This is a genomic window from Sphingopyxis sp. (assembly GCF_050725655.1).
GTDB lineage: Bacteria > Pseudomonadota > Alphaproteobacteria > Sphingomonadales > Sphingomonadaceae > Sphingopyxis.
Genome location: NZ_JBOHHT010000089.1, coordinates 115,344 through 172,335, shown reverse-complemented (window position 1 = coordinate 172,335; position 56,992 = coordinate 115,344). Strand labels below are relative to the sequence as shown.

At 61.0% G+C, this 56,992-nt stretch carries 53 protein-coding genes (1 of these 53 running past the window's edge); 16 read left to right on the top strand and 37 right to left on the bottom strand.

The window, feature by feature from the left end; all coding sequences use genetic code 11:
* Positions 1–285: 285 nt before the first annotated feature.
* The 8 genes from ACREBX_RS13500 to ACREBX_RS13465 form a co-directional block, all read right to left on the bottom strand.
* Positions 286–738: a hypothetical protein gene (locus ACREBX_RS13500; protein ID WP_431562257.1), complete on the bottom strand. Its 453-nt coding sequence runs from the start codon at positions 736–738 to the stop codon at positions 286–288.
* A gap of 129 nt (positions 739–867) precedes the next feature.
* Positions 868–1,032 carry a hypothetical protein gene (locus ACREBX_RS13495; protein WP_431562256.1) on the bottom strand — a complete coding sequence of 55 codons (165 nt, stop codon included), beginning with the start codon at positions 1,030–1,032 and terminating at the stop codon, positions 868–870.
* 236 nt (positions 1,033–1,268) lie between these two features.
* Entirely contained in the window at positions 1,269–2,585 is a 1,317-nt protein-coding gene (gene mauJ, locus ACREBX_RS13490) for a methylamine utilization protein MauJ (RefSeq protein WP_431562255.1), read from the bottom strand.
* An 86-nt stretch (positions 2,586–2,671) separates the two neighbouring features.
* Positions 2,672–2,989 (bottom strand): DUF736 domain-containing protein, encoded by a 318-nt coding sequence (locus ACREBX_RS13485; protein WP_431562254.1) that lies wholly within the window; start codon positions 2,987–2,989, stop codon positions 2,672–2,674.
* 233 nt (positions 2,990–3,222) lie between these two features.
* A complete protein-coding gene (locus ACREBX_RS13480; RefSeq protein ID WP_431562253.1) occupies positions 3,223–4,215 on the bottom strand; it encodes a S1/P1 nuclease in 993 nt (330 codons plus the stop codon).
* Between the two features lie 148 nt (positions 4,216–4,363).
* The gene (locus ACREBX_RS13475; RefSeq protein ID WP_431562252.1) at positions 4,364–7,573 is read right to left on the bottom strand and encodes an error-prone DNA polymerase; all 3,210 of its coding nucleotides are present in this window, start codon (positions 7,571–7,573) and stop codon (positions 4,364–4,366) included.
* Positions 7,570–9,375 (bottom strand): DUF6504 family protein, encoded by a 1,806-nt coding sequence (locus ACREBX_RS13470; RefSeq protein ID WP_431562251.1) that lies wholly within the window; start codon positions 9,373–9,375, stop codon positions 7,570–7,572. The genes ACREBX_RS13475 and ACREBX_RS13470 overlap by 4 nt, the downstream gene beginning before the upstream one ends.
* Positions 9,284–10,069: an ImuA family protein gene (locus ACREBX_RS13465; protein ID WP_431562250.1), complete on the bottom strand. Its 786-nt coding sequence runs from the start codon at positions 10,067–10,069 to the stop codon at positions 9,284–9,286. Before ACREBX_RS13465 ends, ACREBX_RS13470 begins: the two co-directional genes overlap by 92 nt.
* A gap of 129 nt (positions 10,070–10,198) precedes the next feature.
* On the opposite strand from ACREBX_RS13465, the gene ACREBX_RS13460 reads away from it, so the two are divergent.
* Entirely contained in the window at positions 10,199–10,819 is a 621-nt protein-coding gene (locus ACREBX_RS13460; RefSeq protein ID WP_431562249.1) for a retropepsin-like aspartic protease family protein, read from the top strand.
* Between the two features lie 64 nt (positions 10,820–10,883).
* Positions 10,884–11,441, top strand: coding sequence for a cytochrome b (locus tag ACREBX_RS13455; protein ID WP_431562248.1), 558 nt, complete (start codon positions 10,884–10,886; stop codon positions 11,439–11,441).
* Between the two features lie 12 nt (positions 11,442–11,453).
* On the opposite strand, the gene ACREBX_RS13450 is transcribed toward ACREBX_RS13455, so the two are convergent.
* Both ACREBX_RS13450 and ACREBX_RS13445 read right to left on the bottom strand, forming a co-directional pair.
* Positions 11,454–11,885 (bottom strand): DUF1810 domain-containing protein, encoded by a 432-nt coding sequence (locus ACREBX_RS13450; protein WP_431562247.1) that lies wholly within the window; start codon positions 11,883–11,885, stop codon positions 11,454–11,456.
* The gene (locus tag ACREBX_RS13445) at positions 11,882–12,499 is read right to left on the bottom strand and encodes an SOS response-associated peptidase (protein WP_431562246.1); all 618 of its coding nucleotides are present in this window, start codon (positions 12,497–12,499) and stop codon (positions 11,882–11,884) included. Before ACREBX_RS13445 ends, ACREBX_RS13450 begins: the two co-directional genes overlap by 4 nt.
* Positions 12,500–12,554: 55 nt before the next feature.
* Here ACREBX_RS13445 and ACREBX_RS13440 point away from each other — a divergent pair, with 55 nt between their 5' ends.
* Together ACREBX_RS13440 and ACREBX_RS13435 are read left to right on the top strand one after the other, a co-directional pair.
* Positions 12,555–13,067, top strand: a complete 513-nt coding sequence (locus ACREBX_RS13440) for an SOS response-associated peptidase family protein (protein WP_431562245.1) — start codon at positions 12,555–12,557, stop codon at positions 13,065–13,067.
* Positions 13,064–13,657: an alpha-ketoglutarate-dependent dioxygenase AlkB gene (locus ACREBX_RS13435; RefSeq protein ID WP_431562244.1), complete on the top strand. Its 594-nt coding sequence runs from the start codon at positions 13,064–13,066 to the stop codon at positions 13,655–13,657. Before ACREBX_RS13440 ends, ACREBX_RS13435 begins: the two co-directional genes overlap by 4 nt.
* 523 nt (positions 13,658–14,180) lie before the next feature.
* Here ACREBX_RS13435 and ACREBX_RS13430 read toward each other — a convergent pair.
* From ACREBX_RS13430 to ACREBX_RS13415, 4 genes are all read right to left on the bottom strand, one after another.
* The gene (locus ACREBX_RS13430) at positions 14,181–15,617 is read right to left on the bottom strand and encodes a flavin monoamine oxidase family protein (protein ID WP_431562243.1); all 1,437 of its coding nucleotides are present in this window, start codon (positions 15,615–15,617) and stop codon (positions 14,181–14,183) included.
* Between the two features lie 151 nt (positions 15,618–15,768).
* Positions 15,769–16,953, bottom strand: a complete 1,185-nt coding sequence (locus tag ACREBX_RS13425) for an acyl-CoA dehydrogenase (protein WP_431562242.1) — start codon at positions 16,951–16,953, stop codon at positions 15,769–15,771.
* 189 nt (positions 16,954–17,142) lie between these two features.
* Positions 17,143–18,084 (bottom strand): phytanoyl-CoA dioxygenase family protein, encoded by a 942-nt coding sequence (locus ACREBX_RS13420; protein WP_431562241.1) that lies wholly within the window; start codon positions 18,082–18,084, stop codon positions 17,143–17,145.
* A gap of 191 nt (positions 18,085–18,275) precedes the next feature.
* On the bottom strand, positions 18,276–18,926 hold the full coding sequence (locus ACREBX_RS13415; RefSeq protein ID WP_431562240.1) for a TetR/AcrR family transcriptional regulator: 651 nt from the start codon (positions 18,924–18,926) through the stop codon (positions 18,276–18,278).
* 174 nt (positions 18,927–19,100) lie between these two features.
* Between ACREBX_RS13415 and ACREBX_RS13410 the strand changes: the two genes are divergently transcribed.
* Genes ACREBX_RS13410 through ACREBX_RS13400 form a run of 3 tightly spaced genes read left to right on the top strand, consistent with a single transcriptional unit; the run spans position 19,101 to position 23,685 of the window.
* Entirely contained in the window at positions 19,101–20,510 is a 1,410-nt protein-coding gene (locus tag ACREBX_RS13410) for an aldehyde dehydrogenase family protein (protein WP_431562239.1), read from the top strand.
* Positions 20,511–20,531: 21 nt separating this feature from the next.
* Positions 20,532–22,229: an AMP-binding protein gene (locus ACREBX_RS13405; RefSeq protein ID WP_431562238.1), complete on the top strand. Its 1,698-nt coding sequence runs from the start codon at positions 20,532–20,534 to the stop codon at positions 22,227–22,229.
* Positions 22,219–23,685: a sulfotransferase gene (locus tag ACREBX_RS13400; protein WP_431562237.1), complete on the top strand. Its 1,467-nt coding sequence runs from the start codon at positions 22,219–22,221 to the stop codon at positions 23,683–23,685. Before ACREBX_RS13405 ends, ACREBX_RS13400 begins: the two co-directional genes overlap by 11 nt.
* 40 nt (positions 23,686–23,725) lie before the next feature.
* Here ACREBX_RS13400 and ACREBX_RS13395 read toward each other — a convergent pair whose 3' ends face one another.
* The 3 genes from ACREBX_RS13395 to ACREBX_RS13385 form a co-directional block, all read right to left on the bottom strand.
* A complete protein-coding gene (locus ACREBX_RS13395; protein ID WP_431562236.1) occupies positions 23,726–24,502 on the bottom strand; it encodes an SDR family oxidoreductase in 777 nt (258 codons plus the stop codon).
* Positions 24,503–24,606: 104 nt separating this feature from the next.
* Positions 24,607–25,023: a RidA family protein gene (locus tag ACREBX_RS13390; protein ID WP_431562235.1), complete on the bottom strand. Its 417-nt coding sequence runs from the start codon at positions 25,021–25,023 to the stop codon at positions 24,607–24,609.
* A 146-nt stretch (positions 25,024–25,169) separates the two neighbouring features.
* Positions 25,170–27,569 (bottom strand): TonB-dependent receptor, encoded by a 2,400-nt coding sequence (locus tag ACREBX_RS13385; RefSeq protein WP_431562234.1) that lies wholly within the window; start codon positions 27,567–27,569, stop codon positions 25,170–25,172.
* A gap of 403 nt (positions 27,570–27,972) precedes the next feature.
* On the opposite strand from ACREBX_RS13385, the gene ACREBX_RS13380 reads away from it, so the two are divergent.
* Complete coding sequence (locus ACREBX_RS13380; RefSeq protein ID WP_431562233.1) at positions 27,973–29,349, top strand: flavin monoamine oxidase family protein; 1,377 nt, start codon at positions 27,973–27,975, stop codon at positions 29,347–29,349.
* Positions 29,350–30,007: 658 nt separating this feature from the next.
* On the opposite strand, the gene ACREBX_RS13375 is transcribed toward ACREBX_RS13380, so the two are convergent.
* The 7 genes from ACREBX_RS13375 to ACREBX_RS13345 are packed head-to-tail and all read right to left on the bottom strand — an operon-like array spanning position 30,008 to position 34,926.
* Positions 30,008–30,769, bottom strand: a complete 762-nt coding sequence (locus tag ACREBX_RS13375) for a TetR/AcrR family transcriptional regulator (RefSeq protein ID WP_431562232.1) — start codon at positions 30,767–30,769, stop codon at positions 30,008–30,010.
* Between the two features lie 32 nt (positions 30,770–30,801).
* Positions 30,802–31,296: a cytochrome C gene (locus tag ACREBX_RS13370; RefSeq protein WP_431562231.1), complete on the bottom strand. Its 495-nt coding sequence runs from the start codon at positions 31,294–31,296 to the stop codon at positions 30,802–30,804.
* On the bottom strand, positions 31,293–31,766 hold the full coding sequence (locus ACREBX_RS13365) for a c-type cytochrome (RefSeq protein ID WP_431562230.1): 474 nt from the start codon (positions 31,764–31,766) through the stop codon (positions 31,293–31,295). Before ACREBX_RS13365 ends, ACREBX_RS13370 begins: the two co-directional genes overlap by 4 nt.
* Before the next feature lie 4 nt (positions 31,767–31,770).
* Positions 31,771–32,316, bottom strand: a complete 546-nt coding sequence (locus tag ACREBX_RS13360) for a methylamine dehydrogenase light chain (RefSeq protein WP_431562229.1) — start codon at positions 32,314–32,316, stop codon at positions 31,771–31,773.
* Positions 32,317–32,336: 20 nt separating this feature from the next.
* Entirely contained in the window at positions 32,337–32,927 is a 591-nt protein-coding gene (gene mauD / locus ACREBX_RS13355; RefSeq protein WP_431562228.1) for a methylamine dehydrogenase accessory protein MauD, read from the bottom strand.
* Positions 32,924–33,436: a MauE/DoxX family redox-associated membrane protein gene (locus ACREBX_RS13350; RefSeq protein WP_431562227.1), complete on the bottom strand. Its 513-nt coding sequence runs from the start codon at positions 33,434–33,436 to the stop codon at positions 32,924–32,926. The genes mauD and ACREBX_RS13350 overlap by 4 nt, the downstream gene beginning before the upstream one ends.
* Entirely contained in the window at positions 33,436–34,926 is a 1,491-nt protein-coding gene (locus ACREBX_RS13345) for an amine dehydrogenase large subunit (protein ID WP_431562226.1), read from the bottom strand. Before ACREBX_RS13345 ends, ACREBX_RS13350 begins: the two co-directional genes overlap by 1 nt.
* Here ACREBX_RS13345 and ACREBX_RS13340 point away from each other — a divergent pair.
* Both ACREBX_RS13340 and ACREBX_RS13335 read left to right on the top strand, forming a co-directional pair.
* Positions 34,837–36,072, top strand: coding sequence for an MFS transporter (locus ACREBX_RS13340; protein ID WP_431562225.1), 1,236 nt, complete (start codon positions 34,837–34,839; stop codon positions 36,070–36,072). The two genes, ACREBX_RS13345 and ACREBX_RS13340, sit on opposite strands and share 90 nt — an antisense overlap.
* Positions 36,073–36,153: 81 nt before the next feature.
* The gene (locus tag ACREBX_RS13335) at positions 36,154–37,890 is read left to right on the top strand and encodes a class I adenylate-forming enzyme family protein (RefSeq protein WP_431562224.1); all 1,737 of its coding nucleotides are present in this window, start codon (positions 36,154–36,156) and stop codon (positions 37,888–37,890) included.
* A gap of 25 nt (positions 37,891–37,915) precedes the next feature.
* On the opposite strand, the gene ACREBX_RS13330 is transcribed toward ACREBX_RS13335, so the two are convergent.
* The 5 genes from ACREBX_RS13330 to ACREBX_RS13310 form a co-directional block, all read right to left on the bottom strand.
* Complete coding sequence (locus tag ACREBX_RS13330) at positions 37,916–38,986, bottom strand: endonuclease/exonuclease/phosphatase family protein (RefSeq protein WP_431562223.1); 1,071 nt, start codon at positions 38,984–38,986, stop codon at positions 37,916–37,918.
* Positions 38,986–39,519, bottom strand: a complete 534-nt coding sequence (locus tag ACREBX_RS13325) for an HdeD family acid-resistance protein (RefSeq protein WP_431562222.1) — start codon at positions 39,517–39,519, stop codon at positions 38,986–38,988. The genes ACREBX_RS13330 and ACREBX_RS13325 overlap by 1 nt, the downstream gene beginning before the upstream one ends.
* A 54-nt stretch (positions 39,520–39,573) precedes the next feature.
* Positions 39,574–40,665 (bottom strand): calcium:proton antiporter, encoded by a 1,092-nt coding sequence (locus ACREBX_RS13320; protein ID WP_431562221.1) that lies wholly within the window; start codon positions 40,663–40,665, stop codon positions 39,574–39,576.
* 37 nt (positions 40,666–40,702) lie between these two features.
* Positions 40,703–42,049 carry an amidohydrolase family protein gene (locus ACREBX_RS13315; protein ID WP_431562220.1) on the bottom strand — a complete coding sequence of 449 codons (1,347 nt, stop codon included), beginning with the start codon at positions 42,047–42,049 and terminating at the stop codon, positions 40,703–40,705.
* A gap of 66 nt (positions 42,050–42,115) precedes the next feature.
* Positions 42,116–42,889, bottom strand: a complete 774-nt coding sequence (locus tag ACREBX_RS13310) for a hypothetical protein (protein WP_431562219.1) — start codon at positions 42,887–42,889, stop codon at positions 42,116–42,118.
* 460 nt (positions 42,890–43,349) lie between these two features.
* On the opposite strand from ACREBX_RS13310, the gene ACREBX_RS13305 reads away from it, so the two are divergent.
* The 3 genes from ACREBX_RS13305 to ACREBX_RS13295 all read left to right on the top strand — a co-directional run bounded on the left by ACREBX_RS13305 (position 43,350) and on the right by ACREBX_RS13295 (position 45,888).
* Entirely contained in the window at positions 43,350–44,174 is an 825-nt protein-coding gene (locus ACREBX_RS13305) for a hypothetical protein (RefSeq protein ID WP_431562218.1), read from the top strand.
* Between the two features lie 76 nt (positions 44,175–44,250).
* Positions 44,251–44,643 carry a cupin domain-containing protein gene (locus ACREBX_RS13300; RefSeq protein WP_431562217.1) on the top strand — a complete coding sequence of 131 codons (393 nt, stop codon included), beginning with the start codon at positions 44,251–44,253 and terminating at the stop codon, positions 44,641–44,643.
* Positions 44,644–44,679: 36 nt separating this feature from the next.
* Positions 44,680–45,888: an acyl-CoA dehydrogenase family protein gene (locus ACREBX_RS13295; RefSeq protein ID WP_431562280.1), complete on the top strand. Its 1,209-nt coding sequence runs from the start codon at positions 44,680–44,682 to the stop codon at positions 45,886–45,888.
* A gap of 144 nt (positions 45,889–46,032) precedes the next feature.
* Here ACREBX_RS13295 and ACREBX_RS13290 read toward each other — a convergent pair whose 3' ends face one another.
* A complete protein-coding gene (locus ACREBX_RS13290) occupies positions 46,033–46,437 on the bottom strand; it encodes a response regulator (protein ID WP_431562216.1) in 405 nt (134 codons plus the stop codon).
* Entirely contained in the window at positions 46,404–46,793 is a 390-nt protein-coding gene (locus ACREBX_RS13285) for a response regulator (RefSeq protein WP_431562215.1), read from the bottom strand. The genes ACREBX_RS13290 and ACREBX_RS13285 overlap by 34 nt, the downstream gene beginning before the upstream one ends.
* Before the next feature lie 278 nt (positions 46,794–47,071).
* Here ACREBX_RS13285 and ACREBX_RS13280 point away from each other — a divergent pair, with 278 nt between their 5' ends.
* The gene (locus ACREBX_RS13280; protein ID WP_431562214.1) at positions 47,072–47,317 is read left to right on the top strand and encodes a hypothetical protein; all 246 of its coding nucleotides are present in this window, start codon (positions 47,072–47,074) and stop codon (positions 47,315–47,317) included.
* 186 nt (positions 47,318–47,503) lie between these two features.
* On the opposite strand, the gene ACREBX_RS13275 is transcribed toward ACREBX_RS13280, so the two are convergent.
* Entirely contained in the window at positions 47,504–48,199 is a 696-nt protein-coding gene (locus ACREBX_RS13275; RefSeq protein ID WP_431562213.1) for a hypothetical protein, read from the bottom strand.
* A gap of 192 nt (positions 48,200–48,391) precedes the next feature.
* Here ACREBX_RS13275 and ACREBX_RS13270 point away from each other — a divergent pair, with 192 nt between their 5' ends.
* Positions 48,392–49,948, top strand: coding sequence for a hypothetical protein (locus tag ACREBX_RS13270; protein ID WP_431562212.1), 1,557 nt, complete (start codon positions 48,392–48,394; stop codon positions 49,946–49,948).
* Positions 49,949–50,011: 63 nt separating this feature from the next.
* Here the strand turns inward: ACREBX_RS13270 and ACREBX_RS13265 are convergent, their stop codons facing one another.
* Both ACREBX_RS13265 and ACREBX_RS13260 read right to left on the bottom strand, forming a co-directional pair.
* Positions 50,012–50,425 (bottom strand): hypothetical protein, encoded by a 414-nt coding sequence (locus ACREBX_RS13265; RefSeq protein ID WP_431562211.1) that lies wholly within the window; start codon positions 50,423–50,425, stop codon positions 50,012–50,014.
* A 39-nt stretch (positions 50,426–50,464) separates the two neighbouring features.
* Positions 50,465–51,709 carry a hypothetical protein gene (locus ACREBX_RS13260; protein WP_431562210.1) on the bottom strand — a complete coding sequence of 415 codons (1,245 nt, stop codon included), beginning with the start codon at positions 51,707–51,709 and terminating at the stop codon, positions 50,465–50,467.
* A 134-nt stretch (positions 51,710–51,843) separates the two neighbouring features.
* Here ACREBX_RS13260 and ACREBX_RS13255 point away from each other — a divergent pair, with 134 nt between their 5' ends.
* On the top strand, positions 51,844–52,494 hold the full coding sequence (locus ACREBX_RS13255; protein WP_431562209.1) for a hypothetical protein: 651 nt from the start codon (positions 51,844–51,846) through the stop codon (positions 52,492–52,494).
* A gap of 24 nt (positions 52,495–52,518) precedes the next feature.
* On the opposite strand, the gene ACREBX_RS13250 is transcribed toward ACREBX_RS13255, so the two are convergent.
* The 3 genes from ACREBX_RS13250 to ACREBX_RS13240 all read right to left on the bottom strand — a co-directional run.
* The gene (locus ACREBX_RS13250; protein WP_431562208.1) at positions 52,519–53,631 is read right to left on the bottom strand and encodes a hypothetical protein; all 1,113 of its coding nucleotides are present in this window, start codon (positions 53,629–53,631) and stop codon (positions 52,519–52,521) included.
* A 66-nt stretch (positions 53,632–53,697) separates the two neighbouring features.
* Positions 53,698–55,632, bottom strand: coding sequence for a UvrD-helicase domain-containing protein (locus ACREBX_RS13245; protein ID WP_431562207.1), 1,935 nt, complete (start codon positions 55,630–55,632; stop codon positions 53,698–53,700).
* Positions 55,625–56,992 carry the 3' portion of an ATP-dependent nuclease gene (locus ACREBX_RS13240; protein WP_431562206.1) on the bottom strand. 930 nt of this gene lie beyond the right edge of the window, so 1,368 of the gene's 2,298 nt are visible here — the last part of the coding sequence; its start codon lies beyond the right edge, outside the window — the gene reads right to left on this strand; the stop codon is at positions 55,625–55,627. Before ACREBX_RS13240 ends, ACREBX_RS13245 begins: the two co-directional genes overlap by 8 nt.

Below are 56,992 nucleotides of genomic sequence, written 5' to 3'. Positions count from 1 at the left end.
CAACTCGGGCCGCACCAGCGCGGCCTCGATGCGGATCGACGGGCGGCAAGGGGACGGCGCTGCAGCCCGTAGGGCCCGCAGCAAAGCGAAGGACGGCAAGGTTCGGCTTTCTTGTTTCGCGAGGAACGGCGGCACGCCGGGGGAAGAAAGCCGAAGGCGCGCCGTTGCGGCAAGCGGTTCCAGCGTCAGCGGCTTGCTGCCAGATCTCGCATGTCACGAGGCCATGCTGGTACGGCGATGGGAAAATGGATCGAACTGGCCGGGCGGAGCTGAGACGATGCTCGTCTATGGCGCCAAAGGGAGAATGGTGTTTACGTCCGGGCGGGTCTCGCGATCAGCGCTGTTCCGCGACCCAACCAGGCTCCGCCATGCCGTCGTGGCGGTCGCGAGGCCGCCCGCGATAGCAAGTCCGCGTATCCACCCGCCATCGTCGATCAGCAAGCCGGCGAGTCCGGCGACCGCCTGATATCCAGCGAAGCCCGCAGGCGTGGCGAATATGACGGCGAGCAACAGCCGCAGCAGTGGCGACCGTATCGATGCGTGAAGAACCCGTCCGGCAAGGTAGGCAGCGAGGCCCGCGATGAAGCCAGCGACAATGGCGGCCGGCAAACCATAGCCTTGGCCGTGCAGAAATAGCGCAGCGCCGACGCCGACATAGATCGGCAAGGCATGAACCGCGAGCCGGAACAATAGTGCAATCATGTAGAGAGCAGCGAAACCGCCGAGGATGATCATCAAGGTCACAAGCGTCCTCCTGTCGGACGCGCTCGCCACCACCACCTCAGCGCAATCTGCTTTCCGTCCATAGCAAAAACGCCCCGAAGGCGGAACCGGAAGTGGAACCACCTTGGGGCGAATATCGAAGGATCAGCGGCTGAACGGGTCATATTCGCAGACGATGCAGCTGGGATCGCCGTCGAATTCATCGAGCGGCATCACCGAATATCCGCGGCTTGTTTCGATCAGGACGATGATGGTCATCATCGTGCGGGCGAGGTTCCAGCCGAGCGATTGAGCAGTGGAAAGCGGCATATCGAGGCTCCTGTCCGGGAGCGGGACCCTTCCCGCTCGACAGTCGCCCCGCCGGACGGGGACGGGCCGCAATCACCGCAGCGAAGCGAAGGCCCAAGCGCAGCGCAGGGACCCCTTGCGGGTTGATTGAAGGAGGCCCGACCTCGGCCTAGGGATTAGCGGCAATCGAGAGCAGGGAGGGTCCGCTTGGTCAGGATCCGGTTCTCGCTACCCTGCGCGATCGCGAACCCACGGCCCTAGTGACCGGCAGCTCGCCGTTTATCGGCTTCGGCTTCCCACGCTTTTATGCGCGCGTTCATTCCGTCGTGATTGGCAAAATAGTTGTTAGGGAGGAACGCTTCGACACGGCCAAGCAAGACGCGGGTTTCGCTCTCGTAGATGTGCAGTTCACCGTTCCCGATATATTCAAGTAAAAACCGCGAAAGCGTAGCGGCATCCGCGGCGGCAAGCGAAGACCCATCGTCATGGCCGTCGATGTCCTTGGCCCAGTCGAAACGAAGTCGCTCGTCAGCAAAGTCCAATGTTAGCGTGAGTTCGATAATCTCATCCTGAGACTTGAAAACGGCTACCAAGGAGGAACCCACTTGCTGGGCATGTACCGGCGTCATCGCATGTAGCGGTGGATAAGGCTCTTTGCGACGCAGCTCGACATCTATGGACGGCATGTCGATTTCGGCGCCATCGGCAGGAGGCGCTCCGGTGCTAATGGATGCGACGGCGGCAGCGCCGAGCCGCTCTTTAAAGCCACGAAGCTCGTATAGATGTTCGCGATAGATCGTTGATCTTGTCTTCACCCCCAAAATTCTCTCAATCGCGAGTTCTGCCAAACCTCGCATAATCGGGAGTTCGCCAGCTATGCGATCGTAATCTGATGCATCGTCGGGATTTATGATGGGATCCGACTGCGCGTGCGCGATGGCCATGCGCCCCGATTTGTAGAGATGGGCGCCAGGATCATCGACACCAGACGCCCGAAGTCTTTCCAGCGCACTGCGGCCACCATGATCCATAATCTCGTCGATGTTTTCATCGACCCAGTTTTGTCGGTCCTTACCCGCGGGAATTGCCGCTTCCAGAACGCGATAGAAAGACAGGAAAGCATATGCTGGGTGATTGAGGCCTCGCCCCTCGCGCATAAGGGCGAGCGCAAGCGCTGATCTTGGATCTTCCGGTTCCGGCAAATAGGTCAGGTTCAGATCGGGGGTTATGCTCAATCCCCAATCGCTTCCGCGGCGCTGGGGCCGGGGGAGTCCGCCCCCGGAAAAGGATTGAACGATCGCGCCAGCGCTTTGTGTCCAAGACATGGCACTGAGGAAACGGAGCAAGCTGGACCGGCTCTCCTGTAGGGTGTCATCGCCGCGACGAATGGCAACCGCAGGACAATGATCCTTCGTGAGCGGGATGATGAAGTAGGTTCGGCCAGCATATTCCTGTCGTTGATATGCGACTGGCCAGCTTATCGACGTCTCGAGATTGGCGATGATCCAATCGCCCGCCTCGGCGATTTCTCCTACCAAGGCTTCAGCGAGCAGCGGAATTTGAAGCGTGAGCATGGTCCAGAATTATCATAGTCGCCGCATTGCCGCTCTTTTTTCGACGGTGCGGCCCCGGTCCCGCCGCGGCGGGACCGGAGCGAGGATCAGTTCGGCGCATTCCAGATCAGCACCTTCTTCGACGGATCGTCGCCAGGCGCGTTAGCAATGTTGCAGAAAATCTGGCCGAGTTCGGGCGCCGAAAGCGAAACCGAGACATATTCCGTCCCAGCCTGCGAGGTCTTCGTCCAGCCGGCGCCGAGTTCGAAGCCGTTTTTGCGACTGATGACGCGATAGTCGGGTTCGCTTTCCTTCATTTTGCGGCCGTTCGGAACGATCGCAATTGGCGCAGTGACCATGAGGGTGGCGAGGGTGCCCTCGAAGCTGCCGTCATCCTTGGCGGTGAGATTTGCGATGCTTGCCATTTTATGTCTCCTTTGCTGCTCGGGGACCGTCCCCGATGGCGCCGGAGGGAGGGGCCGTGAGCCGCCGTCACCGAGCGGAACGCGAGGGCGAACCCCCGCAGGGGGTTGACGGCACAAGGCGAGCCGAGCCCCGCAACCAGGCAGCCAATGAGGGAAGGTTTCCGTGCACCGCAAGGAGCGGGCGCACCGCGGTCTTCGCTGAAAAGGGGCGCGCCGTGGCGCGCGCTCGCCCCTCAGGTCGGCCCGCTATAGGCCGGATCGAGCGCCAGGTTGAGGAGATGGGCCAGGCGAAAGCCCGCCTTCGCGACCTGCTCGGACGCAGCGCCCTGGTAGCTGGCAAGATAGGCTTGGTCGATCCGCTGGACGCGCTTCGGGTTTGTTTTCGTCAGCGAGGCCGACGAATATTGGCATTTCGTTCCGACCGACGTGCAATAGGATGTGCCCGGCGCGAGCGTGATGCTGTAGGATTCATTCGCCCAGTCGGCGGGCACCGTCGCGACCCAGCTTTTCACGGCCGTGAGATTACGGTTGGCCTGGATCGTATCGACGGCCCGATAGGTAATAGTGAAGCGGCTCCATTGTGGCTTGTAGTCGGCGCGCTTGCGCACGCGCTCGAACAGGCCAGCGTCGAGCAGGCACTTATCCCAGACCGCGTGGAGATTATCTGGCTTCGCCTCGCGGGATGTCCCGCAGTTGCCGATGAGCGCGATATCGATGCCGTTGCCGCCCTTGTCGTCAGCGAACGACACATGGAGCGGCTGGTGGATGTCGCCGACCCAGTGGCCGAGCGCCATCAGCGCGAAAGCACGCTCCTCGCGCGGTTTGGAACGATCCTTCAGTGTTGCGAAATCGCGCTCGATCCCGGCAAGGATGCAGCTGGCGCCTGCCGTGCAGGCTGAGCCGATCTGCCGAACGTCGCGCGCAACATTGATGAAATGATCGTCGGGATAACGGCGCGGCACCTCGTCTTCCTCAAGGCAGCCATAGTTGAAGGCGGTATAATGCTGGTCGGGCATTCGGCCGCGCCCGCGCACCGTGATGCCGCCGCTTCGGCTCTGAAGGATTTCACCGATGGCGGCTTGGCTCGTGTCCGTGAGATTTCGATACGCCAGATCGCAGATCGTCAGATGCCCGAACTTGCCCCAAGCCTTTGCCGGTGGCGCCGCTCCGATCCCGAATCCCGTCGCAAGCACTACCGTCATGACCGACATTATAGCTCTACGCATCTGACCGTCTCCCCCGTTCTCCGCCGTAACTCCATCAAGATCTGCCGGGCGCCGACAGGTAAATTCCGCAGCGCGCCATCGTGCCGGACCATCGGCGCTCGGCGCCAGAGCGGCAATCATAATCGCAGCCAGAATGAAGGAGTCGCCGTCAATGGAAGTCATGGCTGCGAATGCGCAGCGGAGCATCGCGGGAATCCGGCCCCCCACCGTTTGATGCCCCGTCGCCGCGCCCCGGCGCGACCGTAAACTCTGTTTGCCCAATTGACCGCAGCATCGCGTCTTGGTCGATGATCCGGTCGCAGATGATGTGGATGACCTCGCCTTCCTTCTGAAGACGTCCACGCATGGCGATCATCGATGCGGCCATTACGGGCCGCCGGTAGATATCGAAACGATCGGGCCAGAGAATGCCGTTGGCGATCCCGGTTTCGTCTTCAATAGTAACAAAGAGCACGCCCTTCGCCGAACCCGGGCGCTGGCGAACGAGGATCACTCCGGCAACCTCAATGTTCCGGCCATCGCGGATATGCGCGAGATCCGCGCAGCGGACGATCCCCATGGCATCCAGATCATCGCGCAGGAAGGCTAATGGATGCGCCCGCAGCGATAGCTGCAGGGTGCGATAATCTTCGACCACTTCGCGGCCTTCGGTCATCGGGCGCAGCGTCGTCTCGGGCTCGAGCCCTTCGGGCGAGAAGGAGGCCTCACGTGCGTCGGCCGCCGCGAAGAGCGGGAGCGGCGCTTCGCCGAGCCCCCGCACCTTCCAGAGCCCTTGCCGCCGATCCTCCGACAGACAGGCGAAGCCATCAGCCTCGGCGATCCGTTCGATTGCGGCGCGCGGTACGCCAGCGCGCCGCCAGACATCCTCAACACAATTATAGGGCACATCGCCGCGCGCCCCGACGATCGCGGCGCCATGCACATTGGCGAGGCTGCGCACCTGTCGGAAGCCGAGCCGCACCGCAAGATGGCGGCCGCCGCTCTCCTCGAGCGTGCAGTCCCAATGGCTGTCGTTGATCGAGACGGGCCGCACCTCGACGCCATGGTTCCGCGCATCGCGCACGATCTGCGCGGGGGCATAGAAGCCCATCGGCTGGGCGTTGAGCAGCGCGGCGCAAAAGACGTCGGGATGATGATGCTTCATCCAGCAGGAGGCGTATGCAATCTTAGCGAAACTCGCGGCGTGGCTTTCGGGAAAGCCATAAGAGCCAAAGCCCTCGATCTGCTTGAAGGTACGTTCAGCGAAGTCCTTCGGATAGCCGCGCTCGACCATGCCGCCGACGAGCTTGTCGTAGAAGTGCGACACGCCGCCGGTGAGCTTGAAGGTCGCCATTGCCCGCCGCAATTGGTCGGCCTCGGTGGGCGTGAAACCCGCGCCGACGATCGCGACCTTCATTGCCTGCTCCTGGAAGAGCGGCACGCCGAGCGTCTTCTCGAGCACGGCGCGGAGCTCAGGCTTGGGATATTCGGGTTTTTCCTTGCCCTCTCGGCGGCGAAGATAGGGATGAACCATGTCACCCTGGATCGGTCCGGGCCGCACGATCGCGACCTCAATCACCAGATCGTAGAAGCATTTGGGCTTGATCCGCGGCAGCATCGACATCTGCGCGCGGCTCTCGATCTGAAAGACGCCCAATGTGTCGGCCTTCTGGATCATGCCATAAACGGCAGGATCATCGTCCTGCAGGTCGGCCATACCGACCGAAATCCCCTTGTGCTCGGTGAGCAGATTGAAAGCGCGGTTCATGCAGCCAAGCATCCCAAGGCCCAGCACGTCGACCTTCATGAACTTGAGGACGTCGATATCGTCCTTGTCCCATTCGATGATCTGCCGATCTTCCATCCGCGCGGGCTCGATCGGCACCAGATCGTCGAGGCGCTCCTGCGTCAGCACAAAACCTCCCGGATGTTGCGATAGGTGCCGCGGCGTCCCGATCAGCTGGCGCGCGAGATCGAGCGTCAGCCGTAGCCGATGATCGTCGGCATTGAGATTGAGGCTCGCGATCTGCTCGTCGGGGATGCCATCGACCGACCAGCCCCAGACGAGGCCGGTGAGCATCTTGGTGAGGTCCCGCGGCAGCCCGAGCGCTTTGCCCACCTCGGCCACCGCACCGCGCGTCCTGTAGCGCGTGACCACGGCGGTCAGCGCCGAGCGGTGTCGTCCGTAGGTCTCATATATCCACTGGATGATTTCTTCGCGTCGCTCATGCTCGAAGTCGACATCAATATCGGGCGGCTCCTTGCGCTCACCCGAGACGAAGCGCTCGAAGAGCAGCTCGTGGCGGATCGGGTCGATCGAGGTGACGCCGAGCAGGAAGCAGACGCAGCTGTTCGCCGCCGACCCGCGTCCCTGACACAAGATACCGCGGCGCCGACTTTCGGCGACGATTGAGTTCACAGTCAGGAAATAGGGCGCATAGCCAAGCTCGCCGATCAGGCGCAGCTCATGATCGATCTGCTTGCGATATGCGTCGGGCACGCCGTCCGGAAACATACGTGCCGCGCCTTCCTCGGTGAGCGCGGCGAGCGCTTCCTGGGCGGTGCGCCCCGCCATCACTTCCTCATAGGGATATTGATAGCGAATCTCGCCAAGGTCGAAGCGGCACGCCGACGCGATATCGGCGGTCGCCTGGATCGCGTCGGGAAAGAGCGCGAAACGGCGTTCCATTTCGGCGGGGGACTTCAGTGCGCGGTCCATGAAGCGCTCGCGCTTGAAACCGAGCGCATCGACCGTCGTCTTTTCGCGGATCGCGGTCAGCACATCCTGCAGCGGCCGCCGCTCGGGCGAATGATAGAGGATGTCGCCAATCGCGACGCAGCGCACGCCCATGTCTCGGGCCAGTGTGTCGAGCGCTCGCAGCCGCGCAAAGTCTCCGGGCCGGCGCCGAAGCGACAGCCCGAGATAGGCGTCGCTTCCGAACATCTCACGCAGTTCGCCGAGATCGAGGCGGGTGCGCTCGTCGGCGGCATCGGGGAGCAGGACTGCGACCAGCCCCTCGCCCCATAGGCCGACATCGGGCCAGTCGAGCCAGCAATTGCCTTTCCCGCCGCGCGCCTTGCCGAGCGACAAGAGCCGGGTCAGCCGCGACCAGGCGGCGCGGTCTTTCGGATAAAGCAGCAGCGCGCGCCCATCGCGAAGGTCGACGCGCGATCCCGGGATCAGGCGGACACCAGTCGCTTCCTGCCCCGAGAGCCCGCGGACCATGCCGGCGACGCTTCCGCGATCGCACAGCCCGAGCGCGGTGTGTCCGAGCAAGGCAGCCGCCGCGAACAATTCTTCGGGGGCCGAAGCCCCCCGCAAAAAGGAAAAATGGCTCGTGACCTGGAGCTCGACGTAGGTCGTGGCAGGGGCCGTCATCCGAACACGCCGTGCATATACCAGCTCAAATCGCCGGTGTTTTCTTCGATCGCATCACCACGGCGGAAGAGCCAGAAGCGTTCGCCGCTCTCGGCCTCGACCCGGAAATAGTCGCGCACCGCCCACATTTCGCGCGTGGTTCGCCACCATTCGCCATGGATGCGTTCGGGCCCGTCGCCCGCGACGACGCGATAGGCGCGCCCGCGCCACGCGAAGCGGCGTGGCGGATGATCGGGGAGCAGCGCGACGACACCCGACAGCGCTTCGGGCCGCGCCAGCACACGGACGGGACGCACCCAGGCGGGCCAACCGGCGGGCTTGGCGAGCGGCCCCGTCCGCCCGATCGCGCGCTCGGGCACATCGCTCTCGCGTCCTTCCAAACGGAACAGCGCGGCCGCGCCGGCGCGGCCCGCGAGCTGGTCGACGAGCGGCGCGATGTCGGGCGCGCCCGGCCCGTCGTTGAGCGCCGAAGCGATGACTTCGGGCGCCAGCGCTTCGACCTGCGGCGCTGCGAGCATCATCGCCTCGATCCCGAGCCCCGGCTCGATCCGGTCGATACGCAGCCTGAAGAGGCGTATGAGATGTTTGACATCGCGGGTCGCGCGCGCGGTTCCGACCGCGATCAGCTGTTCGCGCGCATCGACGCGCTCGCAGCGCAGGACCGCGGCGCGCACGCCCAATCCACGCTTTTCGAGGTCAGCGATGAGGTCGGCGACCAGATCGCCGATCACTTGTTCGATCGCCTCGGCGGTGGCGATCGGCTCAAGCAGTCGCCGCTCGGCTTGCGGCATCTCGAAGGGCACGACAGGCACGATCGGTTCGGGCAAAAAGCCGCGCGCCTGATCGAGACGCTCGACCGCGCCGCGCCCGAGCCGCCGCGCCAGCGGCCCGCGCGGCATTGCGTAGAGGTCGGCGACCCGCTCGATCCCGAAGCGCGCCGCGGCGGTGAGCGCCTCGGGCGAAAGCCGGAGCGCGCGCAGCGGCAGCTCGCCCAGCGCTTCCCCCTCCCTTCCTTCCGGCAGGACCAAAGTCGCCGAGCCGCCATGACGGGCGATCGCGTGCGCGGCGCCGGCCGTGCCCGCGATCGCAACGCGAGCGGTGAAACCGAGACGGCGCAGGAAGGATAGAAGCCGCGCCGCGAAGCGGGTCTCGCCGCCGAAGAGATGGGTGGTGCCCGTGAGGTCGAGCCAGAGTCCGTCGCTGCCCGACACCGCAGCGGTCGGCGTCCAGTGGCGCACCGCGTGCAAGGCAAGGCGGTCCAGCCAGGCTGCATCGGCCTCGGGGGCCGCATCGAGCACATCGAGGTCGGTGACGAGCGCGCGCGCATGCGCCGCGGCCATGCCGGGGGCGAGGCCGAGATCGAGCGCGATCGGGCACGCCGCGGTCACGATATCGCGCTGGCCTGTACGCATGACGAGGATGGTCGGCCGCGCTCCCCAAAGCGCAGGCAACGGCATTGCAGCGCCCGCTGGCGTTCCGCCATCGTCGCTCCGCAAGGTGCGAAAAACCGGCGTGGCCGCCTCGCTTCGCCGCGCGAGCTCGCGCATCGGCGGCCGCCGATGCGCTGGCAGCGCGTCGATCGCGGCTTGGTCGGGGCGCGTGTCTTGCGCCCAGCGCGCGCCGGGTCGCCAGCCGCCACCCCGCGGCACCGAGCAGGCACCGGGGTTGTCGTCGACGGGTTCGGGGAGGCGCGGGCCAAGCCGCGCGGGCTCAGGCGGCGTGCCCGAACGCGAGATCGGCGCCGCCCGCCGCAACCGCTCGATCGCGAGTTGCGGCAGGAAGAGCGAGGCGACCCTGGTCATCGCACGCCTCCAGTTCGAGGGAGAATGGCGGTCCGCCGCGCTGGCGGACAAGCTCGACCGACCAACGCCCGCGCCCCACACCGGGCATCGTCAGGGGCGCCGAAGCGAGGCTGCCGATCCGCCAGCGCGTGCAGGCCAGCGAAAGATCGGTGAGCGGGCATTGGCCGTAGCGCCGATAGCGACGATAGAGCAGCATCGGCGTCTTGCCTTCGGTCGCGGCGAGTTGCAGCCGGCGCGTCGCAGTCTGGTCGGCGGCTTTCACTTCGGCGACGACGCAGGCAAGCGCGCCATCGCGCAGCGCGTCCTCGCACATGGCCAGAAGTTCGCGATCGTTCGTCCCTTGCGCATAGAGGATGCGCTCGGGCCCCAGACCGGCCTGTTCGAGCCCCGGCGCATAAAGGTCGAAACGCGTCAGCGCCCAGAGAGCGGAAACGCCCGGCGCCGCCGCGAAGCGCGCGGCGATACCCGCAGCGAACAAAGTCGCAGCGGCATCGTCGCTCCAGCTCGCCGAGGCCGCCGCGACTTCGTGCAGGCCCGCGCCGTCGAGACCGCCACCCGCGAGCAGATGGTCGAGCGGCCCGACGCCGAACGGCAGCACCGGGCCGCGCGCCGCAGCGACGCGCGCGACGGTCTCGCGAAGCAAGGCAAGCTCTTCGGCACTCGGCCGGGGCGGTGAAAAGGGCGATACGGTCATAGGGTCACGACTCAAATGTTCCCTATATGTTCCACTCTCCAGGAACGCGCGTCAAGACGCGTGCGGCCAGCGGCTGTGGATCATTCAGTGACGCGACACCTTCGCGGCTGTAATCGGGCGGATAAATCGATGCCGATGACAACCGACCTCCCTTGGGACCAACTCGCGCTCTACGCCGTCGGCGCGGCGCTGATCCTCGTCATCCTGTTCAAGATTCCCTTTCTCGGCCGCGTCTTTCGGGCGCTTTTCTCCTTCGCGCTCCTCGCCTTCGGGATATTTCTCGTCCTCCAGCAGGCGCCCTTCGATCCCAACCTGTCGCGAATCACCGCGAGCCTCGGCATCGACCAGCAGGAGATTGTCGGCGATACTGTTCGCATCCCGATGGGGCGCGACGGACATTTCTGGGCGAAGGTCCATCTGAATGGCACCGAGAGGCGCATGCTTGTCGACAGCGGTGCAACCGTCACCGCCCTGTCTGACGCAACCGCCGAAGCGGCCGGCGTGAAGGCCGACGCGACGCTTGTGCCGTTGCTCATGAAGACCGCGAACGGCACCGTCCGCGCCGATGCCGGGACGGTCGACAGGCTCGAGATTGGGGCGATTAAGGCGCGCAAGCTCAAGGTCGTTATTTCGCCGGGGCTCGGCGACACCGACGTTCTCGGCATGAACTTCCTCTCGCAGCTCCAGTCATGGCGCGTGGAGGATCGCACACTGATCCTCACGCCCAAGCCGGCGAGCCCCGCACGCTGACGGAACGCGGGTTGCGGCTCGTGCATTGAAAAGGCCAAACGACAACCACGCTGCCGAGGATATCATGCGCGAACCTCATAGCCGCTATTCGACGGTCTCGATTATCCTTCACTGGACGATCGCGGCGCTCATCATCGCCAACGCGACGTTCGGCGGGTGGATGGAAGATGCCCCCGACAGCGAGAAGCTCGGCTATTATCAGCTGCACAAGTCGGTCGGGATCACTGTGCTGGCGCTCAGCATCGCGCGGTTGGGCTGGCGAATCGGTCACCCCTGGCCCGCCTTCCCGGGCGAGATGCCGGGATGGGAACGCCTGCTCGCGCGTTCGACGCATATCCTTTTTTACGTCCTGATGATCGGCGCCCCACTTCTTGGCTGGGCCGCGGCCTCGGCGGGCGGTGCACCCGAGGTGCCGCTCTATGGCGCCTTGCCTGCGCCGAACCTGCCGCTGCCGCTCAGCGAAGAACTCGCCGAGGAGCTTGGCGATGTTCATAAACTGATGGTGAAAGCGATCTATATCGTGCTCGCGCTCCATGTCCTCGGCGCGCTCAAACATCACTTCCTCGACAAGGACGAGGTACTCCACCGCATGCTGCCGCTGTTTCGCAACCCGCGTGGCTGAAAATCTGACAGCTTAAGCGCTCGTGCCACCCAGGCGCTTCAGCGTTCGCTCGTCGCGCGCGCCGCCGAACCAGCGAGTCAGCGCCGCGGCGAACAAAGGCCGCTCGCTTACGGCCTCGAACAAGGTCAGCGATGAACGAAGCTTGATGGCATCGACCTCGCCGAACACCACTACCGGGTCGCTGCCAATCAAATCCTGCAACGCCTCGACGCATGCAACATAGCGGGTCCCAAGCAGCGGGTGCGCGAGATAGGCGCGCGCTTCCTCCAGACCGGCGATCGCATAACGCTGCGCCATCGCACTGCGCCCAAGCCCTGAAAGCTGAGGGAAAATAAACCACATCCAGTGCGAACGCTTGGCTCCCCGGCGAATCTCATCGAGCGCGCGTGGCCAGACCTGCGCCTGCGCGTCGATGAAGCGGTCGAGGTCGAAGTCTTCGATCATAGGGCCAGGGCCCCCTGGGCAGGCGGCTTGCCAAAGATCTGCGTTGGTTCAAGACTCCCGTCGGGCAGCCATTTGAGAACGTCCCCCGCGGGAACGCGCGGGTCGAGCCAGGCCGCCCATTGATCGCGGGCCAGCGGGATGATCTGGCGATGATGATAGGGCGCGATGTCGGGACCGGCTTCCATGGTAAGAAGCGTGAAGGCTTCGCCGCCTTCATATTCGCGCCAGATGCCCGCCATGCAGAACCAGCGATGATCCTTCATCGTGAAGAGCCACTTATCGAGGCGCTTCTGCGCCTTGTCGGTGGGGTCGGTGAATTCGTAAAAGCCGTCGCACAAGACCAGGCACCGGTGCGACGAGAAATCGCGCGCTTCCGCGCGAAAGTTGTAGACCGGTTTTCCCTTCGGCCCGGGCCAGCTCCATCGGCGGTTGACGAGCTCGCCGAGCGCCGCCCCCTCGCTGCTCCGCACGATCGGTGCCGTATCGGTGATGCGAACATCCTCGCGCGCGGGGACGTTCGGCGCACCCTCGGGCATATCGATCTTGATTTTGAGGTCGTCGAAATCCTCGGCAATCGAGGCGATATCGATTTCCAGCCTGTAATCATTGCACATTCGCCTAGCGCCCCTCGCTCTTGCGACTCATCTTCGTTCCCATTATGTTCCAACCATGTCCATCACGCCAACCCCTTTTGATCCCGATGCCCCCGGCGGCGGCGTGACGGCGCTCGTCCGCCGCGACCCCGACAATATGGGTGAAGTCGAAATGGTCAAAGCCGTATGGGGTTCCGATCCGCGCTTCTCGGATGGCATCAATTACCGTTTCGTGCGCACCGAAGGCCGCGCTTTCCCGAACCGCCGCTGCCTGATCCCGGCGTCGGAATTTCGCATGGGCACGGGCGATCATCGTTACCGGGTGACGCTCGACAGCGGCAATTTCTTCTATCTTGCGGCGGTCTGGGACCCGCCGCTCGCCGACTGGCCGCTCTCCTACCGCATCCTCACCATCCCGGCCGGTGCCGATATCATCCCCTATCAGTCACGCCATGGCGTGATCATCGAACGGCGCAATGTCATGCATTGGCTCGACGGCACGTTGCCCAACGAAGTGCTATTCGAGGAGCCCGCGCGCCACACGCTCTTCGTCGAGCCGCTGCGGGCGCAAGCCTCGCTCGCGCTGTGACGCGCACAGCCGCCCCGCGAACGCCGCAGCCCGTCCCCCAGGCAGACCTCTTCGGTCTGTCCCTTCTTCCCGGCCTCGCCTACGGCGACGATGTCATCACGCACGCCGAAGAAACCGATCTGATCGCCTGCATCGACGCGGCGGACCTCACGCCATTCCAGTTCCAACAATGGGAAGGCAAAAGGCTGACACGCTCGTTCGGCTGGACCTATGATTTTCAGACCGGCCGCTTCGCAACAGGCGATGCGGTCCCCACATGGCTTCTGCCCCTTCGGGCCAAGGCCGCAGCCTTTGCCGGTCTCGACGCCTGCGCCCTCGAACAGATCCTGCTGATAGAATATGGACCCGGCGCCGGCATCGGCTGGCATAAGGACCGGCCGGTGTTCGAGCACGTGATCGGCATCTCGCTCGGGGCGCCTGCGGTTATGCGGTTCCGCCGCCGCGAAGGCGCAGGCTTTCAGCGTGCGACGGCGAACCTCGCGCCGCGGTCGATCTATCATATGCGCGGAGAAGTCCGCGACGATTGGGAGCATAGCATCGCAGCGATGGATGCACCGCGCTGGTCAATCACATTTCGAAGTTTGCGCTAGCCGACCAGGCTGACCCAGTTTCTAAAAGATCCCGCCGAAGAAAATGACGCGCTCTTGGCGAGCCTGCAGCGGAGCGGCGTGCGATGCGCACCCGTGCCTAGCCGCCGCCCCGCAAGGATAGCGAGCCGAGTGCGCCGCGCGGCCTAACACCAGCGCGACCCCTGGCTGAGCCTGCGAAGCCAGAGTGCGCTCACTAAATGCCGCGCTCAATTTGTAATTGTGGCCGATAGCGGACCGGCAGCTTTTGGGATGGAAGTAAAGGTTAGCGGACGTTACGCCGTCAGCCGGTCTTTGTAGGAGGAACGGAGTGCCTTCTTGTCGATTTTTCGTGTCGCCGTGGGCGGGACGTCGGCGAAAATGATCTGGCCGGAGAGGCACCATTTGAAGAGCCGGGTTGCAAGCCTTGCCGGACATTCGCTTCGTTCAACCAGCATTCGGGCTTACACTCGATGACGAGGATCGGCCGTTCCTCTCAATGGGGATTAAACACGCCGACCACGGCCGTGATTTTGACGCCCCGGTATCATTTCGGCGACAAAAGCCGATGGATATCCCGCGCTGTGGTGATGCCTTGTTCGATCGCACCATCGATAGCACTGCGCCAGCCGCTGGCCCAGTCGCCGCTGGCGAAGAAGACACGCCCGTGCGACGCTTGGAGCGCCTTCAAGGCTTTGGAGATTTGCCCGGGACGCGAGATACACCAGGCGCCCTTCGAATAAGGGTCGTTATTCCAGTCGTGCGCCTTGACGTCGAGCACCACCGCGTTGGGCAAAAACTGCTCGACGGCAGCTTCAATTTCCACTTTCGACATGATGTCGAGCGGGTGATCGCCCGAGCCGAAAGCAATCAGGTGGGTGCAGCCATTCTCGACGCCGTCCCATAAGATCAGGTTGATCGGACTGTTTCCCGTGCCCGGCGCCCAAGCGGTGAATATCGAACGCTCGCCATCGATCAGAATGTGTATCTTGTTTGCCTTGCCGGCGTGGCCCTCCATCGAAACCTGCAACTTCTCTTTCGGCAGTGCCGGGACAAACCTGACATCCTTAAGCGTGTTGACAGGAACCGTCGAAATGGCGGCCCTGGCCGAATAGGTCTTCCCATTCACGCCGACGACACGCACGCCTTCGCTCGTCGTTTCGATTGCTGCTATCGGGGCGCTGAGTTCGATCGAGGCTCCGCAATCATCCGCGAGAGCCGAATAGAGCGAACGCATGCCGCCTTTGATCTTGAAGCGGCTGAGAACATCGCCTTGGAGTTCGAAGTCGTAGCCGCTGAGCGAGAAGAGACGAACGATATCGATCCAGGATACGTTTTTCGAAGCCGCCCCGCTGTTCGCTGCAAAGATCGTGGCCGCAAAGATCCGGCCCTCCGGGGTGAGCGGCGAGGCAGCGATCTTGTCGGCGACCGACAGCGTATCCGCGGCCATCCAGCGGGTGTCGACAAAAGGCTCGGCCGGGCGCGGCATGATCTCGCGGGCGTCAGCGAACATCGCCAGGACGGGGCCGTAAACTTCCGCGCCGAACTCCGATATCCGCGCCTGATGGCGACGCCCATCTTCATCAAGGTAGATCACATCGTCGGCAAAATTGCCCGGTGATTCTTCGATTTCCACTTCGTACCGGCTGATTTCTGCCCATACGTGAGGCTGGAACCAATGCACCCATGTCCCGCCAAGATCGTTCGGCTTGCCATTGAACTCGGCGGTATAGGTGCGCCCCCCGATCCGGTCGCGCGCCTCGAGAATGAGGACGCGGTAGCCATATTGCTTCAGCTCGCGCGCCGCCGTCAGTCCGGCGAAGCCGGCGCCGACGATGATCGCGTCATACTCATCGGACCCCTGTCTTTTCCGGGCTCCGCTCGGCCGTGCCTGCGCCATCGACGAGGTCATCGCGCCCGCCGCAGCTGCCGCCAATATCGTCCGGCGCGACGGCCGGTTCATTTCCGAGCCCTGATCTTTCATGACAGCATTCCCCTCGCCGCCAAACGCGACTTTAGAGCGCTTAGCGACATATTATTTGACATTTGTCAAAGTTTTTGGATTTTTCAAATTTCCCGCGCTACGTCGCGGCACGGCAGCCCTCCGCAATCTTTTTTCCGGAGGGCGCCGGATATCAGAAAGCCGGAATTCCGGTGATCGCGCGCCCAAGTATGAGCGCATGCACATCGTGGGTGCCTTCATAGGTGTTGACGGTCTCGAGGTTCATCATGTGGCGAATAACCTGAAACTCACCCGATATGCCGTTGCCGCCATGCATATCGCGGGCCGCGCGCGCAATATCGAGGGCTTTGCCAACATTGTTGCGCTTGACGATCGAAACCATCTCAGGCGCGAACCGGTCTCCGTCCATCAACCGCCCGACCTGCAGCGAGGCGTGAAGGCCAAGCGTGATTTCGGTCAGCATGTCGGCCAGCTTCTTCTGATAAAGCTGGGTTGCGGCGAGCGGCCGACCGAACTGCTTACGATCGAGGCCATAGGTGCGGGCGGCGGCATAGCAATATTCGGCAGCGCCGAGCGCACCCCACGAGATTCCGTAACGCGCTCGATTGAGGCAGCTGAAAGGTCCCTTCAGCCCCTCGACATTCGGGAGCAGCGCCGCGTCCGGTACGAGCACCTCGTCGAGGAGGACCATCCCCGTAATCGAGGCTCTGAGACTGAGCTTGTTATCGATTTTGGTCGCCGACAGCCCGGCGACACCCTTGTCCACGACGAACCCGCGAATGGCGTCGCCACGCGCGTCACTTTTCGCCCAGATGACGAACAGGTCGGCGATAGGCGCGTTCGATATCCAGGTCTTGGTTCCGCTCAGGACATAGCCGCCATCGACCTTTCGCGCCCGCGTCCGCATGCCGCCGGGATCCGAACCCGCGTCGGGCTCGGTCAGCCCGAAACAGCCAATGAGCTCGCCGCTCGCGAGGCCCGGAAGATAGCGCCGCCGCTGCTCTTCCGACCCATAGGCATGGATCGGATACATGACGAGGCTCGACTGGACGCTCATCATCGAACGATAGCCGGAATCGACCCGCTCGACCTCGCGAGCAACCAGACCATAGGCAACGTAGGATGCCTCCGCGCAGCCATAGTCGGCGGGCAAGGTGACCCCGAGCAAGCCCTGCGCACCCATCTCGCGAAAAATGTCGGGATCGGTATGTTCGTTGGCATAGGCCTCGACGATGCGGGGCTGCAGGCGCTCCTGCGCAAAGCCCCGTGCAGCATCCCGGATCATTCGCTCGTCATCGGTGAGCTGCCCATCGAGCCCCAGCGCATCTTCCCAATCGAAACGGAAAGGTTCCGCCATCTTCTTGTCTCCTCGGCGGTCCGACGACGGCCTTGCGCATCCCTGCCGCAAACGGGGCGGCGTGGAGGATCGCTCCTTTCATCGGTCTCGGATATCGCGAAGCACCGACCGGCTGTAGCGCCGTCGTCGAGCTTTGAAGATGTCGGCGACCTGCCGACATCTCCATGTTTTTCTGTCTGACGGCTCTGACTAGAGGCCCAACGCCTCGCCGACGTCTGCGAAATTCGACGCCCAGAGAGCAACGCCGTGCTCACCGCCTGTTTGGTGCGTCCGATATCCCACCAGCCGTTGAGCGCGCGGGGTCATCGTCTTCGCCGATTCCAGCCTCATTGTCAGCGGAAAGGCTTCTTCTGGCGTGAGAAAGCCAACGAGCAATGGCATGGTGATGGCCCGGCGGTAAACGTCTTTGGTGCGGTTGGTGCCGCCGCCGTGGATCACCTTTCCGGAATAGAAAACCACATCGCCCGCTTCCATCTCGACAGGGATCGTCAAGCTTTGGTCGCCGCGATTTTCGAAATCCCCCAAATGGCTGCCGGGAATGATGCGGGTCGCCCCATTCTCGTCAGTGAAATCGGTAAGCGCGACGAGGAAGTTCAACAGAATTTCGGGTCCCTCGGACCCCATGTGGTAGAATGGAGGCCATCCTTCGAGGTCACGATGCAACTCCTGCGGAGCGCTATCCGGCCCAATCTCGATGACTTGGGCCGCGGCCAGCCAATAGGTCTCGCCCTGCGAACCGAAAATCGCGTCGCCCAGTTCGTGCACCAGATCGATATCGAGAATCTCTTCGCGGAAAACGCGGCTTCTTTCGACCACATTGGTCATCCGCTTGGTGTTGCGCCCAAAAAAATCTGCTCGAAAGTCATCGACTTCGCCCGGTTCTGCCGGAACACCTGCCGACAGCGAATCCAGAAACGGATCCAGATCGGCATTGAATGTCTTGAGCTGTTCGGGGGTCAGGAAATTCTTGATGATGAGGCCGCCATCTTCGCGATAGATCGCAAGAATCTCGTCGACGGGCGTCGTATTTGGAACTTTACGGAGGGTCGGCGCTCGATCGTCGGGCTGACTTTCCGTCGCTTCGGCCAAAATTGTCGCGTTGCCCACCGGCATGCTCAGAGCAGAATCCATTTTAGCCTCTCCTTAATAGACATCCTGTCGATGTGGCATCTCCCGGACACTCACAAAGGGACCATCGACGCCTTGAGCGCCTCTCCAACTTCGAGGGCTACAACTCTATTCCATCATCAACTCTTGTCAACTGTCAAAATATGATGGCGGCGATTAGCTCCTGGCAAGACGAACGCGCTCAAGCCTCGACGCTAGAGATCTTCCGCCCGCAACGTCTTCACCAATTGGACGAAGGATTTCCGGGAGATAGCCTGCAGCATAGGCATTTGGGAACGCCAAGGCTTTTCGTAGCCGGCGAAGACGGTCATCCCTTCCATTGATGCGGACATGAACAGCGCCAACGTCTCACGTTGGTCGCTTGGCAGATCAGGGTTGATCTCGCCGATCAACTCGTTGAGTGACACCCGAGCCCGATCATAGAGTTCGGTCATTCGCTCATGAACGAAGGGATCGTGGTTCGCCATGGCCCAAAGTTCGGGAAAGAAACGCGTCGTCTTCTTGGTGGTGATGTCCTGGAGCGTGAGTGTGATCAAACTCTCCAGCCGTTCTTCCGCGCTCGCTCCCGGTACGTGAACGATTGCGTGGAAGGCGCCCTCGTAACTGGTAATGATCGCGTTGAGCAGCTCGCGAATGAGATCCTTCTTCGATTTGAAATAATAGTTGAGGCTGCCGACGTTCATCCCCGCAGCGGCTGCGATGCGGCGGAGCGTCAGGGCCGACGCCCCATGGTCCACCAGGAGCGACAAGGCAGCCCGCAGAATCTGTTCGAAGCCGTCCTGACCCCGTGCATACCCGCCGGCTCGCTGCGCGATCGTCAGGTCAGGAACTATGATGCCGCTCAACTTTCATCGCCTCCTGCGCGACGTTTATTCAACGCTTTGCGCTCATGGAGCAAGGGACTTTTTACATTTGACAAATTTTTGTCGAGTGCATAATTTTTAGACCTGCGGCCGGCGTCAAGCAGCGGCCTTTTTGCTGCCGAGAGCGGCCGGGCAAAACATGGATCGGGAGAGAGCATGTCTGACTATAAAATGCTGATTGGCGGCCGGCTAGTTTTCGGCGACCACCGGATGAACGTCATCAACCCTGCGACCGAGGAAATCTTCGCTACCGTCTCTCGCGCCTCCGAGCGGCAGGCCGATGAAGCAATCGAGGCCGCCGCGACGGCTTTCCCCGGCTGGGCCGAAACGCCGATGGCCGAACGGCAGGCAAAAGTCAGCCAGCTCGCCGATGCGATCGTGGCGAATGCCGACAAACTGGCGCGCGCGCTGACACAGGAACAGGGCAAACCGCTTGCCGAAGCGCAGGGGGAGATCGCGTGGACCGAGGGGTATCTGAGGCATTACGCAACGCTCGAAATCGCGGAACGGACGATCCAGGACGATGCGAGCGCGTTTGTCCAGGTCCGGCGCAAGCCGCTCGGCGTCGTCGCGGGGATCATCGCGTGGAACTTCCCGCTGCTTATGGCCTGCTGGAAGATCGGACCCGCGGTAATCGCGGGGAACACGATTGTGTTGAAGCCTGCGCCGACAACGCCGGTGACGGCGCTGATGCTCGGCGAGTTATGCCGCGACATCTTTCCTGCGGGGGTGGTCAACATCATCACCGACGCCAACGATCTCGGCGGATATCTTACCGCCGATCCGCGCATCGCCAAGGTCGGCTTCACCGGATCGACCGCGACGGGCAAGAAGATCATGGCGAGCGCCGCCGACGGGCTCAAGCGGCTGACGCTCGAACTTGGCGGCAACGATCCGGGAATCGTGCTCGACGATGTCGATGTGCGCGAAACCGCGCAGGGTATCTTCAACGCCGCTTTCCTCAACTGCGGGCAGGTCTGCCTCGCGATCAAGCGCGCCTATGTCCATGACAGCATCTATGACGCGATGTGCGACGAGTTGGCGCGCTTGGCCGAGGCGGCGGTGGTCGACGACGGGCTGGCGCAAGGCGCGCAGATTGGTCCGATCCAGAACAAGGCGCAATTTGAAAAGCTGAAGGGCTTCCTCGGACGCGCCCGCAACGACGGCACGATCATCGCGGGCGGCGAGATTATCGATCGCGCCGGCTATTTCCTGCGCCCCACGATCGTGCGCGATGTGACGGATGGTGACGAGATCGTCGACGAGGAACAGTTCGGGCCGATCCTGCCGGTGATCCGCTATTCGGACATCGACGATGTCGTCGCACGCGCCAACGCCTCGCCTTATGGGCTTGGTGCATCGGTGTGGTCGCGCGACATCGATCGCGCCGTCGCGGTTGCCGACCGGATCGAAAGCGGATCGGTGTGGGTGAACCAGCATATCGCGATCGGTCCGCATATCCCGATGGCGGGGGTGAAATCCTCGGGGCTCGGCGTCGAGCAATCGGAGGAAGGGCTGGCCGAATATACCCAGCTATCGATCATCAACGTGGCGCGCGGCGGATAACGCATTCCAGAAGGCGGAAACATGACCGATAGTTTCGTTCGCGGCAACGACCGTGCCCCGTTGATCGAGATAGCGATCGGTGCGCTCTTCGACCGGACAGCGGATCGCCACGCCAATCGCGATGCGCTGATCGTCCGGCACCAGAATATACGCTTGACGTGGCGCGAGCTGAAAGAGCAGGTCGATGCCGTCGCGGCCGGGCTGATCGAGCGCGGGTTGAAGCCTGGCGACCGGGTCGGCATCTGGGCGCCGAATTGCGCCGAATGGGTGGTCGTGCAGTTCGCGACCGCGAAGGCGGGGCTGATCCTCGTCAACATCAACCCCGCCTACCGGATCGCCGAACTCGACTATGCGCTGAACAAGGTCGGCTGCACCGCGCTGATCCTCGCGCCCTCACACAAGAGCAGCGATTATGTCGCGATGCTCGGCGAGCTCGCGCCCGAGCTTTCGACTGCGATACCCGGCATGCTGCGCGCGGCGCGCTTACCCGATCTTCGGCTCGTCGTCGTGCTCGGCGAACAAGACCATGTCGGCTGCCTGCCTTTCACGACGCTCGCCAGCGAGGACACGCGTGCGCTCGCAGATATCCGGATCGATCCCGGCATGCCAGTGAACATCCAGTTCACCAGTGGCACCACAGGATTTCCGAAGGGTGCGACGCTGTCGCATCGCAATATCCTCAACAACGGCGCCCTCGTCGGGGCCCAGATCGGCCTGACCGCCGAGGACAGGCTGTGCATCCCCGTTCCGCTCTATCATTGTTTCGGCATGGTGATGGGCAATCTCGCCTGCGCGGTGCACGGCGCGACGATGGTCTATCCCGCCGAAGCCTTTGACCCCGGCGCGGTGCTGGAGGCAATCGAGGCCGAACGCTGCACGGCGCTCTACGGCGTGCCAACGATGTTCATCGCGGCACTCAATCATCCGGACTTTGGCAGCCGCGACCTGTCGTCGCTGCGCACCGGGATCATGGCGGGGTCGCCTTGCCCGATGGCCGTGATGCGCGAGGTGATCGACCGGATGCACATGGACCAGGTTACCATCGCCTATGGCATGACCGAGACCAGCCCGGTCAGCTTTCAGAGCGACACGGACGACCCGCTTGACCTCCGCGTATCGACCGTGGGCCGCATCCAGCCGCATCTTGAAGTGAAGCTCGTCGATGGCGACGGCAATGTCGTTCCGCGCGGCGAGACTGGCGAGCTTTGCACGCGCGGCTATTCGGTGATGCTTGGCTACTGGGACGATGCCGAGCGCACTGCCGAGGCGATCGACGCCGAAGGCTGGATGCACACCGGCGACCTCGCGACGATCGACGAAGCCGGATATTGCCGGATCGTCGGCCGTATCAAGGATATGGTGATCCGCGGCGGCGAGAATATCTATCCGCGCGAGATCGAGGAATATCTGCTCACTCATCCCGATATAGTCGATGTCCAGGGCGTCGGCGTTCCCGACGAAAAATATGGCGAGGAAATATGCGTCTGGGTCATCCTGCGGCCCGGCGCGGCGCTCACCGAAGAAGAGGTTCGTGCCCATTGCCGGGGCCGTATCGCGCATTACAAGATTCCGCGCTATGTCCTGTTCGTCGACGATTTCCCGATCACTGTCACGGGCAAGGTTCAGAAATTTGCAATGCGCGAGCAAATGATCAAGCAGCTGAGTCAAAGCAACGGCGAACCGCTCCGCGTTGCTGACAACGCGAACCATGGGGGCTAATCCCGAGGCGCTTGTCGCCGAAGCGCGGCTCCTTGTCCGAAAAGGCCAATTTGGCGATGCGTTGAAGCGTCTTGCCGGCGCAACCCGCTTCGGTGAACGCTTCGGCGAAGCCGAGGCGTTGGAGCTTGATGCCCTCATCCTGCTGGGCCGGCGCGAGGACGCCTCGGCGAAGCTCGACGCGGCGATCGGAACCCGGCCGGCATCGGCTGATGCTCTCGACGCACTCGCCTATTTCGCTCGCGGCCTCGACAGGCACCAGCTTTCTAACAGCCTGTATCGCGAAGCGTCGATCGCCGCGCCGCACGACGCCCAGATTCTTTACAATCTCGCCACGAGCGAGCGAAGCCTCGGCTTTTTCGCAGCGGCGGTATCGGCGACACAGCGCGCCCTCGAGCTCGAACCATCAGCGCTTCCGAGTGTGCTGTTGCGCTCCGAGCTCGCGAAGGCGACGCCTGCACAGAATAATGTTTCTGATCTGGAGGCACGGCGCCAGGGCGCTGACAATGACAGGTCACGCATGTTCGTCGGCTATGCGCTCGGCAAAGAGTATCACGACCTCGGCCGATACGAAGATGCCTTCGAAGCGTTCGCAGAGGGTGCAGCCGCTCGTCGCAGGAGCCTGCAATATGACGTGGCGGTCGATGAAGGGAAGCTTGCGAGGATCGAGCGGGTCTTTACCCAAGAATGGTTCGACAGCACCGAAATTGCCTCACCGAACGGAAGACACATCTTCATTTTTGGCCTTCCGCGCTCCGGAACGACATTGGTCGAGCGCATCCTGAGCGCACTTCCCGACGTCCGCTCAAACGGCGAAACCGACAATTTCGCGTCCGCGCTCATCCAGAAAACACCTGCCGGATCCGACGATATCATCGCGCGCAGCGCGAAGGCGACGTTCGGTGGGGTAGGCAGCGATTACGACCGGCTGAGCGGCGGCTCGGCGTCCTGCGCGACGATAGAAAAGCTGCCGCTCAACTATCTGTACGCCGGTCTGATCGCAAAGGCATTGCCCGACGCCGCTCTCATCCACGTCCGGCGCCCTCCCCTCGACAGCTGCTTTGCTATGTACCGGACGCTTTTTGGACAGGCCTATCCCTTCAGCTACAGCTTTGATGATCTCGCCCGATATTATGCAGCCTATGATCGTCTTATGGGGCACTGGCGCCGAATACTGCCGCACCGCCTCATCGAAATCGAGTATGACGATCTCGTCAGAACGCCAGACGAGGTAGCAAGAAACGTGGCTGCGCGCTGCGGGCTCCTCTGGGCGGACGACGCGCTCGATCTCTCGAAAAACTCAGCCCCTTCTCTCACCGCCAGCGCAGCGCAGGTGCGCGGCTCGATCTACACAAGCTCGTCCGGGTCCTGGAAATCCTATGCGAAGCAGCTTGGGCCGCTTTCCCGCGCGCTTCGGCGAAACGGTGTCCATATCGGCAATCCAAACGATCAAATCTGATCCCGAGCCTTGCGCCAGTCGCAGGGGTTACGCGGCGGCGTCAGCCACGTCCCCGAAGCGTCAGTCCGCCGTCGACGACAATCCCCTGCCCGTTCACATAACGGCCGGCGTCGGATACGAGGAATACAGCGGTTCCCGCGATATCGTCAGGCTCGCCAATTCGACCAAGCGGAACGGCTCGCTGTAAAGCTGCCTCGGCCTCTGTATCCTCCCAGAGCGCGCGGGCGAAATCGGTACGGATGACCCCGGGAGCTATCGCGTTGACGCGAATATTATGGCGACCAAGTTCGAACGCGAGGTTGCGTACCAGCTGGAAGTCGGCGGCCTTGGAGACATTATACGCCCCGATCGTGTCCGACGCCGTCAGCCCCCCGATGGAAGAGACGATGACGATAGCGCCGTCCCGTCGTTCGGTCATTTCGGGCGTGACCATCGTGACGAGCCAGTGGTTGGACAGAACATTGTTGTCGAAAATCTTTCGGAACTGCTCGTCGCTGATTCCGGCCATCGGACCATAATAGGGATTGGTCGCGGCATTGCAGACCAGAATGTCGATTTGACCGAAACGCCGGCGGGTCTCTTCGACGAGATGGTCCAGTGCCTGTTTGTCCGAGATGCTGGCGGCGACTGCGATCGCGCGGTCCTCGCCTACCATTTCGTTGATTTCGGCAGCGACCTTCTCGCAGGCGTCCTGCTTGCGGCTCGAGATGACGACGCGCGCACCCGCATCGACAAAGGCCTCGGCAATGGCGCGGCCGATGCCGCGGCTCGAGCCTGTTATGATCGCCGTCTTACCGCTCAGGTCGAACAAACCCATCGTCAGGTCCTTTTGTGGCAGTGCTGTAGAAGTTGTGCGAGGCGGCGTGCCCAGCCGCCTCGCACGATCCGGGTGGGAGAGTTCCCGGTTTCGCGGTTTAGTGCTTAAGTGCTGCCGGAGCCCGCCACCGCAACAGCTCGCATCTCCAGACACAGGCCAGGCAAGCCGAGTTCGGCAACTCCCACAGCGGTCCAGGCGGGATAATGGCCGGCAAAATACTTGTCTTTTACCTTCATGAATTCGTCAATTTCAGCGCAGAGGTCGGTGTGGAACGTTGTAAACTCAACAACGTCGGCCAGGCTGGATCCTGCAAACACCAGCACTGCTTGCAACGCTTCGAAAGCGAGGCGAGCCTGCGCCTCCATGCCGTCGGCCGGTTGCATCGCTTCGGTCAGCCCCACTTGACCCGAGACCCATATCATATCCCCGACACGGACCGCCGGTGTGAAGTGCAAGGTGTCGCTGAGTAGCTTCACATCGGGCGGAACGAAGGATTGTCGTTTTGCTGGCCGGGGCGTCATCAGAAAATGCCTTTCAAGGTGCGGTTGCAGTCGCGCTTTGGAGGCACGTGCCTTTCCACGCACTCCTGCCGCTATCGCAGCCAGTAGCGGAACGGGCCCGGATGATGACCGGTTTCACCGATCCACGCCCGGTCCGCTAGCTATGGTTAAAAGTTGAACTGCACCTTCGCCCCGACCGACCGCGGCGAAATGATCGTTTCGCGCCGCGACAGCCCCGTAACCAAAGGCGATGTACGCAGATCGATGCCAAGGGTCGCGCGCTTGTCGAACAGATTTTCCGCGAAAAGCGAAAAACGCAGCGGTCCGTGGGTCCAGCCGGCCGACGCATTGACCAGCCAATAGTCGGGGTGCAGGTAAGTCCCCAGCGCGCCCGGCAGATTGTTGTACACGCTGCCGCGATAATTCACGTTCAACGTCGCATCGAACTGGTCATCGGGAGAGATCTCGGCTTCATAATTGAGGTTAACCGAGCCGCTGTGTTTCGGCGAACCCGGCAGCCTTGTCCCCTTTGCGCCGGAAATACCGCATGGCAGCACGCCGCCGCTGCCATTGCCCACAGGGGCGCAAAAGGATTTTGTGAATTTGGCGTCGGCCAAAGCATATCCAGCCGAGAAGCTGAAGCCCCCACCGATGGGTCCGCTCGCTTCCAGTTCGATACCCTTTGATCGTGCCTTCGAGCCGTTGATCACCGCATACCAGACATTGACCGGCGTGAAGGAATCGATCTGCGGATTCTTCCATTCATCGTAGAAGAGGCTAGCGGTGTAGCTAAGCCCACCGGGAAGTCTTCCCTTTATACCGATCTCATAATTGTCGACCGTGTCGGGCGTATAGGCCAATAATTCTGGAGGTTCGGAAAACAGGCCTGCTGTTGCAAAAGCGTTTGTCCCGCCGCGACGGAACCCCTGGGAAAAGGTGGCGTAGACGCGGTTATAGTCGGCAAATTCGTAGGACGCATTCACCTTGAAGATTGCGTCGGTGACCTTGGTCTTCGCGTCCGACTGCTCGGCGATCCCAAATGGGTAAAGGATAAAGTCGAGGTCGCTGGAGAAGCGCTGGGAAAAGACCCGCCCTCCGCCGGTGATCTGGACGCGCGGCGAGATGTGCCAGGTCAGCTCGCCAAAAGCCGCAACTTCGCGAAAGCGGGAGCTTGTCAGATAGGGCGCGAAGATGCCGTCGGGGCCGGTAAAGATGGGAGAACCACCGCCCGCAGTCGTTTGTTCGGTCGTGCCCGGGCCGATCAAGGCGAGATCCTTACGCTGCCGCGAATTCTCGTAATAGAGACCGACAACATAATCGATCACATTGTCGCCGCTGGATACCAGCCGGATTTCCTGGACGAACGTCTTCGTGCTGTCGGTGCGTCGATTCATCGCGACAAAGCGCGGATTGACGGGGTTCCCGATGTAATAGGACAGATAGACTGCGGGCAAAGAAAGATAGCCCAGCGTCGCGTCGTTGACATAGTCGCCCGCGGAATCGAAGTAGCTCGTCGTCGTCGAAAGAGTTGCAAAGCCCGCATCATAGCTCATGTCGAGGCTGCCGAGATGCGACGAGCGATGATAGGGCTCGCGCACATTGTTGACGAGCTGATAGTCGCCGGTGGCCGGGAACGATATCCGCGGATCGACCGGACTTGGGCCACCTGCATAGTTGGGATTATCGACCGGACCGCCTTCGCCCGTATCGCGGGAGAAATTATAGGCTGCCACGATCTTGAAATCCGAGCTCGGTTCCCAGAGCAGCGACGCCCTCACGCTGCGGTTCTTGTTATAGTTGATGTCGCGCTTGTTGTAATAGACGGCCGAACTGCCCGCCACATCGGCAGGATCGGCGAGGACAGGAGCGCTCACCGCACTGCCCTGCGTCTCCATGATTCCGAACTGGTCGACGAAACCCGCACTATGCTCGATCTTGCCGCTGACGCGGAGCGCCGCAGTGTCGCCCAAAGGAATGTTGATCAGTCCGTTCACAGACCGGTCCCAGTCCTTCGAATGCGAAACCAGAGCCGCGCGGGCGCCGACATAGCCCTCGAAGGCACCGAGCTTGGGATCGTTCGGGATCAGGCGGAGCGCGCCACCAAGCGATCCGCCGCCATAAAGCGTCCCCTGGGGACCGCGCAGGACCTCGACGCGCGTGACATCGTCGATCGGGAAATGACCGTTGACCGCGACATTGCCTAAATAGGTCGTGACCGGCGCTTGACCATAAGCGAAATTCCGCGCGGAAGACGATGCATTGAGGCCGCGAATAATTGGCGTCTGGACCGAGAGGTACCGGCCGCCCGCACTGTTGATCGCAAGGCCCGGAACCTGTTGGGCGAGATCCGAGACCGACTGGACGCCGGTCGCACCGAGCTGGTCGCCGCTGATAGCCGAGATATTATAGGGGATCGACGTGATATCCTGTTCGCGCCGGTTCGCGGTCACCACGATCTCGTTCGACGATCCGGCGCTATCAGACGCAGCCTCCGGCCTGGCCTCCTGAGCGAGGGCGGGCGGGACGATGCCGAGCCCCAGACCCGCACCGATAAGCACCTGGCCCATGAGCAAATTCCGACGCCGTGCAAACAACGACCGATCCCTCTTCCCGATATTCATGCCGCTCTTTTTCATTGCCAGTCCCCTTCGCCTTATCAAACCTCACGTGCCTGCCGGGCGGAGATGCTTGGTGAGCGAAACGAGCTTTACCGCCAAGAAATTCGTCGCCGCTGCGCGATCAGGCGTCGCCATTCATTGCGCGCCATCTTCCTGTCGATTTCAGTCGTCCCACCGACCCCCAAATCGAGGCGGCCTCTCCGTGTCATTTTTTTGACGATTGACTAAAATTTGTCACTCGTCAAGATTAATTTGCGGGGAAGCCCCGGGCATGGATAGATATTTGTCATTTGACAAACTTTTGTCACTAACTTAGCGTTCGACGAGCGAGAAAATGAGAGGAACAAAAGCGATGTCAGCCAACGCACAGACCACCACCTCCGGGGGCGTATCCGCCAACGGCCGGGGTGATTATGATGTCATTGTAATCGGGGCTGGCTTCGCCGGACTGACGGCAGCTCGCGAACTGAAACAGCAAGGATATCGGGTCTTGGTGCTTGAGGCGAGAGATCGCATCGGCGGCCGGACATATACCGACGATTTCGCCGGGCAGCCGACTGAGCTTGGCGGAACCTGGGTTCATTGGCACCAGCCGCATGTCTGGGCGGAAATCAGTCGCTACGGCATGGAGATTGACGAAACGCTCGGCAATCAGGTCGATGATCTGGTCTTTCTCGACTGGGAGGGCAAACGCCACCAGTCAAAGCTGTCGGAAATGGGCGAAATTTACGCGTCCGTCGAAGGCCTTCTGGCCGAAGCGCGCGAGATCATGCCGCGTCCCGCCGAGCCTTTCCTGGACGCAGGATGGGTATCCGCAGACCGCCTGTCACTCGCGGAAAAGCTGGACGGCCCGGGCATTTCGCCTGACACCAAATTGTTCGCGTCGATCATGTTCTCGCTGATGGCGGGGGCCGCGCCGAAGAATTTCGCGTTCATCGAACTCGTGCGGCTCATTTCGCTGAGCGGCTATAGCCTCGGAAATCTCAGCGAGATCGCTGCCCGCTACAAGATCAAGGGCGGCATGCGCAGACTCTATTCGGCATTGGCCGCCGACTCCAGCGCCGACATTCTGCTGGAAAGTCCGGTATCCGAGGTGGAAACATCCGCTGCGGGCGTGAGGGTAATGACCTCGGCTGGGAAAACTTACACGGCGTCCACAGCAATTTCGACCCTGCCGCTGAACACGCTGAACGATGTGAAATTCAGCCCGGCCCTTCCGGACGAGAAATTGAAGGTTTCCACCGAGGCGCATGCGGGCCGGTCGAACAAATTCCATATTCTGATCGAGGGAAGCCATCCCCGAACCCTTTATTGGTCGCCCGCAGGCGGCGTGAGCCCGATCTACGAGCTCCTCAAGGAAGGCGAGTATGAAGGCTGCACCCATTTCCTGGCCTTCGGGTCCAAGGATAATGATATCGACATGACCGACAAGGCCGCGATTCAGGCGGCCGTGCGCCGGTTTATCCCGGACGCGATTGTATCCGACATCAAGGCGCACAATTGGAATAGCGACCCCTATTCAAAGGGCGCGTGGTGCGTATCCAAGCCCGGCCAGATCTCTAATGCGCTCGCCGCGCTTCAGGCGCCCCACGGCCGCATATTCTTTGCCAGCGGTGATTGGGCCAGCGCCTGGCGCAGCGCCATTGACGGCGCAATCGAGCAAGGACTTGTCACGTCGCGCAAGCTTCATGAGATGCTGTCGGCCGAAGTCCTCCAGCCAGCCGATTAGCAGGCGCCTTCTTCCTGGGCCGATCAGCAACAGTGGACAGATTTATGGGAATGAGGGAGAGTAATAGGTCACAGGTTGCGGACAGCCCGAGCCGAGCCAGCGAAGCACTGCTTCAACGGGTTCCCTTCGGGGCGCCGGCCGACCAAGTCGGTCAAGCGTTGAAAAACGACGCGGCGTGATCACCCGCTATGATGTCGCGGCCATCAACACCGAGCTGGATGTCTTCATGGACCCTCTTTCGGGGGGATTTCGCAGCACGCGAGAATGATTATCTTGCCGACTTCGCGGGCAATCACACGAAGCGCCTCCAGCATGTTCTGAAATATAGCCCGACCTATCGGAACCGCCTGCTCGATAGTGATTTGATGATGGCTTATGTGGCCGAAGCCATCGACGGACATTTCACGACCCATTCAGTCTTCGTCAGCCAGGTGATCGAAATCTCTCCATGCTCTTCGCGGAAGACGTCAAAACCTAACCGCAACGTCAGGCGATGCCCGGCTTTCGATCGATCTCCTATTTTAGCCAGGAACCGGGATTCCTGTAGCGCGTAAACCAGCGCCCGCTCGAGGAGCGGCTTGGCCTCTAGCGACGATCAACAAGCAGGCGGAGCGATGCTCGGTCTGCACGGCCAATTGGATAGATCTCGAAATCGGAGTCAGGCGATCGAAAGCCTTTCTGCGCCCACCTTGTCGCCGGGTTTCATCGCCTTCACGAAAGCCACGAAGCAGTCGCAGGCCAGCTCTTCGAGGGAATCCATACGATCCTCCCAGATCTTGCCATAGCCGGCGAACACGGCAATCCCTTCCAGCGACGACAGGATAAGGGCCGCGACGTTCTGGCGGTCTTTGGCTGTCAGAGCAGGATTCATCTCTTCAACGACTGTCTCGATATAGGCATGTTCGGGCATGTACATTTCGTTGACGCGTTCCTTCACGAAGGGATCGTGATTGGCGAGCGCCCACAGCTCGGGAAAAAGAAACATGGTCTGTTTCGTTCGTCCGTCCTCGAGGATGAACCGGATCAGATTTTTCAGCTTCTGCTCCGGATCGCCCCCTGCATTTTCCGCCGTTGCTTCGATCGCTTCCCGGTAGCTTCCGGCAATCATCTGAAGCAACGCCCGGACGAGATCGTCCTTAGACTTGAAATAATAGGTGATATGCCCGGCCTTCAGCCCACACTCTGCCGCGATACGGCGCAAGGTCATCGCCTGATAGCCATGCTCGACCAGGACGGACAATGCCGTCTGAAGGATGAGCTCATGCCCCTCAGCTCCGCGGGAATATCCACCCTCGCGAGGCGCGAAACGGTCAACTGAGAATTTAAGCTTCGGCACAATGTCTCTTTCGAAGCAACGATCGCTCTGGAAACCGACGATCTGCGGAGCATGCCATAGAACAAATAGGCGGCGGCTGTTCAACCCCTAGCGCATAATTGCGCGAATAACGCATGTCATTCTCCACCGCGGCCCCGCACCTCCCCTCGCCCTGCCGGAGGATTTTTGTGCGCCGATAGCGCAATCAGCAAGTCCGCCCGCATGGCGGCTGCATCGGTTCGGAGCGGTCGGCGCCGCATCTTGTGGACTTCAGCAGCCGTGTAGGGGATGAAGTCACGCGGAATATTCTGCCGGTCAAACGTCCATAACGACCAGTTCACAAGTTCCGCCAACTGATCATCCGGGAGCGCAGCCGTTGCGACGCCGGGCACGCGAACGAGATATTCGCGCCCCCCGGGCACCTGGAGAAAGCGGGCGACCTCGCCCGCCATCGTCGGGGCCGTGGCGGGCGATCCCGAAGCGTCGGGGCGATGACAGCCCTGACACTTCAGCATCCAGTTGATCCGCGCGCGATTGGGTTCAGCGATGGCCGTCAATTTTGCAGGCGCCAGGTCCGCAGCATAGGCGCTGGCACTAGCGATCATGACGCCGAAGGCGACGAGCAGTTTCACCGTGGCGCGGGTCTCGATTTTGCAACCGCAGCGGCATTCATCGAAGCGCCCGCGGCGCGCGCCGATTTGATCTCGGGGGCTGTGAAGGGTTTGGGCTTAACCCCGCCTCCTGTCGACAAGGTTCCGATTACATAGGTCAGGACGCCTGCCACCGCTGCGTCGTCCATTCCGGCTTGCATGGGCATCGTCCCGCGATACGCCTTCCCTTCGACCGTGATCGGCCCGGCCAGCCCCTTGACGACCGCCAGAGCCAGGTAGCGCCGACCCTCCGGTTTCATGGCCAGCGCGCGCGCATCGACGCGCAGCGACGGATAGGCCCCCGGCACGCCCGCCCCGGTGGAAAGATGGCAGGCGGCGCAGCGCGCATAGGCCGGCGGGCTACTCGCCGCAAAAGTCCGTGTCGGCAGCATCGTCAGGGCCGTCGCGAGCGGAGCGACGAGCAGCGCCGAGGCTATGAGAAGCAGTCGCATCGGGTTATCCTTCAAGAGCTGTGCCAAGGATTACGGCAGTCGAACAATTATAGACCGAACTGCTCGTGCCCAAGCACCAGTTGATGTCGTTGTTGGATTGCGGCCTGACCATCGGCCGATCAGCCTCGTTGCGGTTGCAAAGGCACCGGCCGCAGGATGATTTCCCGCAACAGTCGTTATAGCTGATGATGTAGGAGCGCCCGTCGGCCGGATTCTGACATGTACCGATCCATGTGATCGGCGACATTTCGGTACCCGGCGGGCAGGAGTTCGGACCGCCCCCGCAGCATGAGCATAAAAAGCCGTCGATCGCGCAGTAGCGCCAATAATCGCATTGCGTCTGATCGCCGGGATCCTGCGGGTTCCCGCTGGCCTGGGGCGGCATTGCGCCGCCTCCCGGCGCGGGTTCCGCCGCGCGGGAAACCGGCAGCAAGGGGATGGCAGCCGCTCCGGTCAGGGCGGCGCCGATGAACCGCAGCAAGCCCCGGCGCGAGGATCGGCGCGCAATGCTCCGCGAAAGCCGCTCTGCCAAGCCGTCAATTTCGGACATCGGATTTCTTTCCTATCTCTTCAGGCGCGTGCCAAATATTGCTGGATGGATGCCACTCCGCGATCTTTCGCCTCGAAGAGGCTTTCGAGATGTTCGCGATTATTAATCAGGCCGAGCGACGCGATCCGGCCTTCTTCGTCGATCAGCACGGCATAGGGCAGCTTCGACACGCCCAAGGACCGGCCAAGCTGTTCCGAAAGCACATAGGGCAGATCCGAAAGACCGAATGTTTTGACCATGTTCTGGTGTTGCAGTTCATCGCTGCCATCGCTGGCCAGCACCGTGTCCACCCACCGCCTTTCCGCGCGCGCCACCGATCTGAGCACCGGAAGCAGGCTCTTGCAGACGGGACAAACGGGCGAGAGGAAAAAGATGAGCTGGCTCTTACCTTGCCGACTGCCCCCAATCTTGATGTTGGAACCGCTTAGCGAGGGAAGTTCGAACTCGGGCGCAAGGTCGCCCACCTGCTTTTTCTGGTGGAGCGTCAGCGCGCCGGCGGGGGCAATGCGCTCATGGAGCACGCCGATCTGGCGCGCGAGCGCGATGACGAGCAGGCCGAGCGCGATGACCGCGGTCCAGAGCAAGAATTGCGAGGCGACGAGAACGCTCATGTCGAAAGTCTCCTGGACATCGGGACCACTGCCGCCAGTTCGCCCGCCGCCATCAGCAGTCCGAAGAAGGCAATTCCAGCGAGGATTGCCGTGAACTCAAACGTAGGAGGCGCAGCGAGGAGTGCGACGCATGCGGCGGCAATCGAGAGCGCGGCGGCACGTGGAACAGTGAGCGGGTCCGGTCCTCTGTCAGCAGCGCCAAAAGTGCAGCCACAGTCGAAGGCCTGACCCAAGCGCTTCGTTCGCCAGGTCGAGACCGCATAGGCGCCCCACAACATCGCAGCGGCAACAAGTCCGATAATCCGCGTCGGCTCATAGAGAATGGCGAACGCCGCGATCAACTCCAAAGCGGCCGCGCAGCTATTGAGGATGGGGCCGAATTCAACCGAAACGCCCACGAGGCGCGCCGCAGCAACGGCAAGGCGATTGAACGAAAGCAGCTTGTGTAGGGCCGCCCCCAGCAACACGAGCGCGAAGAGAATCTCTTGCGAGGCCACGACAAGACTCATCAGCGGGACGCCGCCATGGCCATCGGGCTGTTGCCAACCTTCTGGATCGTCCGCTGGAACGTCCCGGATGCCGCATCATAGATATCGAGCGACCCATCGTGGCGCGCTGCGACGAGCGAAGGTTTCGGCTCGGCCGTAACCTCGATCGATACGGCGGGGTTGCGCAGCGGCCAGCGAGCGGTGCGCGACTTTTTCGCCGGATCGACCACCCATATCTCGCTGCCGCCGTCCTTGTGACTGCCTTCCTTTCCGGCCGGGCTCATCAGGACGAAAAGCTGGCCATCGGCCGATGCGCTGATGACCTGCCAGCCGCCCGGTCGCCACTCGCCCGCATCGGACTTTTCGCCCGCCAAGGAGAAGCCGCCCAGATCGCGCGCTGACGCCTGCGAAAGATCGACCCCGCGGAACGCGCCCTTGAAGGTCACGAACCATGCCGTCCGTCCGATCATGGCCGGAGTCATGAACATCGGATCGCCATCGATATCGTTGAAGACTTCGCTCGTCGTCGTGCCGGCGAGCGTGCCATCGGTGTCGAGAGCAATGCTGGTCATCGTTCCATCGGCACACAGCGACATGAATCCGCGCTCGCCGGTCGGATAGATAAGCGAGCAGCCGGGCAGATCGATATCGACAAGCACCATGCGTTTTTCGAGATCGACGACCGTCACCGACGAAGCCGGGGTGAAGTTGAAGACCAGCCCCCATTTTTCGCCGTTGGTAAACTGGAAGCTGTTGGGCAGCGTCACGAATTGCCCGCGCTTCCCGCCGGGCAGGATGATTTCGCCCGTGGGTGACAGGCTCTTCTTGTCCCAAATGGTAATGACGTCAGTGCGCTCCCCGCGGTTCAACCGCGAATAATAGGTCTCGGCGACATAAAGTTCGGATTTGCGGGCCGAGGCAATCATCACGCCGAGCTGCGCCGCTGTGAACTGGCCCTTGTACCCCCGGTCCGGTGCAGCGACATCGACGACCGCGATTCGCCCGTCCACGAGGCTTTGGAAATTAAGGTCGTGAACAAAGACGTAGCTCGCCGGATAGTGGTCGGGCAGTTCCTGAACGGACGGGGTAGCCTCCTCTGCCAGAGGCGCATTTTGCGCAGCGGAAGGCACGGCGGCAAAAAATGACGCCAGCAGGATCGCGGCAGAGCCCCTCATTATCATCGCTCGCAACTCCTCATGATCGTCCGGCACCGCCAAAACTTTGACCATTGACAAACTTAAGTCAAGCGCCAAATATTCATTGCGATTGGGGAACGGGCTCTGCGTGGACAGTGCAGGCGACGCCAAGCCGAACCGGGAGCCGATGACGGTTGCCCAACAATGGATAGAGCTTGGAGAGGCTTTGTGACGAATTCCGAAAGCTTCGCGGAAGCGCAGGATCTCGAAGGCCGATTTTCCTATATGGGCTGGCGCATCGTCCTGGCCCTCTTCCTTGCGATGGCGGTACTGTACGGCACCGCCTTTTATGGTTTCATTATTATTACCCAGCAACTCGCTGCACTACATGGCTGGTCGTCCAGCCAGTCCGGTAGCCTGGTATCGGCATTATGGCTGATGTGTCCGTTGGCCCTTGTGAGCGCACCGATCATAAACCGCATGGGCGCTTGGCGGCTGCTGCTGATTGGCCTTCTGCTTATAGCGGCCGCGTTCCTCGCCCTCTCGATCACAACCGAATTCTGGCAAGTATATCTGCTGCGTTTGGTTACAGGTGCCGGGAAAGTTTTTACCGTCGTCGCGGTCCCCGTGATTATCTCTCAATGGTTCTCGCGACGCTTTTCGCTGGCGATTGCTAGCGCCTTTTGCGGTGGGTCATTCGGCGGACTCCTGTTTGCTCCGGCGACCGAGGTTACGACCCTCGCGCTGGGCTGGAAAATCGCCTCACTCGTGCTCGCCGGCGCGCTTCTGGTCGTTATCACAATCATAGCCCTGCTAAGGCGACACAGCGTCAGTCAGACCAAGCTACATCCCGAAACGCTCGCCGGACAAATTGAACCCGAACCGGAGAACGGCCATCCGGTCTGGCGGGAGCAGATTTCGAACATCAACATAATCGTCGCGATGCCGATGGCCATCGCCGTAGTCTTCCTGGGGATCGGCGCGCTATCCTACCTCATCTATGTACCGAGACTCCTTGAAGCCTATGGCTTTTCGTCGACGACCGCCGCAACGCTTCTGGGGCTGGCAGGTATCGGCGCAATGGCTGGAAACCTGCTTGCCGGCTGGACTCTCGACCGGATGAAAACGACCTGGACCAGCATCGGCGCGGCGGCACTCATTGCAGTTGGCTTGACGGTTCTCAACCTGCTGGACGGCGCACCCAATTTCCTGCTCGCAACGACTGCGGTACTACTGGTGGGCTCAGGAATGGGCGCCGGCGAGATATTGTGGCTTACACTCACCAAGCGGCAGTTCGGCACCGATCTTTTTGCGGTGACATATGGCGGCTGGAGTTTCTTCTACCAGGCGGGGTGCGTTGCAGGCGGTTCGGTCGGCGGGGCAATATTCGCCGCCACGACGCACGGCGGCTTTCTGGTTGCCATTGCGCTTCTTTGGGCACCGGTCATCGCGTTCAGCCTGTGGAGGCCCGGCATGCGAAACGAGGAACGAACGGCCATTCCCGCTCTCCAAGCCGCATAGGACCGATATGACCGACACGTTTTCAGCCCGTTTGCAGGGCTCCTCCAAGTCGCCCCCAGTCGGCAGCGCAGGGTAGCCGCAGTGACATCCACCTCATCATCGACTGGCGCCGGGCGTTGGCCGGCCATCACGCTCGTCGAAGCCGAGGCGCGACTGTGCGCTGCAGGCGCGCCCTTCGAGATCGAGACAATAAATATCAACGGCATCCCCACGCGCAGCTGGAAGAACCAAGCTGCGAGCCTGGCTGCACTCGCCCGCGATACCCGCTCCAGATTCGGGTCGCGCAATTTCCTGATCTTCGAAGACGAACGCATCACCTATGAAGGGTGGTTTCGCGCTACCGCGACGCTCGCCCAGGAATTGCGGGCCCGTGGGGTGACGAAGGGTGACCGCGTCGCCCTTGCGATGCGCAACCTGCCCGAATGGCAGGTGTGCTTCTTTGCCGCGGCTTGTATCGGCGCGATCGTGGTGCCGCTCAACGCCTGGTGGACCGGAAGCGAGCTTCGATATGGCCTTGCCGACAGCGGCGCTAGCGTCCTTCTTTGCGACGGCGAGCGGTGGCAGCGGATCGGCCCCTTCGCCGAAACGCTCGCCGACCTTCGCCATGTAATCACTGCCAGAAGCGAAGGTGCACCCGCAAATGCCGAGCGGCTCGAGGCGCTTGTCGGCACGCCGAGCGACTACGACAATCTTCCCGAACGCGATCTACCGGAAACCGATCTCCAACCCGACGATGACGCGACCATCTTTTACACCAGCGGTACGACCGGCTCGCCCAAGGGCGCGCTGGGCTCCCACCGCAACATACTCGCCTGCACCCAGGCCACGCCCTACCTCGTGCACCGGACCGCGCTAAGGCGCGGGGACGCGCCGCCGCCGCCGCGTTTGCGGAAGAACCTCGTGGTCATTCCCTTCTTTCATGTCACCGCCTGCTGCTCGATCCTCATGCAGACGATGACCGCCGGCAATGCGATCGCGATGATGCGCAAATGGGATCCGGTGGCGGCGATGGAACTCATCGAACGCGAGAAGATAACGAACACCGGAGGCGTCCCGACCATCGCCTGGCAATTGCTCGAACATCCCGAGCGCAATCGCTTTGATCTGAGCTCACTTGAACAGATAACCTATGGCGGGGCGCCGGCCGCGGCGGAACTCGTCCGGCGCATCGCCAGCGACCTCAAGGCATCGCCTTCGACCGGCTGGGGGATGACCGAGACCTCCGCCACGGTGACGAACGTCGCGGCCGAAGACTATCTGCTTCGTCCCGACAGCTGCGGCCTTGCGCTGCCGGTTTCGCGCCTCAAGATCATGACCGAGGACGGAACGGTTGAATTGACTACCGGCGAGGTTGGCGAACTATGGGCGTCGGGCCCGCAGATCGTAAAAGGCTATTGGCGCAATCCCGAGGCCACGGCGGAAACTTTCCGCGACGGATGGGTCAGGACCGGAGACCTCGCGCGGCTCGACGCCGAGGGGTTCTGCTATATCATCGACCGCGCGAAGGACATCATCATCCGCGGCGGCGAGAATATCTATTCGAGCGAGATCGAGAACATCCTCTACGAGCATCCGGCCGTCATCGACGCCGCCGCGATCGGCATTGCGCACAGGACGCTCGGCGAGGAACCGGTAGCCGTCGTCTGCGTCGGGCCGGGAAGCAACGTCAGCGAAGCCGATCTGCGTAGCTGGATCGGAGAGCGGATCGCCCGGTTCAAAGTGCCGGTCCGCATCCATTTCCTGAGCGAGATGCTCCCGCGCAACGCCAATGGCAAGATCCTGAAGAAGGATCTGAAAATCCTCTTTCCGGCGAGCTAAGCGGTTTTGCGTGGTGCCGCTCGGTCTAGGTCTTGCAGAAGTCGTTCGCAGCTAACGCCCCTGCCGCACGCCACGAAAGGCGGTAGGTGACGAGGAAACCATCGTGATCGGATAGCCTTGCGCCGTTGTCCGAACCGTCGAACATCGCTTCGACGCGGATCGGTTCGACAGACACCCTCCTGCCGTTGTCGAAGGCCTGAAGGTCCTGCGTATCCATCCAGGGCTCGTCGCCATCCCACGACATTTTGACGGCGCAGGTCGCGGGTTTCTCGATGCACCAGCGATGGACGATTTCATAAGGGATGGCAGTCGAGAAAAAGTCGAACCGCTCGGCGTTTCGCCGCATGTTGAAATCGCCGCCAATGATCAGCGGATTATTCGGCACATGGTGCCGATCCAGAAATTGCGCTGCTTGGAGGGCCTGATAACGATGCGCCTCGGCCGAGCGTTCGAGTGGGACGCGCGCCGCGCGGCCCGCGTTCATATGCGTCGTGAAGATATCGATCGGCGAAGGCACGCCAGGCACCCTCACCCGCACCAGCATGACGCCCTTGGCTGCGAGGCAGTCGAAGCCCGCGCACGCATTCCTCGCGAAGCCCTCCCGAAACATCTCGGTGATCGGAAAGTCGCTGAGCACATAGAGGCCGCTTCGCATCAGCTTGGGTCCGCGTTCGCCCTTCTTTCGGCGTCGCTCGGTGACAAACTCGCCGGCTACTGCCGGATCCTTCGCCATGTCCGACCGCTTGGGACCGCCGATCGCATTGGCGTAACCCGTGTGCTCGCCTATTCGCGCCGCGCGGCTCGTGAAGGTCTCCTGCATCAGGACGATGTCCGGCGCCCTGCCCTGCGCCCGAAAATCGGCGAGGCTCTTCCCGATCCGGTCGAGCGATGGGCCGCGATGCTTTCGCGCGGGCCATGGCAGACCTTCGACATTATATATCAGGATGCTAAGCGTCGTGCTCTGCCGCCCGTCCGCCAGACGCGTGATGACGGGCATCTCGGGAGCGGTTGGACAGGACGCGAACCTGTCCTGCGGCCAGGATGCGCAGCCCGCCGATAGCAGGATGATCGCCGCGACGGCGGCGACCCGTCGCATCAGCCTCTCACTTCCGCGAGAACCCGGCGTCCAAGCGCCGCGACCGCCAGCAGCGCAAGCCCGTTCAGCATCAGCTCGACCCCCAGGAAGGTACCAAGAATGGCAGAACGCCCGCCCTGCAAGTGGCGGTAAACCAGCAGCGCGAGCAGGAGCGAGACCGCACCCGAAACAAGGAGCAGCCAGAAGCTTGAGTCCTCACGATGCGAGACGCTCCAGACCAGTTTCCCGAGACCGGAAATCAGGAACAGGATGCCCATGAGAATGGTGAGCGCCTTGGCGCCGGCCACCGGATGAAAAAGGATCGAGAGACCGAGCGCGAGCGCCGCGCCCGCGGTCAACAGCGACGGCGCACGCGTTCGCCATCCCGTTTCAAAAAAGGCACCAACAAGCTGGATCCCGCCCGACAGGACCAAAGCCACGGCGGCGAGCGTGACCGCCGCCATCGTCGCGGCAAGCGGGTTGAGGATGGCGAGCACGCCGCAGATCAGCGAAAAGGTCCCTGAAAAGCGGAGCGTCATGGACAGGATCGACATAGGCTAGCACTCCCTTTCGGATCGACACCTTGCTGGCTTCCCGGACAAGCCCTCCTAGGGAACGGCCGATACCAGCAGGAAGAAACCGCAAATGACGAGATGGATGACCCCCTGTAAAACCGTGGTGCGTCCAGTCCCCAGAGTCAGCGCGCCGATCAGGAGCGTCAGACCAAGGAGCGCGGTCTGCGCTGGCGGGAGCCCGAGATCGAGGGGCTGCGCGACCACCAGGGAAACGATGGCTACCGCCGGAATGGTGAGCCCGATGCTCGCAATCGCCGAGCCCAGGGCAAGGTTGAGGCTAACCTGCAACTTGTTGCGAATGGCAGCCTTGATCGCCGCGATGCTCTCGGGAAGCAGCACGATCATGGCCACGACCACGCCCACAAAGGCCTGCGGAAGCCCTGCCCGCGCGATGGCATTATCGAGCGGGTAAGAAAGCTGCTTTGCAAGCAGGACGACGGCAACAAGACAGAGCAGCAGAAGCGCGAGGCTCACGGCGGCTTGACGGCGGGACGGCGTGATCGCCGCCTCGTCCTCTTCGGGCCCGAAGAGAAAATAGTCCCGGTGCTTGACCGTCTGGATCCGGATGAACGTCACATAAAGGACCAGCGAGGCGAGTGCGACGTACAAAAGCTGGGTAGAGGAATAGGTCGCGCCGGGCGCTGAGATAGTGAACTGCGGCATCACCAGACTCAGGACCGCCAGTGTGCCCAGCACCGCGAGCGCGGCGGTTGCCCCATTGAGCTGGAACCCCAGCTCTCCATGACGCCGCGCGCCGACGACAAGACTGATGCCCATCACACCGTTGACCGCGATCATCACGGCCGAGAAGATCGTGTCGCGGGCCACCGTCTCGACGCCCTCCGCGCCCGACAGAAGAAAGGAGACGATCAGGCCCACCTCGATCACGGTCACGGCGACTGCCAGCAGGATCGAACCAAAGGGTTCGCCGAGCCTGAGGGCGAGAATTTCGGCGTGATGCACGGCGGCGAAAACCGATGCGCCGAGAAACGCGGCGGCCAGGATGAGTGCGAAACCGCCGTCGGACCCGGCGAGCTTGGCGCTCGTCCAACCGAACAACGCCAGTGCGGCGAGCGGAACGACGGCGGTCCACGGCGGCGTCTTTCCGATCGGAGCCGAACTCATGCGAACTGCGTCCGCCGGCAAGGGCCGGGCCTGACCCTCACTGCCCGCCCTTGTAGAATTTTCCGTCCTTCATAATGACGTCGAAATTCTGCGCGGGATCGCCGAGCAAATCGATCTGCGCAAGCGGATCACCGTCCACGAGGAGGAGATCGGCGAGCGCGCCTTCCTCGACCACCCCGAGCCGTCCGGCATAGGGCGACCGCGGCCCCGAAAGCGCAAGAAGCTGGGCATTGTCATGCGTCACCAGTTTCAAAATCTCGGCCGGCGTGAACCAGGGCTTCAATTTGAGCAAATAGCTGTTCTGCTTGTCGTTGAGCTCGGGCTCGAAGAGAAAATCGGTTCCCCAGGCGAGCTTCACGCCAAGCTTTTTCGCATTCGTCCAAAGCGCCGCATTGTTGGCGACAATCTCGCGCCGCTTTTCGCGTCGCTTGGGGTCCATATTCGGATTGTCGTCGGCGAAGGTCTGGGTGGAGAGCCAGATGCCCTTGTCGGCCATCAGGCGCAGCGTATCCTCGTCGAGCAGTTGCCCATGTTCGATACACTTCACGCCCGCCTCGATCGCCCGGCGCACCGCGCGGGGCGTGTAGGCGTGAACCGTCACATAGGTGTTCCAGTCCGCCGCCGCATCGGCCGCCGCCTTCATCTCGTCGAACGTATATTGCGTAACGTCGATCGGGTCATATTCCGAGGAGGTTCCGCCGCCCGCCATCAGCTTGATCTGGCTGGCGCCGAAGCGCAGATTTTCGCGTGTCGCGGTCAGCACTTCGCTGGTCCCGTCCGCGATGAAATTGGCACCGAACAGTTCGGACCGCGAGACGCTGCCGCCGAATTTCCGCGACCGCTCGCTTGGCAGCCGGAAATCGCCATGCCCGCTGGTCTGCGAAATCACCGCGCCCGACGGCCAGACCCTCGGGCCGATCAGTTCGCCGGAATCGATGCGCCGCTTCAGCCCGAAGATCGGCCCGCCAGCGTCGCGCACCGCGGTGAAACCGCGCAGCAACATGTCATGCGACTGGCGTCCAGCGGCCTCCTCCGCCTTTTCGGGTGTGAGGTCGGGCGACAGCATCTGCGGCATCGTGAGCGCACTGAAGGTCAGATGTACATGCACGTCGATCATGCCCGGCATCAATGTGCGGCCGCCGCCTTCGATGACTTTAGCCGGCCAGCGCGCCGTGATGTTGCCGCCGATCTTTGCGATATGGTCGCCCTCGATCAGAACGTTGGTCGGCGCGCCCAATTGTCCCTTCACGACATCGAGAACGCGAACATTGCGGAACAGCGTTTCGGATGCCGGAGCCGGGTCTTGCGCTCGGGCGCCCTGTATTGCGAGCGAGGAAATCAGGACCGCAGCCGCAATGCCCAATCCCCGATGCAAAGTCTTCATGTTCATCGCCTGCCCCTGTCCAGTTCGAAAACTTCTATCGAAGGCTCGCGTGTGCCTTCCAGCCTGTCAGAATGAGGCCGTCGCACCAAGAAGCGGGCCGGCGAGCGCGGCGCTCGTCCGGACGTTGCCGCTCTTGTAGTCGACATAAAGATAGCGATAGCCGCCCGAGAGCCAGATGTTCTTAGCTACCCGCAAGTTCGCCGTCGCCACCGCCTGCCCGGTGACTTCGGATGCCGCGCCAAAGCCGCCGATGTCGCCGTAAAGCAGGAACGACAGGCGGGGCGATGCCTTGATGTTGAGGCGCGTCGCAAAGACCGGGTCGACGAAGCTCGCTTTCGCGCTCGCCGAAACATTGAGCGCAGGCACCGCAGCCTTCGGACGGATCCACCAAGCCCGTCCGCCGACAAGCACGTCAAGCGATGCGCTTTCCTGTTCGACCGCCCGGTAACCGACGAGCGCGGTCGCCGACGTCTGGCTCAACTTGCCTTCGGCGTGCACGACAGGAAGCGCCGGATTGCCGGTCGGCACCAGACCGTCGCGTGAAGAGGAAGAATGGGTGAGGTCGGCGATCACCACGAGACGATCATGCTTGACGAGCCCGCTGACAAAAAAGGCCGCGTCGACGTCCTCCATCAGCTCACCGAAACTCTTGTCGACATGCACCGTGGGCGCCCCGGGTCCAGGGCGGAGGGTCCCGCCGAATCCCGAGGCCCAGACATAGGGTGTGATCTGGACCGTCGTCCGCGAGCCACCCGTTTCAGACTGGGCGGCCGCCGGCGCAGCCATCATAATCGTCAGGACGAGAGCACCCCCACGCACAAGATTGGACCGGATATTCATTCGACTTGCCCCTGCCAATTTCGGCCGCAAAAGGACGCGCCCCGCCCTCACGACCTCAACTTCACGCCATTCCCAAGCGGAACCGCATCTCCTCGCCGCAACTCACCGGCACCATAAATGAGTATCGCCGACAAATTTGTCGAACGCCAAATATCCATGTCCCTCATGACCTTGTCAATCGCAATTCCCCGCCAAAATCCGCGAAAGAAGCTCAACAGCGGATCAACTATGTTTCTTCTCATGCCCCTGATTGCTTCGCCGTTCCCATATCCAGCGGGGTGCCCAGCTAGCCTGACGACTTGCGCCCGGGGCGCCAACGAACCGACCAATTTCAATGCCAACATCAGATCCAACTACAATTTTTGACATATGACATATTTTCATCAAAGCTTCAACGTGCAATATTCGCGAGACCATCGATTCGGCCTCGAACCGCGAGAGCATTCGGAGAGACGCAGGCATGCACACGGCTTTCGATGTCAGGAAGGATATGTTCCGCATTCTGCGCGGAACCGAACCCATCGCTACCGAGGCGTTTCTCGATTGGGACGAACGCGACAGGCTTGGGGTGGTCGTGGACGAGCAGGTTGGCGCCTTGGGCGCGGGTCTATTGCTGTTGTTCGGAGCTGCGGCGTTTTACGATGCCGGCGCCAAGAGACGTCGGCGCACGATCTATCCCGAAATCTATATTTTCCACGCCGGAGGGCCGTGGGGCAGCTTCCTCGCCTTCGATCTTTATCCGACGCACAAGGAGGTTTTCGTCGAACCCACGTGCGAGGCATTGCTCGCCGCGATCAACAGCCGCGGCATCACCCATCTCGCAGTTCCCGAGCGTACCGCCAGCAGCGACGCTGGGCCAGCCTATGAACTCGAGGCCGCGGTCGACAGGCTCAAGCAGTGCTTTGCCTATGGCTCAGACGGCACCCTCAGCAATGCAAGCATCACCATTTCCACCGAGAATATGGCGCTTCTCGGCAATTATTCAGTGACCCTCGACATCGGCATATTCGATGACGCCATGGCCCGCGCCGGCCAATCCATTCCATTGCAGTTGCGACCGTCTGCGTCGCCGGCCCTGTTAGAGGAAATTGGAGCGATACGGCGGCGCGCCGAGGCTGAGGCCAGACCCGATGAGCCGTCACATATATCATCTCGCCGCCGCCTTGAGGCGGCCATCGCAGTGGGCCGGATCGAGGAACAGCTGCGCGAGATTTCTGCGGCCGAAGCGATCGCGATGCTCGGCAGTGCTCAAGCATCCGCAGGCATCCCGACAAACACGGCATGAAAGCGACATGCCGCCAGGCGGACAATGCGCCGCCCGCCAATTGAAAATAGAGCCCCGCTATTGAGGAGAAAACCGGATGAGTGAACAAAATGAAGCAACCGCGACCCTTCCGGGGCGGACAGGTCCCACCAAGATCGAGCCCGGAGAAGCAAGCGATGCCGTCTTCGGCCGTCCCGGCGTCGTCAAGGATGGTCCCAGCATATTCGCAACCGCGCTGAGTTCGACCGACCGCTATTTCTCCGCGGGTGTCTACAAATGCGATGCAGTGGATATCCCATTCGACGCCTATCCCTATGACGAGTTCCTTTACATGCTGAGCGGAACCCTGACGCTCGTCTCCGATGATGGCACGTCGCTTGCAATCGACATCGGTGACGCAGGCTTCATTCCCAAAGGATGGAAGGGCCGCTGGGTCACCGCAGGACTCGTCAAACATTATGCAGTCTATACAAATGGCGGAGCTGAATGACATTTGACTGCTCGGGCGCGCCAGACCCAAAGCTTTGTGACGAGAAGGTGGCGCGACGCGAAAAGCACCGATGGGCGCTTTGACCGGGTCGATCCGCTATCTTTGAATTCCCAGCTCGACCGCGACGAAATACTGGTCCGGGACGCTGCTCGCGAATTTGCGGAAACCTATCTTCGCCCGAGCGTGACGGCGGATTTCGACGACGATTATTCGGATCCCAATCTGCTTAGGGCGATGGGGCAGCATGGTCTGATCGGCGTCGCCTTCCCGGAAATATACGGATGTGCTGGGGCGTCCTACGTCGCCTACGGCCTGGTGGCGCGCGAGATGGAACGAATCGACACCGGGTGTCGCTCGCTGCTGAACGTCCAGACGAGTCTTGTGATGTATCCAATCTACCGCTTTGGTTCCAACGAGCAGCGGAGCCGCTATCTGCCCGCACTTGCGCGTGGCGAACTAATCGGCTGCTTCGGCCTGACCGAACCCGCCGGTGGATCTGACGCCACCGCGATGAAAACGGTCGCGGTCAACATTGATGGCGGCTACCGCGTCACAGGGAAGAAGGCATGGATCTCCAACGCTCCAATCGCCGACCTGTTCATCGTCTGGGCTCGCAGTGAAGCGCATGGGGGCGTGATACGCGGATTCCTCGTCGAGAAGGGCTCCCGGGGGCTCTCGACGAAAAAGGTTCGAAACAAATTCGCGATCAGAACATCGATCAACGGCGTCGTCAGCCTCGACAATGTCCATGTCGGCCGCGACGCGATCCTTCCCGCAGCAATTGGACTCCAAGCGCCGCTCGATTGCTTGAAGCGTGCCCGCTACGAGGTGTCTTGGGGGGTCCTGGGAGCTGCGAAGAGTTGTTTTACGATAGCCCTGCAGCACGGTTTGGAACGCAAGAAGTTCGAACGGACGCTCGCGGCAAGCCAGCTCTTTCAGAAGAAGCTTTCGGATATGGCCATCGATATTTCGCTTGGCTTGCAGGCGTCGCTGAGGGTCGGTCGCCTGATCGACAGACATGAATGTGCTCTGGAAACAATCTCTCTCGTCAAACGGAACAACGCCGCAAAAGCACTCACCATCGCGCGCCAGGCGCGGGAGATCATCGGAGGGAGCTGCATGTCCTCGGGATACGAAGCCCTTCGTCACATGCTGAACCTTGAGGCCGTAAGTACCCACGGCGGCTCTGACGATGTCCACGCACTCGTTCTTGGCCGAGCAATCACCGGCTTTTCCGCTTTCTGACCGTTACCATCTGGCCGATTTCGGTCAGGCGGCTTCTGGCCTAAAAATTGGCGAAAGCCGCCGTTATGTTGGCCTTCGCAATCCATGGACCGCCGAATTTGGCCGACGGGAGCGAAAATCGGGCAAGCCGATTGCCGACGACGGTCAGCGATGCTTCCACGTCGCGGCGGCCAGCAGCCGCTTGATGTGGGATACGACCTTTTCAGGTTCGTAGGGGCGTCGCAGATGCGGACCCTCGTCGCAGAGCTGCCCGGCGGCCTTGGCCGCAGCGTCGATGCTACCGGCCAGAACAACCGTAACGTCGGGGAACTCCTCGCGAAGCCGGATGCGGAGTTCAAATGCGTTGGGCGATCCCGCGAGCTCGGCATCGGCCATCACGGCATCGACCTCAGTCGTACCGAGACGCAGCGCGGTCATCACCTCGTCCGAACTCGCTGCTTCGATAACTTTGTAGCCGCAGTGGCGAAGATATTCGGCAAGCGCGTTGCGGATAAGGACGTCGCTGTCCGCGACGATCAAGCACTGCGGGTCTGTGGATCCGTTCGCCATGAAGCCCCCATAAGCCTGCCAATTTCATTGATCAGCGCATCCGCTGAATAAGGCTTAGACATAAATGCGTCTGCCGGCTCGGATTCGTTCGGCAGCAAATGGCCGGAGCAAACAATAACCGGCCGGGCAGGCGCAAGTTCCTTCGAGCGGCGGGTCAGTTCCATTCCGTCGATCCCGCCGGGCATGCGAACATCGGTAATCATCAAATCGACCGTCTGTCCGGTTTTCAGGACCGCGAGCCCCTCGTCTCCATCGCTCGCTTCGAGGACTGTGTATCCGGCATCTCGCAACGCGTCGCCAAGCATGAACCGAATAAGAAGCTCGTCTTCAACGAGAAGAATGATTCCTTCGCCCACTGTTGATCCTTATCAGGACACCGAACCAGGCGAGCCCGCATGAGCCTGCAACCGTCAGCTTCCCGATTGAATACATACGCTGGCAGGACATAGCTAGTTCCGAGCACAATGAAGAAGGACGCCTCGAAATCGAAGGGCCTCCCAAGCATCACGTACCAGTCAGGGCCCGCGTCCAAAAAACTTCGCCACGATGTCACGGCGCATTAGCCACTTCATTTTTGCCGAAAATATGATAGACTTCGTAACCCAGCATGGTCGAATCACAAGGGTCGCTCCAAGTGAAATCTCATACTGAACAAGACATTTGGGAGCAGGTTCGCGAAGCTGAACGCCTTCATGGTGATCAGGCAGAGACTCAACTCGCTAAGCGTATTCACCAGCTGACCGCAAAAAAGCAGTTCGAAGAGGCGTCCTTCTGGGCCGCCGCCGCCGCCCGGTTGAAGGACCTTCACGATATCAAATTGCCGGGGCAGACCGTCCTGCCGGAGCTGCTGAACCCAACCGACGGCGGCAGTACGCGCTAAAGGTTCAGCGTTGTAGCAATCACAAACAGAATTGGCCGGTTGGAGACGGTCGGCTTCTGGGCGCAAATCATTAAAAGCCGACAGTAGCTAAGGCCGAGATCCTGCTGGGCTTAGATCGTTCCAGTCCGCGTCCTCACATATGGCCAGAGGCCCGATCCCGTGGCTCTTATCGGGAAGCTGTCAAGATCAGGATGTCGCTCCCAACTTTGCGAAGTCTTCCTCGTCGGCGCGGTGCATTCGCTGCCCTGTCACCGTACCCCAGGCCACTCCAATCGCTTCGCGGAGAGCGGGCGGAAACTTACGCCCATCGCGGCTATGGAAAGAGATAAAGGCATTGCTGGTAGAAGGCAGCGCGCCCGAAGTTCCGAGCGGCGTCTCGACGACAAGAATACCGTTGATCGATCGGCACGTGCCGCCCTTGACAGCGTCATTGACGAGCCACACGATTGAACGGCGGTCGAGCCGGAACGGAGGCGTGATGAAGACGAGGAGACCATAAGGGTCCTCCAGTCCCAATGCGGCGATTGTCGCCTTGATCTGTTTGTTGGCATCAACTGATTCCCGCTGCACTCGCTTGCCAATGATCCGCATCGCTTTGTGCGCGATAACCTCGGGAAGATCATATAGATGGATGGTGGTCTTCTCGGTGATGACCGGCGCTCCGTTCGTGATATTCTTGGCGAACATGACTCCCAGGGCGTCTGCAACCTCGGTCGACGCTGCCCGGTCGCTGCCGATCGATTTGACCTCAACGACGACAGGTTGATCGGCGAACAGGATATCCGCCCGCCTACCGTTATAGCCCTCCGGCAAATACGGTTCGACGGGGTGGCCGCCGGCGGCGCGAAGAACGTCAACCATCAGTTCGTGCTGATCCATCATCAGGCATATCATCGCAAACTCACCACCTGAAGTCACGGTCGAAACGGCTTATTGTGACATGCCCTTCCCGATTGGCGTCAAGTCCGCATAAATTATCATTATAAAACAATATCACTTACGCGACATCAAAAAAGCGAGACGACCGCCATGTATTCATGATATTAATAGCGCAGTGTGACATAGGGTGAGCCCGTGACGAAACTGATCGAGACCTACCTCAAGAACGATGGCCCCGCGCTCTCTAGTGACGTCGCGGCTTATCTTGTCGATCAGCTCGGGATTACACCCGCGACGGCACGCCAGCGCGTGTCGCGCGCAAGTGGCGACGTGAAGCGGCTCGGCGGGATCGTGTTTCCGCACCGGTCGCGATTCCTTTATCTGCAGGGACAGTTCGGCTCGCCCTGGTATTGGGACAGGCTCGGAAGAGCCCTGATCGACACCAATTCAGCATACGGATTTGCGATCGCCGCGTTGCGGCAACGCGGCGGCATCGTGCCGGCGCGTGAGTTTCAAATCGTCTCCGGCGCGCCGATGAAGCTTCAAAAGCACCTTTCCCCCTCAACGATCTTTACACGGCTCCAGGAAGCCGGATTGCTCGAACAAGTTATCGTCCCGGGTTCGGGCGAATGCATCGCCCTCATTCAGAGCGAGGGACATTATGAATTTGGGGCCGACAATATCCAGGCACGAAGGATAACGGAAAATATCCTGCTCGCGGCGGTCAAGGACTGGCTGAAGAAGATGGGGATCGCGAGCTACGGCAAGGTCGCCCTTCGAACCGACGACGAAATTCCCCAGGTCGGGACCTTTGCGTGGGACCTTACTGCCCCTTGCTATCTCGGTCCCATGGTTCGGAAGAGCGCCGAAGGAAAAGTCAAACCCGGCTTCGTCGTCTGTGACGTCCATCTCGGGGACAAGATGACGCGCGATGGGGTCGAGCCCTTCATTCGAAAATGCCTCACCCTGCGCAGCCTGCAAAAGGTCGGGCCGTGCATGCAGATTTTCGTTGCCGACTCCTACAGCAAGGACGCGTTCCAGCTCCTCAAGAAAAACGGCATTATGCCGGCAACGCCGGCGACCATGTTCGGCCAGGAAATCGCCGAAGCGTTGCGCGAACTGACGATCGCTCTGCAGCTTGCTGCGGTTTCGGTGATCGATGCCGACCGGTTCGAAGCGCTCTTCAATGCCCTCGGCAAGATCGAAGGGGCGGCCATCCAGCTGCGCGGGACGCTATTCGAGTTCATGGCGGCGGAAATCGCCCGCAAGCTGATTTCGCCTAGCGTAACGATGAACCGCATCTTCAAGGAACCTGGAGGGAAGGCGAAGGCCGAGGGCGACGTAGTTGCCGTGAAACCCGGCCAAGCGGTCACCGTCATCGAATGCAAAGGGTGGAGCCCGCGGGCGGAACTTCCCGATGAGTATCTCAAGCGCTGGCTGCAGATCAGCGTACCGCTGATGTACAAGGAAATCCGCGCACACCCAGACTGGAAGGACCTCGATGCCATCTTCGAGTTCTGGACAACGGCAACCCTTTCCCCGGAATCGCTCCTGTTCTTCGCGAATGCCAAGGCGAAGATCAAACCGTCGCGCTATTCGATCGGGCTCCGACTTGGAAACGACGTCCGCAACCTATGCGAGGCGACAAGGGATGGCAGCCTCATCACCGCGTTCGACAAGCATTATACGAAGCCGGAGAAATATAATCTCGATTGGGGCGGCCACGACCCAATGGTGTTCGAAGGTTATTGACCTTGTTCAATCCAACGCACGCTGAGATCAGCACTCAGTTGAGCATTAGCCGAACCCGGTGATTCAGAAAGGAATGACGCCCCGCCGGTAATTGTCGATGATCGTGCCGCGATCGACAAAATCCCTACAATGCTCAATTTTCCAGTCGGCGAAACTGAAGAAGAGACTGTGCGCAAAAGCACCGATGATCGGGCGCCGACGTGGAAACTGGTGGGCCGTGAGGTCATAGAGCCAAGTATCAACCGACACCCAGAGATGATGCTCATGCTTTCGCGGTTTCGTGCCCTTGATTAGGACAACATTGTCGAGACCGTATTTCTCCTCGATCAGGTAGATGAGGATCAGCGAGGCGCTTTCACAGCAATTTCGCGGAAAGCAATGACTGAACGGAAATTCGACGATTTCCTCTTCCCGATTCTGCTCGAGAAAACCGAGCAGCCGCCGTGCCGAAGCGTCGACCTCGAGCTTCAGCCGCATCGGCTATGCTCGCTCGGGGTGACTGCGTCGCGGCTGCATTTATGACCCCTCATATTGGAGGCGGAAACGCGTCTCATCGAGATGCGACAGACCGAACGCATCGCGCACCTGATCAGCCGCCTGCTTGACCAGCCCGCAGACAGCTTCCTTTGAATGGTCATCAATCATTCCCTCGAAATCGATGCGCGACTCGAGACACAGGGTGCGCTCATAGGGGTCAAGCGTCCCGGGAGCCCATGAGACATCATCCATGCCAACGAGGCCAAGGCGCACATGATGCGCTGCCCCACCGCCCAAAGACTTCGATAGCTCTAAGTGATAGCGTAAGAAACTCACCCAGTGCTTGAACACATATTCGTCGGCAAAGAAGCGCTCTCCGTTTCGCTCGTACGTGGCCTCCTCCGCCGCACCCCAAATCTCTCCGGTGCTGCGCCACCAGCGCGTCATCGAGCTGGCCACACCTTCCGGGTCACTCTTCGCGTGTCTTCGGTTCGCGACGCCGCCGGTCGTGTTCCCGTCGGTGAAGCTGCTCGTCCCGCCCAAGGGAAAGACATAAATCCGGTCGCGCTGGAAACGCTGCATGATGTCCACCGCAGGTTGAAAATGTACCGGGAGAATCCGCGCATAAAACCCGCTCTTTCCGAGCAGGGTGACTTTCTCGCTCGACGAAACGCGTGGATTGATAGTGAGCGGCGAGTCGGATCCGGCCCACCCATGACCATCTTCCATGCCATCCTGCCATGAGGCAATCGGCGCAGGCGGAGCTGGGACCGTCCCCAGGGCCGAGCGCACGCGCCGTTCGAGTTCCTCGGCGACCCATTGACGCGCCTTGCGATACTCTTCCTTGGTTGCGTCCTCTGCAAGGCTGTAACTTATCGGCGCTCGGCGGCCGCGCAAATCGAACGGCAGGTCTTCCGGCCGCGCATCGACGAAGGCAATATTCCAGACGAGTACGACCCGATTGCTCGTGAGCGCCTTCTTGGCATAGCCATATTCGATCATGACGTTGGGGTTCAGAAAGACCTTGCCGCTCTTCGGACAGCGGATGGCCGGGGTGGCGTCCCCGACAAATACCGAAGCCGCGTCAATTTTCTCGAGGATCGACGCAACTATGTCTGGAGTCCCCGCAACATCTTTCGTGTCCTGATCGATTTCGGGCCGATCGGCTTCTTCATATTCAGATCCGATCTTTGCGAGGGCCATCACCAACGCCTCCCTGATCAGGTTGCGGCTTACCCGCGCGTCCGTGTCACTTTGCCACGACCAGAATATCTTCTTCGCCAATTCCCCGCCCTCTCGATCCGCAGCCTCGTTTTCAAACGCCCAGCTATTGCAGCCTCTATCACCAAAAATTTTGTTGGCCGGCTATCGGCTTTGGCTGAGAAGCTGAGCAATAGTGATATTGCTGGATATCACCAATGCCGACAGCCATTACAGTGCGCAAAACTAAAACTGGACGCTCACTTGCGACCACGACCGACAAGTCGGGTACGATGGCTGGAGGATTGCGGGAGTACGCTGTGAACGACCTAATCGATTGGCTGGAAGCCCATGAAAAACTCGCAGGCTGGGCTCAATTTGCCGGCGCTATCGCAGCGCTGGCTGTCACTTACCTCACGGTTTTCATACCTATCTGGCGGCGAAAGCGGCAATTGCGCCGAGCTGGAACAAGGCTCCTATCGCACGGCTATGAGGCGCTTGAAAGCTACCACCGCTCGCTGACTTTTTTCTCCCCCTTTGCGATTTCGCTTCGCGGTGCGGCAGTTTCGATGAGCGTGGTGGTGGAGGAACTGGGACGTTTTCCTGCCTATGAGCTTGACGATCAGGGAAGCCATTCGCTCGCGCGCCGGATCGTCGCGATGAGCGGCCTTCTCAACGGAATGAAGCTCTTCCTCGAAACGACCGCGGCGCAGATGGGAGATGAGCAGGCTGCGCCCGATGACCATATTTTCATTCGGGATTTCGTGGCCGATCAGATGAACCTTGCACACGCGATGATCACCAACAAGGTTTTGAAGCGCCCCGAATGGCCTAGGGAGTCCGGCCAGACCGTCGCGTCCGTTGAATGACAGCGCCCCTGCATGTCGAACGCATCAAAAGAACTGGAGAAGGAGAAGAAAGAAGATCATGAAACCGATGGCGGTCAAGCATCCTGAACCCGAGTTGCCAGATTGCCGATATCCTTCTGCAAACCCTTTGGAAATGCCGCGTCCCTCGATCCGCCTGACTGCGCGATTGAATTTGTCGGCCCAGCCATCAGGCAATTCGAAGGTGATAGTTTCGGTCACGACAATGGGCGTCGAATCCGAACCATTCTCATCAAGGCGGATGGCCATATCTACTATCTCGTCGAGCCGATCGGGCGTCGCCGCGAATTTTTCGGCCTGCGACCCGAGCGCGTCCTGTAGCAGGTTGATGACCTCACCGTGTTTCGGCGACACACGTACTGATCGCAACATCTCTTCGTGGGCGACTATTTGTGCGAGGGAATCACGAAGGAGAAGCGCCGTATGATGGATTTCGTTGATGTCTCCCGGTTCACCAGGCGCACCCCACGCGCGATTAAACCGTTCTAGAATCTTGCCTAGGGGACCGATCATTTCGGTCATATCTTCGAGGCGAGTATGGGCAAAATCGATCACCGCCTCGTTGTCGAGGGCATAAACCGTTAGGGCGCAAACTCCTTCGCGCAGGTCGGCAAGCCTTCGAAAGAGGGGCGCGTTGAGATGACGCATCAGCGCTGCCGAAAGACTCCACTCCCACCCCGGTGGCTTGTCACAGGCTATGCGCCGGATCAGGGGAGGATAGCCCTCGAATTGGGCCAGCTCATGTCGAGCAAGATCGAACCGTGCCTTATCCGATTTCGAACCCAAGTTGGACGCGACATATTCCTCGTGCTGCTCACGCCAAAGGAACAGAAGGTCCGCAGGAAATTTTTGTGCATCGCGATCGACCTGCCGGTGGCAGTTTCGGCACAACCATATCGCATTAGAAATCGCGGCCCGTGCCTGGTCATTCATGCTCTCGTCGTAGCGGGCTTCGCCGGCCCTCGCGGCATAAACGTGCGCCGCTTCACCGATGATTGTCGCACGCGCAGCTTCAGAATTCGGCCCTACAGTCGAAACGCGGCAATCTGGCCCGCTGCACAGATAGGCCGCTCGTTTTGCTAACGTGTCGATCGTCTGCTTCGAAAAGTCAGCCGGCACTTTGAACTCCCCAAAAAGCCTACGACCTTCTCCAATGCGCAGCGCCTGATCGAGCCGCGACGGCGGCTAAGCGAGCTCATCCTGCGAGAGAATATCCGCATCCGGGAAGAGGCCGAGTCCGCGAATATGGGCTATCGCCGCTACCGGATCCGCTACGAAAAGAACAACGACCAAATCCTCCCTAGCGCGTGTGCAGCAAACATAGAAAAGCCGTCGAGTTCGCTCGATGCCGGTTTCACCACCCTCCTCCATCGTTTTTATGTCCCGCGCGGATAGCTCTTTCAACCCAAAGTACTTTTCATAAGAGAATTGAAAGTGCGTGCTCTCGTCGTCGTCGAGGACGACAAGCACGCGATCAAACTCGGCCCCCTTCACGCCTTGCTGCGTAGAAAAGGGCGACTCTTCGTTGACATATGCCTGATAAGGTCGAAGTTGATTGGCTGGGCAAGCGAGGAACGCGGCCATCGAAGTGATTTCATTTGAAAGATCTTCGCCCCCCTCCGGATCACCGCCGTCGTTCTCTTCCGCGTCGGGTGCAATCGCCGCAACTTCTTCAAGATAGGCGCTCAACCGAGGATCAAACGCAACCAAGCGGTTTTCTTTCGCAAGCACCAATACGTCGCGGATCGTTGCCTGCGATTCCGGTCCCATTAGTTCACCGACCTGATCGCTCGCAGCCTGAAGTTGCTTGAGGCGATCGGCGACGTTAACGCCTTGGAGCTCTGCCTTTACAAGCAACGGTGTATGAAGGCGAAGTAGTCGCATTGTATCAAAGTCTCGCCCATCGCGGACGGCTTCTGACAGCGGCAGTAGAAACGAAACCAACGGCCGCAGCGGCCAAGCGGTCGCGTCCAGAAAACCATTTTTAAAGGTGTCCGGCGCCTTGTCGTTAAGTGCCGCGTAAAGATCTCCGAAACCCAATCGTTTCGCTGCCATTCGATGCACAATCACTAGCATTTTTACTGGATCGCCCTCAGCGTCGGGCTGCCACATCTCGTCGTCGTTTGCGTTTGCCACCCACGCTCGCACTTGCGCCACGCGTTCATCCCGGTGAGCGTCGTTCGGTAGGACGAACAGTCGTGCTGTGCCTGCGACTGGCACTTCTTCCTCTCCTTCCTTTATCTTTCGGCCGCCGATCTGGACCAGATCATCACCGTCACGCCGAATAGCGTTCGCTAGATTCAATACTGTGGTCGGCGAACGAAAGTTTTCCGGTTTGGGAATGGCCCGCCAATCGTCCGGCTTAGGGACCGTTCCGATTCCAGTGGGGTAGATACGCTGCATTGGGTCACCGAAGAACCCGAGGCAAAAGCGAGCTTTCTCTTGTTGTTGCACCGCAATCAACGCTTCGACAACGATGGGAAACGTGTCCTGGCTTTCGTCTACAAAGACGAACGGGAATTGCTGCGCAACCAAAGTCCGGAAGAGCGGGCGATGAATCATCAACTGCGACGCCATCTTGATGACGTCGTCGTGACCGAGGACACCCTTGGCGTAGTCGCTACCAGTTCCATAAGTGAATGTATGAACCTGAGAGACAGTCTCGCGCTGCTGCTCGTAGCGCGCGGAATCGCGAGCATTCTTTTCTCGCGTTCTCTGTTGAACGCGCGGGCCAAAATCGGCGGCCGCCTGTTGCAATTCTTCGATCCGCTCGTCGATCCTGTTAGCGACCCAAGCTGCGATGTCTTGCTGGAAGCCGCGCGAGATCGACCAAAGGAAACTATGGATCGTCGAGACGTGAACGAGCGTGTTGTTCCCCACGTCCGCCCATATTTCTCCGGCAGCGATTTCGGTATAGGTGATGCATGCCACGCGCTGCCGGCGCAGTCTCAGGCGCTCACCATGCATCGCAAGTATCGAGGCGAGCCCCTTAATAAGGGACGTGGTTTTGCCCGAACCCGCTCCGGCGACCATATTGAAACTAGTCGGCGGCTGCGCTCCAAGACAGTCCCGAAGGTCCACGTCAGCCGGCGTATCGGGCTGCTGCGCGCGGCTATTCACCGCCCGCGGGCCCTTCAATTTCGGCTTCGACTTCCAGATCTACCTGCGCTTTGAGCCAAATGAGACCATCGCGAATATATGCCGGTACCCGCCACTCTTCCGGTCGGGCCGTAAGCACTCCTAGGGCGAACTTGGTCTTGTCGAAACTGTCGCCGCTGACCCGCTTATGGAGTCCCGCCGCTAGGGCCGCGGGATCGGCCAAAGCACCGCGTAAGCGCAGACCCAATTTTCTCTGTTCGGCGTTCTGGCACCATTCGGCGTTCTCGAGCCCGAAAGCTTCTTCCAAAGTCCGCCCAGCGAGCTGAGCGTTATGACCATTCCACAGGACCGGCACCGGAGTCTGATATGCTACGCGGACGCGGGTCATCCCATTCGCCGGTGTTTCCTTTTCCTCATCGGTCGCTGCGAAAAGGTCTGCGATTGAATGCTTGGCCGGAAGCCATTTCACGAGAGTCTGGTTCGACGTGACCGCGTCGGGCACCCCCGGTAAGCATTTCTTACCAAAGCGATGCACGGGCGCAGCATCCGGGACTTGTCCTTCCGGCGCGACTGGGGCAGCCCCGCCTATCAATGCCTCGAAATCATCGGCGGCTTCGCCTTCTTGGGGCTCAAATTCGATTTCCAGTTCGTCATCGTCATCATCATCGCCGCCATGGTCGGCAGGCAATAGGCTGACGCTGTCCACGTCGGTGATGATTAACGTGACGATCCCGAGGAACTCAATAAGCGACTTGAACTTGTGACCAAAGGCGCCGCCCACCTCTAGGATGCAAATGCAGGAAGATCGCAGAGAAGTCGCCGCTTGTGATATCATGATCGGGAGTAGTAGCCGCTCGACGTTGCCCTCGACGAGAACCGCCGCGTCCGAAAAAAACAAATCGCAGTGGGTGAGTTTCAGATACCGTTGCAGGAAATCGCGATGCTCCTTTTCTTCCGAATAAAAAGCGGACAGATTGAGCACTTCGGTAACCTGATCGTTGCCAGCTAACTCACGTCGGAAGTAGCGTATCGGTTGGAAGCCGCGCTCATACAGGATGTGAGGCGAGTGGGTCGTAATGACAGCTTGGGTGGTGAACGACCCTCCGCCCTCACCCGGTATGACTAGCAAGTCGAGAATGTTGCGAATAAACACTTGCTGGAGTTGCGCGTGAAGGTGCGCCTCTGGTTCTTCGATGAATATAAGATGTAGAGGCGCGCGCTTTTCTTCTTCGGCCTTCCAGCGCTCTTGGAGGTCGAGCACTTCGACCACCATATAAATCAGGTTCTTGAAACCGAGTCCGTTATAGGTGTCTGGCAGCATCATTGCCTGCCCGCCTTCGCCCAAAACGTAATGGACGCGCGCGTCCTGTGTCATGATGGA

Coding starts and splice junctions, on each gene's coding strand:
- ACREBX_RS13495 (WP_431562256.1), bottom strand. CDS start 1,032: ATGCCGCTTTCCACTGCTCAATCGCTCGGCTGGAACCTCGCCCGCACG.
- mauJ (WP_431562255.1), bottom strand. CDS start 2,585: ATGCTCACGCTTCAAATTCCGCTGCTCGCTGAAGCCTTGGTAGGAGAA.
- ACREBX_RS13485 (WP_431562254.1), bottom strand. CDS start 2,989: ATGGCAAGCATCGCAAATCTCACCGCCAAGGATGACGGCAGCTTCGAG.
- ACREBX_RS13480 (WP_431562253.1), bottom strand. CDS start 4,215: ATGCGTAGAGCTATAATGTCGGTCATGACGGTAGTGCTTGCGACGGGA.
- ACREBX_RS13475 (WP_431562252.1), bottom strand. CDS start 7,573: ATGACGGCCCCTGCCACGACCTACGTCGAGCTCCAGGTCACGAGCCAT.
- ACREBX_RS13470 (WP_431562251.1), bottom strand. CDS start 9,375: ATGACCAGGGTCGCCTCGCTCTTCCTGCCGCAACTCGCGATCGAGCGG.
- ACREBX_RS13465 (WP_431562250.1), bottom strand. CDS start 10,069: ATGACCGTATCGCCCTTTTCACCGCCCCGGCCGAGTGCCGAAGAGCTT.
- ACREBX_RS13460 (WP_431562249.1), top strand. CDS start 10,199: ATGCCGATGACAACCGACCTCCCTTGGGACCAACTCGCGCTCTACGCC.
- ACREBX_RS13455 (WP_431562248.1), top strand. CDS start 10,884: ATGCGCGAACCTCATAGCCGCTATTCGACGGTCTCGATTATCCTTCAC.
- ACREBX_RS13450 (WP_431562247.1), bottom strand. CDS start 11,885: ATGATCGAAGACTTCGACCTCGACCGCTTCATCGACGCGCAGGCGCAG.
- ACREBX_RS13445 (WP_431562246.1), bottom strand. CDS start 12,499: ATGTGCAATGATTACAGGCTGGAAATCGATATCGCCTCGATTGCCGAG.
- ACREBX_RS13440 (WP_431562245.1), top strand. CDS start 12,555: ATGTCCATCACGCCAACCCCTTTTGATCCCGATGCCCCCGGCGGCGGC.
- ACREBX_RS13430 (WP_431562243.1), bottom strand. CDS start 15,617: ATGAAAGATCAGGGCTCGGAAATGAACCGGCCGTCGCGCCGGACGATA.
- ACREBX_RS13425 (WP_431562242.1), bottom strand. CDS start 16,953: ATGGCGGAACCTTTCCGTTTCGATTGGGAAGATGCGCTGGGGCTCGAT.
- ACREBX_RS13420 (WP_431562241.1), bottom strand. CDS start 18,084: ATGGATTCTGCTCTGAGCATGCCGGTGGGCAACGCGACAATTTTGGCC.
- ACREBX_RS13410 (WP_431562239.1), top strand. CDS start 19,101: ATGTCTGACTATAAAATGCTGATTGGCGGCCGGCTAGTTTTCGGCGAC.
- ACREBX_RS13405 (WP_431562238.1), top strand. CDS start 20,532: ATGACCGATAGTTTCGTTCGCGGCAACGACCGTGCCCCGTTGATCGAG.
- ACREBX_RS13400 (WP_431562237.1), top strand. CDS start 22,219: ATGGGGGCTAATCCCGAGGCGCTTGTCGCCGAAGCGCGGCTCCTTGTC.
- ACREBX_RS13395 (WP_431562236.1), bottom strand. CDS start 24,502: ATGGGTTTGTTCGACCTGAGCGGTAAGACGGCGATCATAACAGGCTCG.
- ACREBX_RS13390 (WP_431562235.1), bottom strand. CDS start 25,023: ATGACGCCCCGGCCAGCAAAACGACAATCCTTCGTTCCGCCCGATGTG.
- ACREBX_RS13385 (WP_431562234.1), bottom strand. CDS start 27,569: ATGGGCCAGGTGCTTATCGGTGCGGGTCTGGGGCTCGGCATCGTCCCG.
- ACREBX_RS13380 (WP_431562233.1), top strand. CDS start 27,973: ATGTCAGCCAACGCACAGACCACCACCTCCGGGGGCGTATCCGCCAAC.
- ACREBX_RS13365 (WP_431562230.1), bottom strand. CDS start 31,766: ATGCGACTGCTTCTCATAGCCTCGGCGCTGCTCGTCGCTCCGCTCGCG.
- ACREBX_RS13360 (WP_431562229.1), bottom strand. CDS start 32,316: ATGTCCGAAATTGACGGCTTGGCAGAGCGGCTTTCGCGGAGCATTGCG.
- mauD (WP_431562228.1), bottom strand. CDS start 32,927: ATGAGCGTTCTCGTCGCCTCGCAATTCTTGCTCTGGACCGCGGTCATC.
- ACREBX_RS13350 (WP_431562227.1), bottom strand. CDS start 33,436: ATGAGTCTTGTCGTGGCCTCGCAAGAGATTCTCTTCGCGCTCGTGTTG.
- ACREBX_RS13340 (WP_431562225.1), top strand. CDS start 34,837: ATGGGCTGGCGCATCGTCCTGGCCCTCTTCCTTGCGATGGCGGTACTG.
- ACREBX_RS13330 (WP_431562223.1), bottom strand. CDS start 38,986: ATGCGACGGGTCGCCGCCGTCGCGGCGATCATCCTGCTATCGGCGGGC.
- ACREBX_RS13325 (WP_431562222.1), bottom strand. CDS start 39,519: ATGTCGATCCTGTCCATGACGCTCCGCTTTTCAGGGACCTTTTCGCTG.
- ACREBX_RS13320 (WP_431562221.1), bottom strand. CDS start 40,665: ATGAGTTCGGCTCCGATCGGAAAGACGCCGCCGTGGACCGCCGTCGTT.
- ACREBX_RS13315 (WP_431562220.1), bottom strand. CDS start 42,049: ATGAAGACTTTGCATCGGGGATTGGGCATTGCGGCTGCGGTCCTGATT.
- ACREBX_RS13310 (WP_431562219.1), bottom strand. CDS start 42,889: ATGAATATCCGGTCCAATCTTGTGCGTGGGGGTGCTCTCGTCCTGACG.
- ACREBX_RS13305 (WP_431562218.1), top strand. CDS start 43,350: ATGCACACGGCTTTCGATGTCAGGAAGGATATGTTCCGCATTCTGCGC.
- ACREBX_RS13300 (WP_431562217.1), top strand. CDS start 44,251: ATGAGTGAACAAAATGAAGCAACCGCGACCCTTCCGGGGCGGACAGGT.
- ACREBX_RS13290 (WP_431562216.1), bottom strand. CDS start 46,437: ATGGCGAACGGATCCACAGACCCGCAGTGCTTGATCGTCGCGGACAGC.
- ACREBX_RS13275 (WP_431562213.1), bottom strand. CDS start 48,199: ATGATGGATCAGCACGAACTGATGGTTGACGTTCTTCGCGCCGCCGGC.
- ACREBX_RS13265 (WP_431562211.1), bottom strand. CDS start 50,425: ATGCGGCTGAAGCTCGAGGTCGACGCTTCGGCACGGCGGCTGCTCGGT.
- ACREBX_RS13255 (WP_431562209.1), top strand. CDS start 51,844: ATGCCGACAGCCATTACAGTGCGCAAAACTAAAACTGGACGCTCACTT.